Genomic DNA, 40,426 nt, shown 5'->3' with positions numbered 1-40,426 from the left:
GGAGATGACGTTTTTTCGACAGGGGCGCGCTTTTTTATCCGGCTCGCGATTTCTGCGGGTTTTTCGCCGTTTGGACGCCTCGGCGCAGCGCCCGTATCACCCTCGCAACGCTCTCGCCCGCAAACAGCCGCAATTCTTTCTCACAGCGGCAGGGTCTGCGTGCTGGCCCCTGTCGGGATCGACCCCGAGATTGATTCCAGTGCGTGACGAGGGCATGCTCTTCTCTATATAGGGTCCATGCTCATTCACGGCATCGAACCCGGCGCCCGTCGGGCGCTTCAATGGATTCGCCAGACGCCCGATGAACGCCCCTCCGGATCTGAGAGCGCCGCATGAGCCGCTGACGCCGGAAGCGGCGGCGCTGCTCGTGGATCTCGGGATCGAGCCGCCGATCACACCGGCCGGCTCCGCGCCAGCCGGCATGGATCGCCGCGGTGTCTCGCTGCGTTGGCTTGCCGCCTGCCTATTGGTCGGCTCCTGCGGAGCAGCATTGCTCGGCGGCGCCATTCTCGTCGCGGTGCGCGGCGACACCAGTTTCGCCGAGCGCCCCGAACCGATCACTCTGCGTCAGACCACCTCGGTCGGCGGTGGCGCTCGCAAGGGCGACAAGCTCGTCGCCGAGCAGCCGATCGCCTCCGCACGGCACACGCTGCGTGCACCGATGTCCCAGCGTATCGGCGACCGTGAAGTCATCCGGGTCCGCCCGTTCGTCAGGCTCTCGACCAACCTGTCGCTGACCAGCGGCGTCTACGCCACCAACATCCCGCCTTTCAATCCGCTGCGGCTCTTCGCCGAGGGAGCCCCCGGCAGCGAACGCTATGCCGAGCCGGTCACCGAGATGCCGGATGCGGACGTCTCGATCACCAAGCGCGATCTCGCCGATCTGCCGGTCACGCCGGGCAAGGCCAACCTGACCGATGCCGATGTGATCAATCAGATGGAAGAGGAGCGCGCCAATCTCGCCGCGGCCGACCGGCGGGCCGCCCTGCCGATCCCGCCGCAGCTGATGCTGAGCCGTACCCTTGCTCAAGGCAGCCAGGTTCCAGGTGCCGGCAACCTGCTCTCCTATGCGCCCGCGACCGACACTTCGTTCTCAGGCATCGAGGTCCGCGTCGTCCCGGAGAACGTCACGAACGCGCCGAAGACCCCGATCGCCGCTTCGCGCGAGCCGCTGGTCGAGGAGAAGCTGCTGATCACCCGCCGTGGCGAGAACTTCGAGACAGTCGTGCGCAATGCCGGCGCCAACCGCGACCAGATCGTCTCGATGATGAAAGCGTTCGATGGGCGGGTGAAGGTCGCTGCCCTGCCGGAGGGCCAGGTCGTGCAGGCGCTATTTGCGCCCGGCTCGCGCCCGGGCGAGCCGCGCCAGATCGTCCGCCTCGCCTTGCTTGAGAACGGGCGCCCCTCGGCAGTGATCGCGGTCAACGACAAGGGCCTCTTCGTCCCCGTGGCCTTGCCGAGGACCGAGACGATCGGCCCGCAGCCGAAGTCGCAGGCCAATTCGGAGGAAGACGAAGAGGATGAAGACGAAGGCGGCGGCACGGGCGCTCGCCTCTATGAGAGCCTCTATGAGACCGGACTGCGCCATGACCTGCCGCGTCCGCTGATCGACGAGCTCGTGCGCATCTTCTCCTACGACCTCGATTTCCAGCAGCGCGTGCGCGGTGGCGACAATCTCGAGGTCATCTTCACCGACGAGGACGAGGGCGAGCGCGCCGAGATCCTCTCAGCCACGCTCACCATCGGCGGCGAGACCAGGCAGGTCTTCCGCTATCAGGCGCCCGAGGACGGGCTGATCGACTATTTCGACCCTGAAGGCCGGTCGCTGAAGAAGTTCCTGCTGCGCAAGCCAATCACGGACGCCGAAATGCGCTCAGGCTTCGGCATGCGCTATCACCCGATCATGCGCTATTCGAAGATGCACACCGGCGTCGACTGGGCCAACAAGATCGGCACGCCGATCCTCGCCGCCGGCAATGGCACCGTCATCAAGGCGGAATGGGATTCCGGCTATGGCCGCCGCATCGAGATCCAGCACGCAAACGGCTACGTCACGGCCTATTCACACCAATCGGCTTTCGCCAAGGGCATCGCGCCCGGCGTCAAGGTCCGCCAGGGCCAGGTCATCGGCTTCCTCGGTAATACCGGCCTCTCGACCGGCCCGCATCTGCACTACGAGGTCATGGTCAACGGCAATTTCGTCAACCCGATGAAGATCAAGGTGCCGCGCGGCCGCGAGCTCGACGGCAAGGCGCTCGTCGAATTCAAGCGCCAGCGCGACGAGGTCCAGGGCCTGATCGAAAGGGCCGGAGGCCAAACCGCGCAATTGCGCTGACATTCCACCCCCGTTACAGGCCAGATGCTCTCCTCGCTGCTCATCGTTCTGCCCGTCTTCGGCCTGATCGCGATCGGCTATGCTGCGCGCTGGGTGAAGCTGCTGCGCGAAACCACCGGCGAGGGTCTCTCCGACTTCGTCTTCGTCCTCGCCGTCCCCTGCCTGCTGTTCAAGACGTTGGCGACAGCCACGATCCCGCCGGACCAGCCCTGGGGCTACTGGGTCTCCTATTTCACCGGCCTCGCGATCGTCTGGGTCATCGCTCAGCTCGTGGCGCGACAGCTGTTCGCCCGCAAAGGCCCCGAACTCGTCGTCTCGGGCTTTGCCGCGGCGCAGTCGAACACCGTCTTTGTCGGCGTGCCGATGATCCTGAAGGCCTATGGCGAAGCCGGCGCGGTCCCGCTCGGCCTGTTGCTCGCAGTGCATCTGCCGGTGACGATGACGGCTGCGACCCTCCTCGCTGAAGGCCGGGGCACGTCGCCGCTCCTGTTGCTCAAACGGCTGTTCACCCACCCGATCGTCGTCGGCATCCTGCTTGGCAGCGCAGCGCGCCCGTTCGTCGCCCTGATTCCAACGCCACTCTGGTCGATCGTCGACCTGATCGCGGGCGCAGCCGTTCCCTGCGCGCTGATCAGCCTCGGCATTGCGCTGAGGCGCTACGGCCTCGCCTCCGGCATCGGCCTGCCGGCGGTACTGAGCTTCCTCAAGCTCGTGCTGCACCCGCTGATCGTCTTCCTGCTCGCGACGAAGGTCTTCGCCATGCCCCCGGCCTGGGCGGGCGTCGCCGTGCTCTTCGCCGCCTGCCCTTGCGGGATCAACGCCTATCTCTTCGCCGAGCGCTACAAGCAGGGCGTCGCCGACGCGTCCAGCGCAATCGCGCTCTCGACCGCGCTCTCGCTCTTCACCACGATCGGCTGGCTGACCTTTCTGGGCGTCGGCTGAGCGAACTGGCCCTCGCCCGGTCGGCAACGATTCACGTGAAACCGAGCTGCCTTCGAATCGCCTCCGGCGTCATCCCCTGCGCCCGCAGATCGGCGAGGCTTTGCGACAACCTGCTCTTTGCAAGCTTCTGACCGCCCTCATCCAGCAGGAGCGCGTGGAAATGATAGCGCGGCGTCGCCAAGCCGAGCAGGCGCTGCAGCAAGACATGGATATCTGTCGCAGCTTCGAGGTCCTCACCTCGGACGACATGGCTGACGCTTTGCAGCGCGTCGTCGGTGACCACCGAGAGGTGATAGCTCGTCGGCACATCCTTGCGCGCCAGCACGACATCGCCCCAGCGCGCCGGATCGACCGCGACCTCGCGCTCCTCTCCATTGTCGTCGAAGAGGCGGTAGGTGAGTGCTTCGCCCGCCGTTCGCGCCAGGGCCAGGTCCATGGCGAGCCGCAGCACATGTGGTTCGCCGGCCTCAACGCGCCGCTGCGCTTCCGCATCGCTCAGGAGGCGGCACATCCCCGGATAGAGCGGCGCACCGTCGGGGTCGCGCGGCCAGGGCGTTCCGGCCTCGGCCTCGCGCCGCTTGACCGCGTCCTTCACCTCCTGGCGCGAGCAGAAGCACGGATAGACCAGTCCCATCGCATCGAGCCGATCCAGCGCCCGGCGGTAATCATCGAAATGCTCGGATTGCCGCCGCACCTCGGGCAAGAACGATACTCCGAGCCAGGCGAGGTCGTCATGGATGCCCTGCTCGAATTCAGGCCGGCAGCGGGCGCGGTCGATATCCTCGATCCTAAGCAGGAGCTCGCCACCAAAGCGCGCCGCCAGCCGCTCATTGGCCAGGGCCGAATAGGCATGGCCGAGGTGCAGCCGCCCGTTCGGGCTCGGCGCAAACCGGAAGACAGGGGAAGACGATGCCATCTCCTCCTGTCTATGGTTCGCCGCGAGCCTCGCCAAGTCCGGCCTCCTGACACAAGCCGGAACCGAGATCGGCGATAGAGCAATTCCAGCAAAAGTGCGTAGCGGTTTTGCGTCCGGAATTGCGTGAAACAAGGAGATAGAGCCTTGGAGGCGAACTTCCGTTCGCCGGAAATGCTCTAGACCGGACCAGCATGACGACAATCTCCAGCACAGCCGATCTCGAAGAGGGCATGGCGGTCCTCGTCGCTCTCGACCCCATCTGGGAACAGATCATCGCCCGCACCGGAATCCCGCCTTTGCGCCGCCGCGAGAGCGGTTTCTTGAGCCTCGCCTCGATCATCGTTTCGCAGCAGCTCTCGGTGGCGAGCGCGCGCGCCGTCTGGACCCGGGTCGAAAGCGTGCTCAGCCCCTTGACGCCGGAACGCGTCCTCGCTGCCAGTGATGAGGAGATGCGGCTTTCGGGCCTGTCTCGGCCGAAGCAGAAGACGCTGCGCGCTGTCGCCGCAGCGATCGCGGAGAGCCGGCTTGATCTCGCCGGCCTCGAGGCGGCGACACCAGAATTCGTCCACGAACACATGACCGCGGTCTCGGGAATTGGCCCATGGACCGCGGATGTCTATCTGCTGTTCTGCCTCGGCCATCGCGACGGCTTCGCCGCCGGCGACCTCGCGGTCCAGGAGGCGGCGAAGGTCGCCTTCAATCTGCCGACGCGGCCAAAACCTGCCGAGCTGGCCGAACTGGCGGAGGCATGGCGCCCGTGGCGCGGCGTCGCCGCGCGCCTGCTCTGGGCCTATTATGCCGCGCTGAAATCGCGCGAAGGCATCAACGCGTAGAGCAAAGCCCCTGGAATCAGCCCTTGATCACCTTGAGCGCCGCCTGGCTCGCCGCACGCAGCAGGCCGGTATCGCTCATCACGGTGACCAGCCGTGCGCCCAGTGCAACGCCTTCCTTGGCTCGCTCAGCCGTCGCGGCGTAGAAGGCGACCGGCTTTTTCACCGCATTCGCCCGCGCCACGATATGGCGCAGCGCGTCGTCGACCTCCTTGGCCGAGGCGTTGATGGAGGCGCCGCCCGACAGCGCGATCGAGAGATCGGACGGGCCGACGAAGAGCGCATCGATCCCGTCGATGGCGAGGATGTCATCGACGATCGCCATCGCCTCGCGGGTCTCGATCATCGCGAAGGTCAGCGAGAAGTCGTTGGCCTGCGTGAGATAGCTGTTCTGATCGAGGCCGGAAGCGCCGAGGCCGCCATAGCTGCCCCAGCTGCGCTCGCCGAGCGGCGGGTACTTGGCATAGGCCGCAAGGCGGCGCGCATCCTCGATCGTGTTGATCATCGGCGCGATCACGCCGGAGGCGCCGGAATCGAACAGCTTCGAGACGTTCTGGAACTCGCCGACCGGAATGCGCGCGATCGCCGGCTTGCCGGCAGCGTTGATCAGCGGGATCGCCCGGATGACCTCCGCCAGCGTGATCGGGCCATGCTGCATGTCGAGCGTGACCGCATCGAAGCCTTCCTGCGCCAGGATCGCGGCGATGCTCGGATCGGGCAGCCCGCACCAGGCGGAAAGCAGCGTCTCGCCCTTGGCGAGGCGATCAGCGAGCGAGGACAGCACGGTCGGCTTGGCGGCGGTCATGAGCGCATTCATCCGGTTGCCCGCTCTTCACCACTGGCGGGTCCACCGACCCTGAACCGAACCGGCGGTGAAAGGCAAACGCTGCGGCATGCGCCATGCTCAAGGGCGCAATGCGATGAAGGCCGCCTTGCGCCCGAGCGTTCCTCAGCGGCCGGACTGGATCTCGTCAGCGGCCTTGATCAGCAATTCAGTCATGGTCCGACGGATCTCGTCGTCGGCGACCGTGACGCTGCCTGCGGCGAAATCGGCCTTGACCTTGCGCAGCACGTCGTCGTCGCCGGCCTCCTCGAAATCGGCGAGCACGACCGACTTGGCATAGGCATCGGCATCGGCGCCGCTTTTGCCGAGCTTCTCCGCGGCCCACAGGCCGAGCAGCTTGTTGCGCCGGGCCGTCGCCTTGAAGCGCAGCTCCTCGTCATGCGCGAACTTGTTCTCGTAGGCGTCCTTGCGCTGGTCGAAGGTGGTCATCTGGTTCTTATCCTCTTCGGAGCGGCAATCTTGCTGCGGCGCGATATCAGCCTCGCCATATAGCAACGTGATGGCGGTGCGGGCTAGAGCCGGATCCGATCAGATTGAACCAATCTGATCGGCGAATCCGCCTCTCACTTTGAGTTCAGAGACCGTTTTTCCGATCAGCTTGCGGTGCAAGCTGATCCAACGCGGTCGAAACGGGCGCCGCGACCTCGCCTCCGGCGCTTTGTTGCGTTTGCAGCATGAAAGGCCCATATAGCGCGAGTGTGGCCAGTTCTTAGGAGCAAGGCCCGCATGAACCAGCCGGACCGGCGCGCCAGGATCGAACTCGACAGAGCAACGAGATTGCGCGAGAGCGTGCTGAAAAGGGCCATGATCCCGCCGCGGGCAACCGCGACCAGAGAGAGGCCGACCCTTTGGATTTCCTCAAGCCACGGTATATCCCGATGAACCGCCGCCGTCGCATCTACGAAGGCAAGGCGAAGGTCCTCTATGAGGGACCGGAGCCCGGAACGCTGATCCAGCATTTCAAGGACGACGCGACCGCCTTCAATGCCAAGAAGCATGAAGTGATCGACGGCAAGGGCGTTCTGACCAACCGCATCTCCGAGCACATCTTCAGCAACCTGAACGATATCGGCGTGCCCACGCATTTCATCCGCCGGCTCAACATGCGCGAGCAGCTGATTCGCGAGGTCGAGATCATTCCGCTCGAGGTCGTGGTCCGCAATGTCGCGGCCGGCTCGCTTTCGACCAAGCTCGGCATCGAGGAAGGCACGCAGCTGCCGCGCTCGATCATCGAATTCTACTACAAGAACGATGCGCTGGGCGACCCGATGGTCTCTGAAGAGCACATCACCGCCTTCGGCTGGGCGACGCCGCAGGAGATCGACGACATCATGGCGCTCGCCATCCGTGTCAACGACTTCCTCTCCGGTCTCTTCCTCGGTGCCGGCATCCGTCTCGTCGACTTCAAGATTGAGTGCGGCCGGCTCTGGGAAGGCGAGATGATGCGTATTGTCGTCGCCGATGAGATCAGCCCCGATTGCTGCCGGCTCTGGGACATCCGGTCGAAGGACAAGATGGACAAGGATCGTTTCCGCCGCGACCTGGGCGGGCTGATCGAGGCCTATACCGAGGTGGCGCGCCGCCTCGGCATCCTCGGCGAAAACGAAAAGCCGGGCCCGGCAGGCCCCCGGCTGGTGCAATAATTGCCGCGCCTGGTGCAGTGACCGCCGCGGCTACCGAGACTCTGATTGTCGGACGGGGGCGCTTGCGCTCCCGTTTGCGTTTCGGCGCGCTCGCGCTGGGAGTTCTGCTGATCGCCGGTTGCGCCGACCATTTCGGCCCCGGCCTGGTCCAGCTCGCCGCCGGCCGCGGTTGGGAGCCGTTGCCGATCCAGAACTGGGTGGTGAACGACGGCATCAATCCGAAGGCGATAGTTTTTTGCACGCCGCAGGACTGCCAGCGTCCAGGCGTCGCCGCGCTGCTGAGCTTCGAAGGCCGCGAAGCCGCTGACATGGCAAAGACGCTCGCCCTCAATCCGGCCCGGTTGGCACGCGAATTCTCGAAGCGCCCGAAGGCAAAGCAGGCCGACAAGCCGGCGAGCACGACCACCGTCTCCCGCTTCAAGCAGGAGGGCACCGATGGCATCCTCGTCGAGATCCGCGCCAAGGAAGGCGGCCGCCTGGCCTCGACCGCGATCCTCTACGCCCGCAAGGACAATACGCTCGCCATGGCGATCGCTGTGACGGATGACTCGCAAGCCGCCCAGGATTTCGCCCGCGCCACCTGGGCGAGCCGCTGATTCGGACATAGCCGTCAGCCTCGAGCCAATCGATCGAAGCAGGAGAACCCGATGGCAGATGCGCCACCTCTCGATCCGGAACTGGTCAAAGATTTCGTCCGCAGCGCGCACGGCAAGCTCGACAGGGTCGAGGCGCTCATCGCCGACCATCCGACTCTCGTGAATGCGGCCTGGGATTGGGGCGGCGGCGACTGGGAGTCCGGGCTCGGCGCGGCCGCCCATACCGGGCGCCGGGATATCGCCGATTTCCTTCTCGCGCGGGGCGCGCGAATGGACATCTTCGCTGCGGCGATGCTCGGGCATCTCGATCTGGTCCGCACCTATCTCTCTGCGGTGCCGACCGCTGTGCACGCAGGCGGTCCCCACGGCATTCCGCTCATCACGCACGCGAAGATGGGAGGCGCCCCGGCAGCTCCCGTCCTCGACTACCTGCAAGAGCTGCTTATCAGCTCTGCCGCCGCCGGCTCGGCGAAGAATGGTTGAGCCGGCATCGATTCACCGCTAAGGCACCCGAATAATCCCGCCTGGAGATCACGATGAAAGCCCGCGTCACCGTCACCCTCAAGACCGGCGTGCTCGACCCGCAGGGCAAGGCGATCGAGGGTGCGCTGAAATCGCTCGGCATCGACGGTGTCGGCTCGGTGCGCCAGGGCAAGGTCTTCGACATCGAGCTCGACGGCGCCAACAAGGCCGTCGCCGAGGCCGCCCTCAAGGCCGCCTGCGAGAAACTGCTCGCCAACACTGTGATCGAGAATTATCGCGTCGAGCTGGTCGGCTGACCGTCTGCCTTAGCGAGAAACCACCGACCATGATCAAGATCGGCCTTGCCGCCCTGCTCGCGCTCACCCTGGGTGCCTGCCAGACGACTGCCACCAAGCCGAAACGCTTGGCTGAAGGGGAGTTTGAGACCCCGATCAGAGCTGGCGAGACTCGGCTGCGCCTCCAGAATTTCGATCGCGAGAAGTGGCAGAGCCGCGGCATCGACACGCTGAGCGCGGCACGCACCGCCTTCGTCTGCCGGCCACTGGCATGTCCCGCTCCTTCGGTCGTGATCTACGCGCGTCTCAACAGCCCGACCCGCAAGCCCGATCCGCAGGCGCTGCTCAATCTGGCGCAGGGTGTAGCCGACAAGGCGGCACAAGAGGGCGCAACCATCACGGCTGCGCCGCGGACCGGAACGACCAAGGGCTTCCCCTCCTTCAGCTTCGCTTACACAAAGCAGCGCGACGGCAAGACGGAATTCGGCCGGGCGACCTCGGTTTTCGCCGGCTCGCTCGCATTCAACATCCTGTCGATCTCGCAGAACGAGGCGGCCACCGGCCGCCATCTCGACGAGTTCCTCAGAGCGGTCGAGATCGTCGATGGCGGTCCGCGCCGTACCGCCAGCCGTTGATAGGAAAGGGGCATCCCATGCGCGCCGCCGTCATTACCTTCCCCGGCTCGAACCGCGATGGCGACGTCGCCAAGGCGCTGCGCCAGGCCGGCGCGACCGTCGACCACGTCTGGCATAGCGATTACGAGCTGCCGGCTGGGACCGATCTCGTCGTCCTGCCGGGCGGCTTCTCCTATGGCGACTACCTGCGCTGCGGCGCCATCGCCGGCCGCGCCCACATCATGGACGCGACACGGGCGCATGCGGCGCGCGGCGGCCTCGTACTCGGCATCTGCAACGGCTTCCAGATCGCCTGCGAGGCCGGTTTGCTGCCAGGTGTGCTCGCCCGCAACGCCGATCTGAAATTCGTCTGCAAGCGCCAGCACCTCAAGGTCGAGCGCAACGACACCGCCTTCACCTCGGCCTATGCCAAGGGGCAGGTGATCGATGTCTGCATCGCCCATGGCGAGGGCAACTATATCTGCGATCCCGAAACGCTCGCCCGGCTCGAAGGTGAGGGACTGGTCGCGTTTCGTTACTGCGACGCAGACGGCAAGGTGACGGCTGAGGCCAATCCGAACGGCTCGCTGGGCGGCATCGCTGGCATCTACTCAGCCAGCCGCAACGTGCTTGGCCTGATGCCGCATCCGGAAAACCTGATCGACGGCCTCGTCGGCGGCACCGACGGGCGCGGCATGTTCGAAAGTCTGGTCGGCGGGAAAAAGGCCGCGTGAGCGAGGCGCCCCCGCTCGTCGAGGGCCGCCAGCCACTCGTCCCGGACTGGAGTCTCGTGCTGCCGTTTCCGATGGCCCGCCGCGTCGAGGATGGCTCGCTGGTCTTCTGGCATAGCCCGCGTGGTCTGACCTTCTGGCTCAACGCTTACGATGGCGGCGATCCGGATGATGCACTTGCCGAATGGCGGGAAATCCACGCCTCTGCCGCTTTCGATCTGATCGAGGAGCGCGAGACCGACTTCATCCGTTTCGCTTACCGCCTCAATGAAGCGGCGGAAGACGAACGCCAGCCCGCCTTCTACGGCTTTGCCTGCGCCCGTGACGGCGGGCAGATCCACATCGCCGGCTATTTCGATGAGCCGAGTCTGCTCGATGCCGTGCTCGCGACCTGGCGCAGCCTGCGCTTCGGCCCGCCGCTGCAGTAGAGCATTTTCAAGCGAAGTGGACGCCAGTTCGCATGAAGAAAATGCGATAAAACAAAGAACCAGAGCGTTTCCGCAATTTGGGAAACGCTCTGGACGGGTTCAGCTACCCTTCTGCGCCCGCGCCAGCAATCGCGACGCCGCCGTGCCGTCGAGCGGGCCGACATGCTTCTCCAGGATGCGCCCGTCCGGCCCGATCAGGAAGGTCTCCGGCACGCCGTAGACGCCCCATTCGATCGCGGCCCGGCCGTTGCGATCGACCCCGACCGCCGAATAGGGATTGCCGAGCGCGCCGAGGAAGCGGCGGGCATTCTCGGCCTCGTCCTTGTAGTTGAAGCCGACCAGCGCAACCTTGCCCTGCTTCACCGCAGCTGAATCTGCCATGGCGACGAGGAAGGGATGCTCGACCCGGCAGGGCGCGCACCAGCTCGCGAAGACATTGACGATCGTCGCCTTGCCCTTGGCGAGGCCTGCCATGTCGAAGGTCGGCACGGGTTGGCCGTCGCGCTGCAGCCCTTCGAGCGGAGGCAATGTGATCGCCGGCGCCGGCTTACCGATCAGGGCCGAGGGTACCTTGCTGGCGTCGCCGGAGAACAACCCCTTGGCAAACACTGCGGCCAACGCCGCGAAAATCAGCAGCGGTATCGCATAGAGCCAGGGCGAGCGCCGCGGGGGTGAGGTTGCAGCCTCGCTCATGACGTGCTGCCGCCGCGGCGACCGGCACCGCGCTCTTCGAGCGCTGCCAAGGCCCGCCTCTGCGCGCGCCGGTCGAGCAGGATGGCTGCCGCGAGGCCGGAAAGAATCACCGCTGCCGCCAGATAGGCGGCAAGGATGAAGCCCGTATGGGGTCCGAGTGCGTCCATCATTGCGCTGCCTGCAAGGACAGCCGGTCGAGCCGCTCGGCCTCGAAGATCGTCAGCGTGCGAACCCGCCGGCGCAGGATTTCGGCCTGCATCGCAGCGAAATGAAGCGCTAGCGCCAGCAGTGTGAAGCCGAGCGCGGTGATCAGCAGCGGCCAGAGCATCGAGGCGTGGATGGTCGAGCCACCGAGCCGGAGCACCGAGGCCGGCTGGTGCAAGGTGCTCCACCAATCGACCGAGAACTTGATGATCGGGATGTTGACGCAGCCGACCAACGTCAGGATCGCGACGGCACGGCCGGCGCGTGACGGCTCGTCGATAGCGCGGCGCAGCGCGATGACGCCGAGATAGAGCAGGAACAGCACCAGCATCGAGGTCAGGCGCGCATCCCAGACCCAGTAGGTGCCCCACATCGGCTTGCCCCAGAACGAGCCGGTCAGCAGGCAGATCAGCGCGAAGCAGGCACCGATCGGCGCGGCGGCCTGCTGGGCGACATCGGCCAGCGGATGGCGCCAGACTAGGACGCCCAGCGCCGAGAGCGCCATCATCGAATAGAACATCAGCGCCAGCCAGGCGGCCGGCACATGGATGTACATGATCTTGATCGTCTCGCCCTGCTGGTAATCGGCCGGCGCGACGAACCAGACGAGATAGAAGCCGGTGGCGAGCAGAATCGCTGCCGCGCCCGCAAACCAGGGCAGCAGCGCGCTAGACAGGCGCATGAAGCGCGCCGGATTGGCCAGTTCGGTAAGGCTCGCCATGGAGGTGGTGGCCGGTTCTGCTCTTAATTTCGACGAGAGAGCATGTAGCAATCGCCGGCCCGGCTCACAATCGACCTCGAAGCCCTGCGACGATGCGGCCCGGACGGCGCTAATCCTTTTCGGGCGCGCCTGCCGCTCCATGTCCGTCCTTGTCGAGAACGCTGAAGCTGCCTGAACGGGCGCCGTCGACAGCGACGTTGAAACCCTCGGCACTCAGACCGCGCCTGAGCAGTTCACGCACGGCCGCAGCGCGGCTCGGCATGCGCTTGTCGAAGCGCCAATCCTCGACGGCGCGAAGCTCCTCCGCGCTCAGCATGATCTGCAGACGTTCGCCGCGTTCCAGGTCCGACATGGCGCGCCCCCATCGCGCTGAGAATGAGTAAGTGACTATATGAGCACAAACTGCTCATTCGCAAGTGGCAGCGATGCCGGCGGCACCTTAGCGTCATGCGATTCAGGCGTCTACGCTGCAACTTACTAACTAATTGAAATTACTCATTTTTTGATTTGCCTCTCCCGCGAACTGGGTCTAACACTCGCTGCAGGAGGGATTGCCATGTTCATCACGCTATCCGATCCCATGCGACGCGATATCGAAACGACTCTGCGCTCGAAGGTCGGTGAATCGCGTGTCGTCAATGTCTTCGGCGTGGCCGAAGAGGTCCAGCTCCGCTTCATCGACGACAATGTCGCGCTCGAGGATATCGCTGCCATCGTCGCCCATCTCGCATCCAAATCCGGCTGCGCGCTGGAACTCGACAGCCGCGAGCTATCCTAGATCTGAATCGTCAGTCGGGCTGGCGTAGCGCGGTCGCCGCCGCGACACAGCCTACAGCCGCTGCCATAAGCGACAATGCGGCGAGGATGAGCAGCGGGCTCTGCAGTGACATCGGCCCGCTTGCTGCGCCTGAGGCCGAGACGCCGAAGATCAGCACCGGCACGGTGAGTGGCGCGACCAGGATCGGCAGGATCAATCCACCACGACGCAGGCTCGCGGTCAGCGCAGCCGCTGCCGCGCCAATGAAGCTCAACGCTGGCGTGCCGAGCGCCAGGCTCGCCGCCAGCGGCAGCACACCCTCTGCCGGCAGGGCGACGAGCAGCCCGAAGAGGGGCGCGGCCAGGGTCAGCGGCAGGCCGGTCGTCAGCCAGTGCGCCAGCGCCTTGGCGAACACGGCGAGCTCCAGCGGCAGCGGCCCGCCCCGGATCAAGTCGAGCGAGCCGTCTTCCTCGTCCGCCTGGAACAGCCGGTCGAGTCCGATCAGCGTCGCCAACAGCGCCCCGAGCCAGAGGATCGCCGGGCCGATCCGCGACAACAGGTTGAGATCGGGCCCGAGCGCAAACGGGATCAGGATGACGACGGTAAGGAAGAAGGTAAGCGCGAGCTCACTGCCGCCGCCGGCCCGCACCGCCAGCGCGAGGTCGCGCTTCAGGATGGCGAGGAAGGCGCGGCTCACGGCCCGATCCTGAGTTCGCGCGCGCCATCGAGGCCGAGCGGTCCGTGGGTTGCAGCAAGAATTGCTCCTCCCGCTGCCAGATGCACCTCCATCAACCCGGACAGCATCGCCTGCGAGCCGGTGTCGAGCGCGGCAAAAGGCTCGTCGAGCAGCCATATCGGCCGCGACGCCACCAGGAGCCGCGCCAGCGCCACACGCCGGCGCTGGCCGGCGGAGAGATAGCCGACCGGCAGGGCCCCGACATGCGGCAGCCCAACTGTGGCGAGCGCCTCGGTTGGGTTCAGACCCGGCGTGCCGAGCAGGTCCTGCGCGAAACGCAGATTCTCGGTCGCCGTCAGCGCAACCTTGAGCCCGTCGCGATGGCCGACCAGATGGGCCACTTCCGCCAGCGGCATGTCGTCAAGGCCATCGAGCCTGATAGCCCCGCCCTCGGGTCGCAAACGCCCGCACAGCATCGCGATCAGGCTCGACTTGCCGGCGCCATTGCGGCCGGTCAGCGCGATCGCCTCGCCACTCGCCAGGCGAAAGCCTACGCCCTCGAAGATCGCGCGGCCGCCACGGCGGCAAACGAGCCCCTCGGCCGTCAAGGCGAATGTCTGGTATCGGATTTGCGTCACGGCGAACCTGTCATCCCGGAGGTCATTACCGTCTCGCCCAACGCATATCGAGCCTGTAGCGGCCTTCTTGGAATTGATCTATAGAACCCGTGGCTACGCCGCACGCCGATCCGGCGCGGGGCTCGGGCACTCCCGGGGCGGCGAGCGCGTCATGCGCAATAGGCCTTCGACCGGATTCATCCGCAAGGACGGTCCGGCTCGCGACCGCAACCCCTTGATCAGGATAGCCCGCATGGCTTCGCTCGACTCTTTCAAATGCCGCCAGACGCTGACAGTCGGCGACAAGACCTATGAATATTACTCGCTGCCGCTCGCTGAGCGGAACGGCCTGACCGGCATCTCGAAGCTGCCTTTCTCGATGAAGGTGCTGCTCGAGAACCTGCTTCGCTTTGAGGATGGCCGCTCGGTCTACAAGGCCGACATCGAAGGCTTCGTCGCCTGGCTGACCGACAAGGGCACCGCCGGCAAGGAGATCGGCTTCCGCCCCGCGCGCGTGCTGATGCAGGATTTCACCGGTGTCCCGGCCGTCGTCGATCTCGCCGCGATGCGTGACGGCGTCGTCGCGCTCGGCGGCGACCCCGCCAAGATCAACCCGCTCGTCCCGGTCGACCTCGTCATCGACCATTCCGTCATCGTCGACGAATTCGGGACGCCCAAGGCGCTCTCGCAGAATGTCGAGCTCGAATATGAGCGCAATGGCGAGCGCTACCGCTTCCTGAAATGGGGCCAGGGCGCCTTCGACAATTTCCGCGTCGTTCCGCCCGGCACCGGCATCTGCCACCAGGTCAACCTCGAATACCTCGCCCAGACCGTCTGGACCCGTAAGGAGACCATCGACGGCGTCGAGGTCGAGGTCGCCTATCCCGACACCGTCGTCGGCACCGATTCGCATACCACCATGGTCAATGGCCTCGCAGTCCTCGGCTGGGGCGTCGGCGGCATCGAGGCCGAGGCTGCCATGCTCGGCCAGCCGCAGTCGATGCTGCTGCCCGAGGTGATCGGCTTCAAGCTGACCGGCTCGCTGAAGGAAGGCATCACCGCCACCGACCTCGTGCTGACCGTCACCCAGATGCTGCGCAAGAAGGGCGTCGTCGGCAAGTTCGTCGAGTTCTTCGGCCCCGGCCTCTACAACCTGACGCTCGCCGACCGCGCCACCATCGCCAATATGGGCCCGGAATACGGCGCGACCTGCGGCTTCTTCCCGGTCGATGGCGAGACGCTGGACTATCTCACCACGACGGGCCGCTCGCCCGAGCGCATCGCGCTGGTCGAGGCCTATTCGAAGGCTCAAGGATTGTTCGCCACGGTCGAGATGGCCGATCCGGTCTTCACCGACACGCTCGAACTCGACCTTTCGACCGTGCAGCCCTCGATGGCCGGTCCGAAGCGCCCCGAAGGCCGCGTCGATCTCGGGGCCGTCGCCAAGGGCTTCGCCGCGGCGATGGAGACCGACTACAAGAAGGCGGCCGAGATCTCGCGCCGCGTGCCCGTCGAGGGCCAGTCCTTCGATCTCGGCCATGGCGACGTCGTCATCGCCGCCATCACCTCCTGCACCAACACCTCCAATCCCTCGGTGCTGATGGCGGCGGGCCTGCTCGCCCGCAACGCGGTCGCCAAGGGCCTCAAGGTCAAGCCCTGGGTCAAGACCTCGCTGGCCCCCGGCTCGCAGGTCGTCGCCGAATATCTGGCGAAAGCCGGCCTGCAGGCCGATCTCGACACGCTCGGCTTCAACCTGGTCGGCTTCGGCTGCACCACCTGCATCGGCAATTCCGGCCCGCTGCCGGCACCGATCTCGAAGGCGATCAACGAGCAGGGCCTGATCGCCGGCGCCGTCATCTCCGGCAACCGCAATTTCGAGGGCCGCGTCTCCCCTGACGTGCAGGCGAACTATCTGGCATCGCCGCCGCTCGTCGTCGCCTACGCGCTGGCCGGTTCGGTTCAGATGGACCTGACGAGCGAGCCGCTCGGCACCGGTTCGGACGGCAAGCCGGTCTACCTCAAGGACATCTGGCCCTCCAACAAGGAGATCCAGAGCTTCATCCAGCAGAACGTCACCCGCGCCATCTTCGAGGCGAAATACGCCGACGTCTTCAAGGGCGACGAGCACTGGCAGGCGGTCAAGACCCCGTCGAGCCAGACCTATGCCTGGGAGGACGCCTCGACCTATGTGCAGAACCCGCCCTATTTCCAGGGCATCAGCAAGACCCCGTCACCGGTCACCGATATCGTCGGCGCCCGCGTGCTCGGCCTGTTCGGCGACAAGATCACCACCGACCACATCTCGCCAGCCGGATCGATCAAGGCGGCTTCGCCTGCCGGCCATTACCTGAGCGAGCATGGCGTCGCGGTTGCCGACTTCAACCAGTACGGCACGCGCCGCGGCAATCATGAGGTGATGATGCGCGGCACTTTCGCCAATATCCGCATCCGCAACCACATGATGGGGCCGAACGGGCGCGAGGGCGGCTACACCATCCACTATCCCAGCAAGGAAGAGCTGCCGATCTACGATGCGGCAATGCGCTACCAGGCCGAGAAAGTGCCGCTGGTGGTCTTCGCCGGCGTCGAATACGGCAACGGTTCCTCGCGCGATTGGGCGGCCAAGGGCACCAACCTGCTCGGCGTCAAGGCCGTGATCGCCCAGAGCTTCGAGCGCATCCACCGTTCGAACCTGGTCGGCATGGGCGTGGTGCCCTTCACCCTGCAGGAAGGCACCAGCTGGGCCTCGCTCGACCTCAAGGGCGACGAGAGCGTGACGATCAAGGGTCTCGCCACCGTCAAGCCGCGCCAGACGCTCGAAGCCGAGATCACCTATGCCGACGGCACGGTGAAGAAGGTGCCGATCCTCTGCCGTATCGATACGCTGGACGAGCTCGACTACTTCAAGAACGCCGGCATCTTGCACTACGTGCTGCGCGGCATCGCTGCGTAAAGGCTCGACGCCGATACTATCGGGACGCCCGGCCGCAAGCCGGGCGTCTGTCTTTGGTCCCGACGGTTGTCCAATCTTGCACGCAGGTGTAAGGGGGCGGTCACAGCCATCCTCGGCGGGGGCGTGGGGCAGGCGCGGGGCGAACGCGCCCGGACGCCATCCGCCATCATCATCCACGACGGAGCACCTGCATGTCCGCCACGTTCGAGACGGTCGCCGGCATCATTTCGGAGACTTGCGACATTCCTCGCGAGAAGATCACGCCCCAAAGCCACGCGATCGAAGATCTCGGCATCGACTCCCTCGCCTTCCTCGACATCGCCTTCGCGATCGACAAGGCCTTCGGCATCAAGCTGCCGCTGGAGCAGTGGACCCAAGAGGTCAACGAGGGCAAGGCGCCGGCCGAGCAGTATTTCGTGCTCGAGAACCTGTGCAAGCGCATCGACGACCTCGTCGCCGCCAAGGCCGCCTGAACAAGCTCCGGCCCGCAAGGGCCGCCGCTGGACGTTGAAGCGCCGCAGGCGGGGCAAGGCCCCGATTGCGGCGAGACGGGTTGGAGCCGCATGCGCCTTGAATATTTCGAGATGATCGACCAGGTCGAGAGCTTCGATCGGGCGAGCAAGCGGATCCTCACCCGCTCGACCGTGCCGGCCGAGAGCCCGGTCTTCGAAGGCCACTTCCCCGGCCATCCACTCGTTCCCGGCGTGCTGCTCACCGAAACCATGGCCCAGGCCTCCGGCTATCTGCTGCTCGGGCTGAACCGCCTGACGCAGATGCCGTTCCTGATGATGGTCGACAAGGCACGCTTCCGCACCTTCGTCGAGCCCAACGCGGTGCTCGACGTCAGCGCCGAGCTCGTCCATGAGGGCTCCGGTTACGCTGCGACAAAGGCAAAGATTGCGATCGCCGGCAAGCCGATCTGCGATGCCGAGCTGCGCTTCCGCCTGATGCCGTTCCCCGCCGATATGCACGTCCTGATGCAGGCCCGGCTCAAAGCCATCGGCCTCTCCCCGGAGGCAGCCTGACATGGTCCGCGACGTCGTCATCACCGGCATCGGCCTCGCCTCCAGTCTTGGCGAGGGTGTCGAGGCCCATGCGCTGGCGCTTGCGACCAACGCAGCGCCGACCGTCGATATCAAGAGCTTCGCGCCCTACCCGCTGCACCCGCTGAAACCGCTCGAGCTCGACCGGCAGATCCCGAAAAAGTCGGACCAGCGCCAGATGGAGCCCTGGCAGCGCCTCGGCGTCTATTCCGCTGGTCTCGCGCTCGATGACGCTGGCCTCAAGGACGACGCCGAGGCCAAGAGCGAGCTTCAGGTCATCGTCGCCGCCGGCGGGGGCGAACGCGACCACGCTGTCGACGCCGCCGTGCTGGCTGGCCTGCGCAATGCGAACCAGCCGGGCGCTTTCCTCAACGAACGGCTGATGAGCGATCTCAGGCCGACGCTGTTTTTGGCCCAGCTGTCCAACCTGCTCGCCGGCAATATCGGGATCGTCCACGGCATCACCGGCGCCTCGCGCACGCTGATGGGCGAGGAGCAGGCCGGCGTCGACGCCATCCGCACCGCCCAGGCCCGCATCGCGGCCGGCCAGGCCGATCTCATCCTCGTCGGCGGCGCCTACAATGCCGAGCGCCGCGACATGCTGCTGCTCTTCGAGCTCGGCGGCTTCCTGCGCGCCGCGGACTTCGCGCCCGTTTTCGGGCGAACCGATGTGCCCGGCATGATCACCGGCAGCGCTGGCGCCTTCCTCGTGCTCGAATCGGCTGAGCGCGCCGCGGCGCGTGGCGCCAGGGTCCATGCCCGGCTGAGCCATGCCAGCGCTCATCGCAGCCGTCGCCAGCCCGGCTCGGTCGCCAAGGCGCTCGATGAGTTGCTCGCCGGCTTCGGCCCGGTCGCGCCCGACGCGCTCGCGATCTCGGCCGCGACCGGCTGCGCCGGCATCACCGACGAAGAGGCAGCCGCGATCGCCAAGGCTGTCCCCCAGGCGCGCCGTGTCGCCGCCGGCGATCTCGTCGGCCATTCCATCGAAGCCGCTTTCCCGCTTTCGGTCGCGCTCGCTGCAGCTGCGCTTTCGACCGGCGCGGCAAAAGAGGCGATCGTCACCGGCGCGGCGCACTGGCGTGGCGAAGGCGCCGCCCGGTTGGTCAAGGCTTAAGGAGAGGCGTCATGGGTGCAAACCATCGCGATAGCCAGGGCCGACCGATCGTTGCCGTCACCGGCCTCGGTATCGTCACCTCGCTCGGGCAGGGCAAAGACGCCAACTGGGAAGCGCTGACCGCCGGGCGTTCCGGCATTCACCGCATCGAGCGCTTCCCGACAGAGGGCCTGCGCACCACCATCGCCGCGACGGTCGACTTCCTGTTCGACGGGTCGTTCGCAGCGCCTGAACTCTCCGAGAAACTCGCCACGCTCGCCGCAGACGAAGCCGTCGCGCAGAGCGGCCTCGGCGAGTCCGGTGATTTTCCCGGCGAACTCTTCATGGCGGTGCCGCCGGTCGAGATGGAATGGCCCCAGAAGCAGGAACTGGCGCAGGCCATCGAGGGCGAAACCGACTACGACGCGCTGCTGCGCGTCGCCGCCGGCCACAAGCACCAGGCGATGCACGAGCTCTTCCTGTTCGGTGGTGTCGCCGAGCACATTGCCGAGAAATTCGGCACCAAGGGCTCGCCGATCTCGCTTTCGACCGCCTGCTCGTCGGGCGCGACTGCGATCCAGATGGGCGTCGAGGCGATCAGAAGAGGCGAGACTGAAGCTGCGCTCTGCATCGGCACCGACGGCTCGGTCCATGCCGAGGCGCTGATCCGCTTCTCGCTGCTATCCGCCCTTTCGACCCAGAACGACCCGCCGGAAGCCTCCGCCAAACCGTTCTCGAAGAACCGCGACGGCTTCGTCATGGGCGAGGGTGCCGGCGCGCTGGTGCTGGAAGACTACGACCACGCGCTGGCACGCGGCGCGACCATTCTCGGTATCGTCGCCGGCTGCGGCGAGCGTGGCGACGGCTTCCACCGCACCCGATCGAGCCCGGACGGCAAGCCGGCGATCCTCGCCATGCAGGACGCTCTGGCCGATGCCGGCCTGACCCCGGATGACGTCGACTACATCAACGCGCACGGCACCTCGACGCCGGAGAACGACAAGATGGAGGCGATGAGCTGCTCCGCAGTCTTCGGCGAGCGCATGGCCAAGCTCCCGATCTCGTCGAACAAGTCGATGCTCGGCCATACGTTGACCGCCGCCGGCGCGGTCGAGGCGGTGATCTCGCTCATGACGATCGCCAATGGCCGCATCCCGCCGACGATCAACTACAGCCAGCCCGACCCGGCGATCGCGATCGATGTCGTCCCAAACCAGGCCCGTGACGCCAAGGTGCGCACCGTGCTGTCGAACTCCTTCGGCTTCGGCGGCCAGAACACCTGTCTCGTGCTGACGGCCGGGCCGAAAGCAGCATGAGCCGGGTTCTCGTCACCGGCGGGGCCAAGGGCGTCGGCGCCGCGATCGTGCGCGCTCTGGCCGCATCCGGCCATGATATCGACTTCACCTATCGCTCCTCGGGCGAGCAGGCGCAGGCGCTCGCCGCCGAGATCGCGGCGACCGAGCCCGGTCGCTCCATCCGTGCCCTTTCGCTCGACCTTTCCGACAAAGCGGCGCTCGACGCCTTCTGCGAGCAATGCGAGGGCGAAGCCTATTTCGGCTTCGTCCACAATGCCGGCCAACCCTACGACTCGCTGGCGGCCATGCTGGTGCAGGACAAGGCCGAGGCGGCGATGCAGGTCAATTTCTGGGCCTTCACCCGCCTCGCCAAGAGCCTGATGCGCGGCATGATCCGCGCCAAGGCCGGCCGTATCGTCGCGATCGGCTCGGTCGCGGCGCTACGGGGCAACCCCGGCAACGCCGCCTATGCCGCCTCCAAGGGCGCGCTGATCTCTTATGCCAAGACGCTCGCGGTCGAGACCGGCAAGCGCGGCGTCACCGTCAACGTGATCGCGCCGGGCTTCGTCGACACCGACATGATGGCGCCCTACGCCGCCTATCGCGACAAGATGGAAAGCCAGATCCCGGCCGGCCGCTTCGCCAAGCCGGAGGAGGTCGCCGGCCTCGCGGCCTTCCTGATGAGCCCTCCGGCCGCCTACATCACCGGCACAGTCCTGCCGATCGATGGCGGCCTGACCGCGCAGATGGGCGTGCACCGCTAGGCCCGTTCCTCCGCTTCACGTGAAACATCGACAGATTTGGCCTTTGCCGGTACTGCCGAGGCCAGTTCTGAAAGGCTCGAACATCCGATGCTCTCGCTCCAGCTTCATGGCGACCGCGATCTCCGCCTCGAACAGATCGAGCCGCCGCCACCACCAGCGGCCGGTGAGGTCCAGATCCGCGTGCGCGCCGTCGGCCTGAATTATCTCGATCTCTGGGGCTTCCGCGGCATGGCCTTCGCCAAGCGCAAGATGCCGCAGGCCGCCGGCGTCGAGGCGGCGGGCGAGATCGTCGCGGTCGGCGAGGGTGTCTCGCGCTTCCGCGAGGGCGACACGGTGACCATGTACGGCGCCGAGACCTGCGGCCAGTGCAAGGCCTGCCGCGAAGGCCGGGACAATCTCTGCGAGAACGTCGCCGGCATCATGGGCTTCCACATCGACGGCTTCGCCCGCGAGCTGATCAACCGGCCCGAGCGCCTGGTGATCAAGGCGCCGAAGGGCGTCTCCTTCGAAGAGGCTGCCTGCGCCCCGATCGGCTTCGGCACGGTCCAGCACATGCTGTTCGACAACGCCAAGCTCGAACCCGGCGAATCGATCCTGGTCCATGCCGGCGGCTCCGGTATCGGCACGGCCGCGATCAAGATGGCCAAGGCGATCGGCTGCACCGTCTACACAACGGTCGGTGATGACGAGAAGGGCGCGAAGGCCAAGAAGCTCGGCGCCGATTTCGTCGTCAACTACAAGACCGAGCGGTTCGAGGGCGAGGTTCGGCGCCTGACCAAGCGCAAGGGCGTCGACGTCGTCTTCGAACATGTCGGCGCCGACACCTGGAACGGCTCGCTGCTCTGCCTGAAGCGCGGCGGCCGCCTCGTCACCTGCGGCGCCACCTCCGGCCCCTCGGCGACGATCAACCTGATGCAGCTCTTCCAGCAGCAATACCGGATCACCGGCTCCTTCGGCTGCCGGATGGAGAACATCGCCCAGTCGCTGGAAAAGATGGCCGCCGGCATGAAGCCGGTGATCGATGCGGTCTTCCCGCTCGCCGAATTCGAGCAGGGTCTCGCGCGGATCGAGGGCCGCAAGGTCTTCGGCAAGGTCATCGTCACGCTCTGAGCCAGCTTCGATAAGCCGGCGCGACTTGACGCGCCGGCCACAATCCCGCAAGTCGCGCCGCAATGGCGAGGTCCGGTCCGGACGTTGCGCCGGCGGACCGGGCTGGGATTTTGAGGCAGCTGAAGCAATTCGCGACGCGCATCGGCGCTGCGCTGATGATCGGGCTCATCCGCGCGGTCTTCGCCTTCCTGCGCGCGCTCGGGCCGGAGCGGGCCTCCGATCTGGGCGGCTGGCTCCTGCGCAGCGTCAGCCCGCTGATCCCGGTCAACCGGGTCGCCTATGCCAATATCCGCGCCGCCTTCCCCGGCATCGATGACGCTGAGGTCAAACGCCTCGCCCGCGGCGCCTGGGAGAATCTCGGCCGCACCGTCGCCGAATACGCCCATCTCAAGACGCTGTTCGACTACGACTATCACAACCCCGATCCGAACGGCCGGATCGAGGTCGTCGGCATCGAGCACTTCATCGCGCTCAAGGATGACGACAAGCCGGGCCTGATCTTCTCGACCCATCTCGGCAACTGGGAATTGCCCGCGATCTGCGCCGCCACCTACGACCTCGACACCACCGCTGTTTTCCGTGCTCCCAACGATCCGGCGATCGCCGCCGTCGTCCACGAGATTCGCTCCGGCGCCATGGGCGGGCTTGCCGCCGCCAAGCAGGGCGCCGCCTTCGCCATGCAGGGCGTGCTCGAGAATGGCGGCCATCTCGGCATGCTGATCGACCAGCATTTCACCCGCGGCGTGGTCGTGCCGTTCCTGGGACGCCCGGCGCTGACCAACCCGATCCTCGGCAAGTTCGCCCGCCGCTTCGAATGCCCGGTGCACGGTGTGCGCGTCATCCGCCTGCCGAACCGGCGCTTCCGCATCGAACTGACCCCGCCGCTCGACCTGCCGCGCGACGCCAATGGCGAGATCGACGTCACCGGGGCCATGGCGATGATGACCGCGGTGGTCGAGGGCTGGGTCCGCGAGCATCCCGAGCAATGGCTCTGGATGCACCGGCGCTGGCGTCCGAACCTGATTAGCGCCGAGGCGCTGGCACGTTTTCGCGAGCAGGCGCCGCCGAAGCCTGTTTTCAAGGCAACGTGATTTCCAATTGAGTGGAGAGTAGCGCTTTTGGTAACCGCCTGCTTTTATACAGGCGTCGAGTTCGAATTGATGGTCCACCACATCAGCAAGATCGCTGCTGCCACATTCCTCCTGCTCGCAGGATTGCCGGCGCATGCCCAGCAGCCTGCGGCCCGGCCGAAGGCGGTGGTCGAGCTCTTCACCAGCCAGGGCTGCTCGTCCTGCCCGGCCGCGGACGCGCTCTTCGTCGAGCTGGCCAAGGATCCGCGCCTGATCACCCTCACCTTGCCGGTGACCTATTGGGACTATCTCGGCTGGAAGGACACGCTCGGCCAGGAGGTCTTCGGCAAGCGCCAGAAGCTCTATGCCAAGGCGCGCGGCGACGGCCAAATCTACACGCCGCAGGCCGTGGTCAACGGCGCCGCCCACATCGTCGGCTCCGACAAAGGCGGAATCGACAAGCTCGTCCAGGAGCAGGGCAAGGACAGCTTCCCAGTTAAGGTCGATCTCGTCGAGGCGGATGGTGCGCTGCGCGTCGCCTTGGGCGCAGCGCCCTATCCGAGTGAGAAGCCGGCCGTGGTCTGGCTCCTGCAGGTCAGCCGCACCGCGAGCGTGCCGATCGAGCGCGGCGAAAACAGCGGCAAGACCGTGACCTATGCCAATGTCGTGCGCGGCATCAGCCGCATCGGCGAATGGAATGGCGCAGCTGCGACGCTCAGCGTGCCGCTGGAGACCGTCCGCTCCGCGAAGTCCGACAGCTACGTCGTGCTGGTCCAGGGCGACCTCTACGCCCGCCAGAGCGCGATTATGGGCGCCGCGCGCGGTCCGGCGAAGTAGGCCACTAGAGCATTTTCAAGCGAAGTGGGTACCGGTTCGCGTGAAGAAAATGCGAGAAAATATAAAACTACAGCAACACCACCTTGTTCGGCAGTTCGTCGACATCGTCGGCTGCTGGCGGGGCATGGGCGGCGAGCACGGCGCCGACATCGCGTACAGCGGCAATCAACCCCTCGCGCAGGGCGTCCTGCGCCGCCGCCGCGAGCAGCGGTTCGACGATCTTCTGCCAGGCCTCGCCGTCGACCTTGGCCGAGATGCCGGCATCGGCGACGACCTCGGCATAGCGCTCCTGCACGGCGATGTAGAGCAGCACGCCGGTGCGACCGCGCGTCAGCGTCAGCCCACGCGCGGTGAACTCGCGCAGCGCCGTCTCATGCGCCTGCCGCCGCTTGACGAAGCCGGGCACGAAACGCCCGCCGCGCCCGTACCAGAGCAGGGTCGCGAGCAGCAGCGCCGCCGCGATCAGCTGGGTGAGAAAAATGCTCGCCGCACTCAACGTCGTGAGCAGCAGGAACGGCCAGGGCACGAACAGCGAGAGCGCCAGCGCCAGCACGAGCGGCACTGCGACATAGCTGCCGGCCGCCCGGTCGACGACGACGACGATCTCGCCGGAGGTCTGGCGCTCGGCCTCGCGCACCGCCTCGGCGATGGCGTCACGATCGTCGGAATTCAGCATCTCACCAATCCCCCGAAGCACCGCCGCCACCGGACGAGCCGCCGCCACCCGAGAACCCGCCCGAGCTCGAACCCGAGCCCCAGCCGCCGGAGGAGGAGCCGCCGCCCCAGCCCGAGCCACCGGACGGCGGCAGGACGATCCAGCGCCCATCCCGCGTCCGGTGCTGACGCGCACCGGCCGAGAAACCTCCGAGCTCCCGCATGAAGCTCACGATCAGGATGAACACCATGATCATGACGAAAATCACCGCGGCCGTTTCGACCCAGGACGATTCGTCGCTGCGGATCTGCGCGCGGCGCTGCCATTCCTCGGCGTCGCCGGTCAGGATCGACAGGATCGCGTCGACGCCGCCCTCGATGCCTCCCGCGAAATCACCGTTCTTGAATTTGGGCGCGACCGCCGTGGTGATGATCACCTTGGAGAGCGCGTCTGTCAGCGCGCCCTCGAGCCCATAGCCGACCTCGATGCGCACCTTGCGCTCGTTCGGCGCGACCAGCAGCAGCAGGCCGTTGTTCTTCGCCTTGTCACCGAGCTTCCAGGCCCGGAACAGGCCGTTGGCGAAGTCCTCGATCGGATAGCCCTGCAAGGACGGCAGCGTTGCGACCACGACCTGGTCGCTGGTCTTGTCCTCATGCGCCTTCAGCTTCTGCTCGATGCGGGCGAGGGCCTCGGCGTTGAGCAGATTCGAATTGTCGACGATGCGGCCGGTGAGGGCGGGATAGTTCGGCTCGGCTGCGGCGGCGAGGAACGGGAAGAGGAGGAAGAAGAGCAGCGAAAGCCACGCCGAAACGATCGGGCGAGCGCGCCTCTTCCCTTCTCCCGAATGGGAGAAGGTGGCGCGGAGCGCCGGATGAGGGCCTGCGCTATCCGCAGAAGGCACAACCACGCCGCTGCTCCTTATCCGGAAAGGGCAGTCCCTCACCCCTGCCCCTCTCCCATATGGGAGAGGGGTTCCCCGCGCCTGATCACGACCGATAGAGCTCACGGAACGCTGGCAGTCAGAACTTCACCGCAGGCGGCCGCTCCGCCCCGGCCGTCGCCGAGAAGCTTTCCATCGGCTTGGCGCCCCAGAACAGCTTCGCCCAGATCACGCCCGGGAAGGTCCGGATCTCCGTGTTGAAGGCCTGCACCGTCTGGATGTAGTCGCGCCTTGCCACCGCGACGCGATTCTCGGTGCCTTCGAGCTGCGACTGCAGGGCCAGGAAGTTCTGGTTCGACTTGAGCTCCGGATAGCGCTCCACCGTCACCAACAGCCGCCCGAGCGCGCCGCTGAGCTGATTCTGCGCGTCCTGGTATTCCTTGAACTTGGCGGGATCGGTGATGGTCGAGGCGTCGACCTTGACCTGCGTCGCCTTGGCGCGCGCCTCGATCACCTGGGTCAAGACCTCGCGCTCCTGCTGGGCATAGCCCTTCACGGTCTCGACCAGGTTGGGGATCAGGTCGGCGCGGCGCTGATACTGGTTCTGTACCTCGCCCCAGGCCGCCTTGGCCTTCTCCTCCAGCGTCGGCACGTTGTTGTAACCGCAGCCCGCCAATGCGAGGCCGAACAGCCCGACCAGCAGCATGACGAGGGGCCGGCGAAACACCGGAGACTGCGAGAGCACCATGACGAACCCCTTCGGCTAGGCAGGACAAATCAGGGTTCGACCATAGCCGCGCCACAAGACAGATCAAACCCGCGACCGCGGCATGGCGCGAAGGCGCGAAGGCGCGCTAATCTCAGGCTCAGCAGAGGCGAGGAGTGATCCTATGCACCGCAGCCAGTCTTCATTCGGTATCCGCTCCATCACCGCCTTCGGTCTTTGGCTCGCCGCCGGTGCGGCAGTCCACGCCCAGACCGTGGCCCCCGCCCCGGAAGCCGCCACCGGCCGGACCGCCAAGACGCTGGGATCGGCGCAGCGCTATATGGCCGCCGCTGCAAATCCGCTCGCCGCTGCAGCCGGCCGCGACATCCTGCGCGCCGGCGGCAGCGCGACCGACGCCGCGATCGCGATCCAGCTCGTGCTCAATCTGGTCGAGCCGCAGAGTTCGGGCATCGGCGGCGGCGCCTTCTTCGTCTACTGGGACGAGGCAGGCCGGAAGCTGACGACGCTCGACGGGCGCGAGACTGCGCCAATGGCCGCAAAACCCGAGCGCTTCCTCGGCGCCGACGGCAAGCCGATGAAGTTCGTTGACGCCGTGGTCGGCGGTCGCTCGGTCGGCGTACCCGGCACGGTCAGGCTGCTTGAAGCGGCGCACCAGCGTTGGGGTAAGCTGCCCTGGGCTGAGGTCTTCGCCCCGGCGATCAAACTGGCGGATGAGGGCTTCGCGATTTCGCCCCGTCTGGGCGGCCTCCTCGCGCTGGAAAAGAACTTCGGCAAGGACGCTCAGGCGGCCGCCTATTTCTACGAGGCCGACGGCAAGCCCAAGCCGGTCGGCACGATCCTGAAGAACCCGGCTTTCGCCGCCACCTTGCGCGCCATCGCCGGCCGCGGCGCCGATGCCTTCTATGAGGGTGCGATCGCGCAGGACATCGTCGCGACGGTGACCGGCCACAAGGACAACCCCGGCGACATCACGCTAGCCGATCTCGCCGCCTACAAGGTCGAGGAACGCGCGCCGCTCTGTGGCCGCTATCGCGCCTATACGCTCTGCGGCATGGGCCCGCCGAGCTCGGGCGCCATCGCCGTGCAGCAGATCCTCGGTATCCTCGCGACCAAGGACATGGCCCGCATCGGCGCTGGGGTCGAGGCGGCGCATTGGTTCGCCGAAGCCGCCAAGCTCGCCTTCGCCGACCGGGCGCTCTATCTCGGCGACCCCGCCTTCGTCAGCGTCCCGGCTGCCGGCCTGGTCGATGAAGACTATATCCGCGACCGGGCAAAGCTGGTCAGCCCGGACAAGGCGATGGGCAAGGCCGTAGCCGGCAATCCGCCGAACAAGCGCGCCCTGCTGCTCGCGCCCTCCGACGGCGTCGAGAACGGCACCAGCCACATCTCGGTGATCGACGGCGAGGGCAATGCTGTCTCGATGACGACCACGATCGAGGATGGCTTCGGCTCGCGGCTGATGACCAAGGGCGGCTTCCTCCTCAACAACGAGTTGACCGATTTCTCCTTCACGCCCTCCGAGGACGGCAAGCCGGTCGCCAACCGGGTCGAGCCCGGCAAGCGGCCGCGCTCCTCGATGGCGCCGACCATCGTCTTCGACGCCTTCGGCCGGCTTTATGCCGTCACCGGCTCGCCCGGCGGCAGCCAGATCATCGGCTATGTCGCCAAGACGCTCGTCGCCCTGCTCGACTGGAAGATGGACCCGCAACGGGCGGTCGACCTCGCCAATTTCGGCAACCGCAACGGCCCGACCGAACTTGAGAAGAGCAGCGAGGCCGAGGCCTGGAAGACGGCGCTGGAGGCCAAGGGCCACGATATCAGGCTGATCGAGATGACCTCGGGCATCCAGGCCATCGTCAAGACGCCGGAAGGCTATCTCGGCGGCGCCGACGGACGGCGCGAGGGCGTCGCGATCGGGGACTGACGGTCGTCATTCTCGGGCGAAGCGAAGCGCAGACCCGAGAATCTCATGACCAGAAGGCGATGACCGGAGCCTCATCCGGCCTGAGATGCTCGGGCCAAGCCCGAGCAGGACGTGCGAGATCAGGCCTGCTGCGGCGGCGTCCGCGGCTCCCCGCCTGCCCGACGACCCGCAATCACCCAGTAGACGAAGCCGGTTGCGGCCCCGACCAGGAAGAGCGCCGCCACGACCTGCAGCTCGCGCGCGCTCGGCGCCCTCGCCATGCCGAGCATGGCGAGCGGCAGCAAAGCCGCCAGCAGGCCGGTGAGCCCGCTCTGGATCAACCCGCTGCGCAGGCGGAACAGTTCGGAGCCAACAGCGACCAGCACCACCGGCAAGACCAGGATGGCGAAGCCGAGCCGGCCGAGCAGCGAAAAGGCCGCCTGCGCCGTCGGGCCTGGATCGAAGCCACGCTCGGCCTGGTCGAACAGCGCCGCGAGCAGGCGCTCGAAGCCGCCGCCGATCAGCAGGCCGAGATCGGGCGAGGCGACGCCAGCGATCATCAGCGCAACCAACCCGGTGCCGATGGCGAACAGCAGCGCAAAGGGAATCAGCAGCAGCCAGCGCAGCATGTCAGTGCGCGACCGTCGCGGTTTCAGCCTCGTCCTGCTCCAACATCAGCCGGGCGCGGGCCGAAAGCTTCTCGGTCTCGCTCTTGAGCTGGCCGCAGGCAGCGAGAATGTCGCGGCCGCGCGGCGTGCGCACCGGCGAGGCGTAGCCGGCCTTGAACACGATCTCGGAGAAGCGCTCGATCCGCTCCCAATCCGAGCATTCATAGCGCGTGCCGGGCCAGGGATTGAACGGGATCAGGTTGATCTTAGCCGGAATGCCCTTGAGCAAGCGGACCAGCTCGCGCGCCTCGGCATCGCTATCGTTGACGCCCTTCAGCATCACGTATTCGAAAGTGATCCGCTTGGCGTTCGACAGCCCCGGATAATTCCGGCATGCCTCGAGCAGGTCCTTGATCGGGTACTTCTTGTTGAGCGGTACCAGTTCGTTGCGCAAATCGTCGCGCACCGCATGCAGCGAGATCGCCAGCATCGTGCCCATCTGCGCGCCCAGCGCCTCGATCTGCGGCACCACGCCCGAGGTCGAGACAGTGATGCGCCGGCGGCCGAGCGAGAGCCCTTCATTGTCGGAGATCACGCCGATCGCATCGCGCACCCCGTCGAAATTATAGAGCGGCTCGCCCATGCCCATGAAGACGATGTTCGAGACGAAGCGCCCGCCATCATTGGGCACAAAGGCGCCATCGGGCGCGGCGCGATTCGGAAAATCGCCGAGCCGCTCGCGCGCCACCATCAACTGCGTGACAATCTCCTCGGTGGTCAGGTTGCGCACCAGCCGCTGCGTGCCGGTATGGCAGAAGGTGCAGGTCAGCGTGCAGCCGACCTGGCTGGAGACGCAGAGCGTGCCGCGATCGACCTCGGGGATGTAGACGCATTCGATCTCGGCGCCGCGATCGCGCGGGCCGGTCGGCGCCATCCGCAGCAGCCATTTGCGCGTGCCATCGGTCGAGACCTGCTCGGCGGTGACCTCGGGCAGGTCGAGCGTGAAACGCTCGGCGAGCTGCGCGCGCAGGCCCTTGCCGATCGTCGTCATCTCCTGGAAGTCGCGGACACCGTAATGGTAGATCCAGTTCCAGAGCTGGCCGACGCGCATGCGCCGCTCCTTCTCGGGAACACCGATCTCGGCCAGGGCCTCGTCGAGACCGGCGCGCGTGCGCCCAGCCAACGAAGGCCGCCGCATAACAGGTTCGGCCGCCGGAGAGGCGGCTTCAGCAACAGAGAGATTCATCGGAACTCGGCTCGCAACAGGCGATATCGCCCGGAATTGGCCGCCTCATAGCACGAGAGCGGCCCATTGCGAAATCGCCTTACTTGCAGGCGTCCTCGGCCCGCTTGACGATCTGCGAGATGCCGGCGAGCGAATACTTGTCGCTGGTCGGGTTGCCGCGCTTCGAGGTGCCCTTGATCTCGAGGCCAGCGCCCTTGCGCAGCGCATCGAGCATGCGGCCTTCCTCGGCCGGGTTCTTCAGCCAGACATTCTGGCCTTTGGCGACCAGCGCGAAACGGTCGCTGCCGATGATCGCCTGATGCTCGACATCTTCCTTGAGGTCGAAATTCATCACCAGGCTGATTTCGTTGCGCACGCCCTCGCCCGGACGGCTGGAGATGAACAGCAGGCCCTCGACATCCTTGAGATTGGCCGGAATGCGGGTTTCGGCCTTGGACAGGGCGTAGCAGATCTTCGAGCGGCCCTGCTGCGAGGAGAAGGCCTGCCACTTGCCGGCGGTTTCAAGCAGAAGCGCCTGCCCCTGCCCGCCAGCCGCGGCGGTCTTCGCCGGCTGCGGCTTGCTGGCGGGAGCGCGCTGCGCTTGTGCCTGCGCCGGAGCGCCCGCAAAGGTCAGGGCCGCCAGGCCGAGTAGGGCAGCGGCCTGGAACGAAAGGCGGGCGGAGGAGAGAGCCGAAATGCGAATCATGGATCGCTACTAACCAACAAAAATCTTAACGCCGAATGGAGAATGCGCGGGATCGGCGATCCGGATTGACGCAGTGCGCCGGATAGGATGTCACGATCCTGGCGAAAATGCGAACGCTCGCGGTTGGTTCGCCGATCGAGCGACGCCTTCTCCTTCAATAGTTTAGGACCGCCCCGCGCTCTGTTCCGTTCGGCTTGCGCCTGTGCCAGCCTTGGGCAGACGCGAAGGGAGCGGACGCTCGGGATGGACAATCGATGAAGGCGCTGCTGTGCGAGGCCCTCGGGCCGGCCGAGAATCTGGTGATCCGCGATCTACCCGAACCGGAGCCCGGACCCGGCGAGATCGCGATTCGCGTCAGGGCCGCGGCGCTCAACTTCTTCGATACGCTGGTTATCCAGGGCCGCTACCAGGTGAAGCCGCCGCTGCCCTTCTCGCCTTCGGCTGAATGCGCCGGCCTGGTCAGCGCCGTCGGCGACGGCGTCACCGAATGGCGTGTCGGCGAACGCGTCGCCGCCTGGCTCGGCCATGGCGCGGCCCGCGAGACGGTGGTGGTCCCCGCCGATGCGGCCATCCGTATCCCCGACAGCCTCGACGACCATCAGGCCGCCGGTCTCTTCGTCACCTATGGCACGGCGATGCACGGACTGATCCAGCGCGGCGAGGTCAGGCCGGGCGAAACGCTCGCCATCCTCGGCGCGGCAGGCGGGGCGGGCCTCGCCGCGGTCGAGATCGGCGCCCTGCTCGGCGCGCGGGTGGTCGCCTGCGCCTCCTCGCCGGAAAAGCTCGCGCTCGCCCGCGAGCATGGCGCGCAGGAGGCGATTGACTACGCCGCCGACGATCTCCGGGCGGAGCTGCGGCGCCTCGCTCCCGCCGGTCTCGACGCGCTCTACGACACGGTCGGCGGCGCACTCGCCGAGCCGGCGCTGCGCTCGATGGGCTGGGGCGGGCGCTATCTCGTCGTCGGCTTCGCCGGCGGCGAGATCCCGAAGATCCCGCTCAACCTGCTGCTGCTGAAGGGCTGCGACCTGCGCGGCGTGTTCTGGGGCGATTTCGTCCGGCGCGATCCGGCCAGACATCGCGCCAATATGGAGCGACTGCTCGCCTGGGCCGCAGCCGGGCAAATCCGCGCCCATGTCCATGGCGCTTATCCCCTGGAGCAGGCGGCGGAAGCGCTCGCGCTGATCGCCGGCCGCAAGGTCCAGGGCAAGGTCGTGCTGGTTCCCTGACCGATCAGAGATCGGTCAGCATCTCCTTGGCCCTCTCGCGGTGCTGCGGCGTGATCGAGCCGGCGACGGCGGCGAGCGCCGCTGCGATCACCGCGGCATCGTCGGTGAAGCCGAGCAACGGCATTACGTCCGGAAGCGCGTCGAGCGGCAGCACAAAGTAGCCGAGCGCCGCCAGCAGCGTCAGCTTGACGCGCCGCGGCGTCGCCGGGTCGCGCGCGCAGACGAAGGCGGCCAGCAGGTCTTCGGCGAAGGGAATGCGCTTCGCCACCCGCTTCAGCCGGCCGATGAACTCGGAACCGAAACGCGCCTCGTCACGCAGGCTCTTGCGGATCGCCGCCATCTCCTCGCGAGTGAAACTCTGTCCGAAACCGAAGCTGTCGCTCATCCGTCCTCTCCCTTGGCAGGCCAGTTCTAGCCCGCCGTCGACACAAAAATGTGGCCCCGCATGGAAGGCTGCACAAGGGATCGACTCAGAATCGCACGCGCAATCCCCTTGGAGGCTGAGCATCGGGCCTCTAAAGCCCATTCAGCAATGTCAAAAGCTTGGGGAACGCCATGAAGCTCGACTCCTCCCTCGCCGCCATCGTCACCGGCGGCGCCTCTGGCCTCGGCGAAGGCACCGCCCGCATGCTCGCCAGCCATGGCGTCAAGGTCGCCCTGTTCGACCTCAACGCCGAGCGCGGCGAAGTGATCGCAAAGGAGATCGGCGGGCTGTTCTGCCCCTGCGACGTCACCAGCGAGCAATCGGTCGACACGGCCCTCGAGAAGGCACGCGCCGTCCATGGCGTCGCCCGGATCGTCGTCAACTGCGCCGGCATTGCGCCGGGCCGCCGCGTCGTCTCGAAAAAGCGCGACACCGGCGAGCTCGTCGCCCATGACCTCGCCACCTTCGAGAAGGCGGTCGCGATCAACCTGACCGGCACCTTCCGCGTCATCGCCAAATCGGCGGTCGCGCTCGCCGCGCTCGATCCGGTCACCGAGGATGGCGGCCGCGGCGTCTTCGTCTGCACGGCCTCGGTCGCCGCCGAGGACGGCCAGATCGGCCAGGCCGCCTATGCCGCCTCCAAGGCCGGCGTCGTCGGCCTGACGCTGCCGGTCGCGCGCGATCTCGCCGGGGTCGGCATTCGCGTCGTCACGATCATGCCGGGCCTGTTCGAGACACCGATGTTCGCCGGCCTGCCGGACGAGGCCCGCGCCTCGCTCGCCATCTCGGTGCCGCATCCCTCGCGCCTCGGCCGAGCGTCGGAATATGCCGCGCTGGTCAGGAGCATCGTCGAGAATGACATGTTGAACGGCACCGCGATCCGCCTCGACGGCGCCATCCGGCTCGCGCCGAAGTAGCGCTCAGTCGAACTTCACCAGGTTCAGCACCGGCAGCGGCCCGCCCGGGAACTGGGCGAGGCGCGCGCCGATCGCGAGCGGCCCGAGATCGATGCCGAAGAAGCCGAGCCGGTCGATCAGGCCGGCGACTTCGGCCTTCGCCGCCGCGTCGTCGCCGGACAGGAACAGCACGCGCGAGCCGCCTTCGGCACGCGGATCGCTTTCGAGCAGCTTCGCCAGCAGGTGGTTGAAAGCCTTGACCAGGCGCGCGCCCGGCACCAGCCCGGCGACGATCTCGCTCGAGCTGCGGCCATTGAGCTCGGCCGGCTTGAACAGCGGCGCCTCGATCGGATTGTTGGCGTCGATCACGATCCGGCCGCTCCAATCCGGGAGCCCGGACAGCGCCGCCGGCAGCTTCGACCAGTTCACGGCCACGAGCACGATGTCGGCAGCGGCTGCCTGTTCGCGCGTTCCGGCCGTGATCACCGGGCCGAGCTCGCGCACCAGGCCAACGAGCGAGTCCGGCCCGCGGCTGTTGGCGATGGTTGCCGGAATGCCCGCTTTGGCGAGCGTCCGGGCGAAAGCGGTGCCGATCTGGCCGGCGCCGATGATGCCGATGCTGGACATGGTGTGGTTCCTTTCAGTCTGAGGTTCTGAGGTCGAAGAGGCTCAATTGCCGGCGCCGAGCTGGCGCAGCAGGCCGGCAGCATCGCCGACACCCCAATGGTCGGTGATCTGCCCGTCGCGAACGCGCATGATGTCGATAACCTCGAAGCGGGTTTCGCGGCCGGTCGGCGCGATGCCGAGGAACTCGCCGCGATGCGTGCCGAGATAGGTCTTGTGGGTGGTGACCAGGTCGCCTTCGGCGATCTGGGCGTGGATCACCGCGCGCCAGTCGGGAAAGGCGCTGCGGAAGCCCTGGTAGATGGCGCGGGTGCCGTCGCGGTTCGGCGGGACGTCGCCGAACGGCGTGCGGTCGACGTAATCCGGCGCGAAGAGCTGCTCGAACAGGGTGAAATCGCCATCGCGCTGCACGCTCTCGATCAGCCGGCGCACCACCGCCTTGTTGGCTTCGCGACGATCCGCTTCGGGACTCTGGCCGATGGCCGGGCTGAGGCCCGACACGGCAACCATTGCCGAGGTCGCGGCGCCGAGCAGGATGCTGCGGCGGGTCGGGGTGAGCGATGCGAAGTCCATGGCCCTCTCCTTGAGGAGTTTCAGCTCCGAAGTGGTGCTGACGGGAATGGATATCGCCTATTCACCTCGTCTGGTTTAGCCCGTAATGACTGAAATCATTTTCAAGCATTGATTGAAGATTGGCCATGGAATCGCTCGCCAACCTCGAGGCCTTCGCCCGCAGCGCCGATACCGGCAGCTTTTCGGAGGCCGCGCGCCGGCTCGGGCTGACGCCGGCGGCCGTCAGCCGCAACGTCGCCATGCTGGAGCGCAATCTCGGCGTCAGGCTATTCCAGCGCTCGACGCGCAAGCTGACGCTGACCGAGGCGGGCGAGGGCTTCCGGCACGCGATTGTGGGCAGTCTGACGGAGCTGCAGGCGGCAATCGCCGGGATTTCGTCGGCGGGCGGCGAGCCGGCTGGCCTGCTCAAGATCTCGCTCAGTCCAACGTTCGGGACAGGGTATATCCTGCCGCTGTTGCCGTCTTTCCTCGCGCGCTATCCCCGTGTCAGGCCCGAATGGCATTTCGAGAACCGGCCGGTCGATCTCGTCGCCGAAGGTTATGACGCCGCGATCGGTGCCGGCTTCGAACTCGCACCTGGTCTCGTCGCCCGCGCATTGGCGCCGGCCCATATCATCGCAGTCGCAGCGCCCGCCTATCTCTCTGGACGGACATTGCCAGTCGATCCCGCCGGGCTCTCGGCCTTCGACGGCATCGTCATGCGCGCGAGCCGCACGGGCCGCGTCCGCCATTGGACCATGCGTGACGCGACCGGAACGGAGATGTCCGCGATGCTACCCGAAACGATCGTGCTCAATGACCCGGCCGCGATGCGCCAGGCGGCACTGCTCGGGCTCGGCGTCGCGCAACTCACCGTGCCGGACGTGCTGTCGCATCTGGAAAGCGGCGCACTGATCCGGCTCGTGCCGCGCTGGTATGCCGATGCTGGCGCGATCTCGCTCTATTACGCCAGCCGCGAGCTATTGCCGGCCAAGACCCGCGCCTTTGTCGACCACGTCACCGAAGCATTCCGCCGCGAGCGGCTGGCACAGCGCCTCGCCGGCAGCCTCGGCTAGCGCAACCTCGTCCGGGCGAAATCGATGAAAGCTCGCAGCTTCGGCAGGACCTGGTGGCGCGAGGGGAAATACAGAAAGAAGCCCGGTGTCTGCGGGCAGAACGGCTCGAGCACGCGCTCTAGCAACCCGCGCTGGCAGAGCGGCTCGGCCACGGGGTCAAGCATATAGGCAAGGCCCAGCCCCATCACCGCGGCCGAAATCATCACATTGGCCTCGTTGGCGATGATCGGCCCGTCGACGGCGAGCGCGAATTCGCGCCCGCCCTCCTCGAACTCCCAGTGGTAGAGACTGCGGTCGCTCTGGCGGAAATTGATGCAGGCGTGCCGCTTCAGCTCCTCCGGGCGCTGCGGCCGGCCATGCCGGGCGAAATAATCGGGTGAGCCGACCACGGCCAATTGGAACGGCGCGCTCAACGGCACCGCCACCATGTCGGCCTCGACCAGTTCGCCGATGCGGATGCCGGCGTCGAAACCCTCCGTGACAATATTGGCGAAACGGTCGTCGACATGGATCTCGACCTGGACCTCCGGATAGCTTGCGCAGAACTCGGCGAGGATCGGCTCGATCAGGCTCGGTAGCGCCACGCGCGGCACATTCAGCCGCAGCAGGCCGCTCGGTTTGTTTCCAAGGCTCGACGCCTCCCGGAATGCCGAAAGGATGTCGTCGACCGCAGGGCGCGCCCGCTCCAAGAAGCGTCGCCCCGCCTCGGTCGGCGCGACATCGCGGGTCGTGCGCGCCAAGAGCGCGACACCGGCCCGCCGCTCCAGCGCCCGTACGCTCTGGCTTATGGCCGAGGGCGTGACCCCGAGCACCGCTGCCGCTGCGGTGAAGGAGCGCTTCTCCGCCACGGTCAGGAGGGCCACGAGCCCGTCGAGATCGCCACGCTGCATTATGTAGAAGTACTGAAAGATACATTCAGAATACAGCGGATTATCGCAGATATTACCGAGAACTAGGTTCCCTGCATCGAGCAACCGCAGGAGACCATCATGACCAACGGGGCCAACGATCGCCGCGCCTTCATCCGCACCGCCATGGCCGCCGGCCTCGGTGTCGGCCTGATCGCCACCGCCCGCGCCCAGCCGGCTCCTTCCGGCGCCTTTGCCGGCAAGGTCGTGCTGATCACCGGCGCCACCTCCGGCATCGGTCGCGTCACCGCCGAGCTCTTCGCAGCGCATGGCGCCAGGGTCGCCTTTTGCGGCCGGCGCGAGGCGCTCGGCCGCGAGGTCGAGACCGCGATCCGCGCCAAGGGCGGCGATGCCTTCTATGTCCGGGCCGACGTCCGGAACGAAGGAGAGGTCAAAGCCTTTGTCGATGCAGTCATCGCCCGCTATGGCCGGCTCGACATTGCCTTCAACAATGCCGGCGCCGACAAGCCGCCCGCTCCGATCGCGGATACAGCCACTGAGGGCTTCGACGATCTGATCGCGACCAATCTGCGCGGCGTCTTCCTCGCCATGAAGCACGAATTGCCGCATCTGGTCCGGACCAAGGGCGCGATCGTCAACATGGCCTCGATCGGCGGCCGCCACGCCTTCCCGAACATCGTCGGCTACGGCGCCTCGAAGGCGGCGGTGATCCATATGACCAAAGCGGCCGCGCAGGAATACGGGCTCGACGTCCGCGTCAACGCGATCGCGCCCGGCCCGATCGAAACCGCTATGCTGGAGCGCGTACGCCGCGACTGGAAGGTGACGAGCGAGCAGCTCGCCTCGGCTTATCCGGCCAAGCGCATCGGCCGGCCGGAGGAAGTCGCCGAACTCGTGCTCTGGCTGGCGAGCCCCGCCGCGTCCTACGTCAACGGCCAGACCATAGGCGTCGACGGCGGCGGTTTGGCTTGAGGAAACCTACTCGGCCGCTTCGGGCCGCTTGATCTCGTGCTTGAGGATAAGCGGCGTCTGGGCGAGCGCGAAGATCATGGTCAGCGGCATCACACCCCAGACCTTGAACGCGACCCAGAAATCCTGGGTCTGCGTGCGCCAGACCACCTCGTTCAGCGCCGCGAGCACGAAGAAGAACAAGCCCCAGCGCAGGGTCAGCTTGCGCCAGCCCTCCGCGTCGAGCTGCAGCACGCTGTCGAGAACCAGTGCCAGCAGCGAGCGGCCGAAATAGAGCCCGCCGAGCAGGATGCAGCCGAACAGCGTGTTCACGATTGTCGGCTTGACCTTGATGAAGAAGGCGTCGTCGAGCGCGAGCGTCAGCCCACCGAAGACGGTGACCACGACGGCGTTGACGATCGCCATGCGCGGCAGGTGGTTCATCACGATCTTCGACAGCAGCAGCGAAAGCAGCGAGGCCGCGATGAAGATGCCGGTGGCGACGAAGATGCGCCGGTCCTCGGCTACGCCGAACCAGCGATCGCCATAGGAATTGACGAAGAAGAAGATCGCCAGCGGCCCGAATTCGAGCGCCAGCTTGAGCAGCGGATTGATCGGCTTTGCCGTCTCCGTCGTGCTCGCCGCCGTTTCGCTCATGCCGCTTCTCCCAATCCTGCCACCGCACGGGCGAAATCGCGCGCCGAGAACGGTTCGAGGTCGTCGACGCTCTCGCCGACGCCGATGAAATGCACGGGCAGGCCAAACTGCGCCGCCAATGCAACGAGGATGCCGCCGCGCGCCGTGCCGTCGAGCTTGGTCATCACTAGGCCGGTGACACCGGCGGTCTCGCGAAAGGCCTCGACCTGGCTGACCGCGTTCTGGCCGACGGTGGCGTCGAGCACGAGCAGCGCCGTATGCGGCGCTTCTGCATCGAGCTTGCGGATCACCCGCACCACCTTGGCCAGTTCGTCCATCAATCCCGTCTTGTTCTGCAGCCGTCCGGCCGTGTCGATCAGCAGCACGTCGGTGCCGCTGGCCTTGGCCTTCTGCAAGGCCTCGAAAGCGAGCCCGGCCGCATCGGCGCCCTGCTGGCCGGCGATGACGTCGGCCCCGGCGCGCTCGCCCCAGACCTTGAGCTGCTCGATCGCGGCGGCGCGGAATGTATCGCCCGCCGCCAGCATCACCGATTTGCCCTCGGCCCGGAACTTGGCCGCGAGCTTGCCGATCGTCGTCGTCTTGCCCGAGCCATTGACCCCCACCATCAGGATCACGAACGGCTTTTTGGTGGCGTCGATCGCAAGCGGCATCGCAACGGGCGTCAGGATCGCCTCGACCTCGCGCGCCAGGATCGCCTTCACCTCCTCGGGCTCGATCTGCTTGTCATAGCGACCTTCGCCCACCGCTTTGGCGATCCGGGCCGAGGTCGCGAGGCCGAGATCGGCCTGGATCAGGATGTCCTCGAGATCCTCCAGCGTCGCCGCATCGAGCTTGCGCTTGGTGAAGAGGTCGCTGATGCCGGTGGTCAGCGCCGACGAGGTCCGCGACAGCCCGTCCCGCAGCCGGCGCCACCAGCTGCGTTTGGGCTGTACCGGCTCCGGCTCGGACGCCACGATCGGCAGAGGCGCGTCTTCGCCGAGCAGGATCTCGGGCGCGAGCGCCGCGGGCTCGGCTTCGGGCACAATATCCGCTGCAGGCTCGGCCGGCAGCTCGAGCAGAGGGGCCGGCGCCGGTTCCGGCAGCAGCGTCTCCGCCGGCTGATCCAGTCCGAACAGCTTCGAGAAGAAGCCGCGTTTCTTCGGTTCGGTCTCGCTCATCACCCGTCCTGCTACCGCGAATTCCGGCGCGGCTGGTTGCGCTGCACGGCGGCCTTGGTTAGCGCAATGCCATGACCACGCCCGAGCGACCAGCCCTTTCGCAGGACGATCCGCCCTTCGCGCTGCTGCATCGCGACGCGATGATGCTCGTCATCGACAAGCCGGCGGGGCTTCCGGTGCATCGCGGCCCGGCGGCGAAAGGCCGCATCATCCCGGTGCTGACCGATTATCTCGACGCCCTGCGCTTCGGTCTGCCGCGACGCCCGGAGGCCGCGCACCGGCTCGACAAGGACACGTCGGGCTGCCTCGTGCTCGGCCGTCACCCCCGCGCCATGGCGCAGCTCAACCAACTCTTCCGCGACGGGCGCATCGAAAAGACCTATTGGGCGGTGGTCGAAGGCGATCCCGCCGAGGACCAGGGCCTGATCGACCTGCCCTTGGCCAGGCGCTCGCCCGAGCGCGGCTGGTGGATGAAGCCGGATCCGGCGGGCCTGCCCTCGCAGACACGCTACCGCGTGCTCGGCCGCGGTCGCTTCGATGGCTCGGCTGTCACCTGGCTGGCGCTCGAGCCGTTGACCGGCCGCACCCACCAATTGCGCGTGCATTGTGCCGCCAGCTTCGGGCCGATTCACGGTGACGAAATCTACGGAACAGCGCCGCGCGACACCGGACCGGGCTTGCACCTGCATGCGCAAAGCATCTCGATCCCGCTCAACCCGAAGCGCGAGCCGGTGAAGGTTACGGCTCCACCGCCACCGCATATGCACGCAGCGCTCGCGGCCTGCGGCTGGCCTGGTGGCGATAAGCTTTCCTAAACCCTAAC

General features: G+C 66.6%; 48 protein-coding genes. 27 read left to right on the top strand and 21 right to left on the bottom strand.

Going from position 1 to position 40,426, the window contains the following annotated elements; translation table 11 throughout:
• The 3 genes from ACSQ3M_RS27910 to ACSQ3M_RS27900 form a co-directional block, all read left to right on the top strand.
• Positions 1 to 207, top strand: a 207-nt coding sequence (locus tag ACSQ3M_RS27910) for a hypothetical protein (RefSeq protein WP_436153339.1), incomplete at its 5' end; no start/stop codon positions are given.
• Between the two features lie 94 nt (positions 208 to 301).
• On the top strand, positions 302 to 2,335 hold the full coding sequence (locus ACSQ3M_RS27905; protein ID WP_436153338.1) for a M23 family metallopeptidase: 2,034 nt from the start codon (positions 302 to 304) through the stop codon (positions 2,333 to 2,335).
• A 24-nt stretch (positions 2,336 to 2,359) separates the two neighbouring features.
• On the top strand, positions 2,360 to 3,277 hold the full coding sequence (locus tag ACSQ3M_RS27900) for an AEC family transporter (RefSeq protein WP_436153337.1): 918 nt from the start codon (positions 2,360 to 2,362) through the stop codon (positions 3,275 to 3,277).
• Positions 3,278 to 3,308: 31 nt separating this feature from the next.
• Here ACSQ3M_RS27900 and gluQRS read toward each other — a convergent pair whose 3' ends face one another.
• Positions 3,309 to 4,193, bottom strand: coding sequence for a tRNA glutamyl-Q(34) synthetase GluQRS (gene gluQRS, locus ACSQ3M_RS27895; RefSeq protein WP_436153336.1), 885 nt, complete (start codon positions 4,191 to 4,193; stop codon positions 3,309 to 3,311).
• A gap of 191 nt (positions 4,194 to 4,384) precedes the next feature.
• Between gluQRS and ACSQ3M_RS27890 the strand changes: the two genes are divergently transcribed.
• The gene (locus ACSQ3M_RS27890; protein ID WP_436153335.1) at positions 4,385 to 5,026 is read left to right on the top strand and encodes a DNA-3-methyladenine glycosylase family protein; all 642 of its coding nucleotides are present in this window, start codon (positions 4,385 to 4,387) and stop codon (positions 5,024 to 5,026) included.
• Between the two features lie 16 nt (positions 5,027 to 5,042).
• Here the strand turns inward: ACSQ3M_RS27890 and ACSQ3M_RS27885 are convergent, their stop codons facing one another.
• Together ACSQ3M_RS27885 and ACSQ3M_RS27880 are read right to left on the bottom strand one after the other, a co-directional pair.
• Positions 5,043 to 5,828 (bottom strand): HpcH/HpaI aldolase family protein, encoded by a 786-nt coding sequence (locus ACSQ3M_RS27885; RefSeq protein WP_436153334.1) that lies wholly within the window; start codon positions 5,826 to 5,828, stop codon positions 5,043 to 5,045.
• 144 nt (positions 5,829 to 5,972) lie between these two features.
• The gene (locus tag ACSQ3M_RS27880; RefSeq protein ID WP_436153333.1) at positions 5,973 to 6,296 is read right to left on the bottom strand and encodes a DUF1476 domain-containing protein; all 324 of its coding nucleotides are present in this window, start codon (positions 6,294 to 6,296) and stop codon (positions 5,973 to 5,975) included.
• A gap of 419 nt (positions 6,297 to 6,715) precedes the next feature.
• Here ACSQ3M_RS27880 and purC point away from each other — a divergent pair, with 419 nt between their 5' ends.
• From purC to ACSQ3M_RS27845, 7 genes are all read left to right on the top strand, one after another.
• Positions 6,716 to 7,510, top strand: coding sequence for a phosphoribosylaminoimidazolesuccinocarboxamide synthase (gene purC / locus ACSQ3M_RS27875; RefSeq protein WP_436153332.1), 795 nt, complete (start codon positions 6,716 to 6,718; stop codon positions 7,508 to 7,510).
• 62 nt (positions 7,511 to 7,572) lie between these two features.
• Complete coding sequence (locus ACSQ3M_RS27870; RefSeq protein WP_436153331.1) at positions 7,573 to 8,106, top strand: hypothetical protein; 534 nt, start codon at positions 7,573 to 7,575, stop codon at positions 8,104 to 8,106.
• A gap of 51 nt (positions 8,107 to 8,157) precedes the next feature.
• Positions 8,158 to 8,589: an ankyrin repeat domain-containing protein gene (locus ACSQ3M_RS27865; protein WP_436153330.1), complete on the top strand. Its 432-nt coding sequence runs from the start codon at positions 8,158 to 8,160 to the stop codon at positions 8,587 to 8,589.
• A 53-nt stretch (positions 8,590 to 8,642) separates the two neighbouring features.
• Positions 8,643 to 8,885: a phosphoribosylformylglycinamidine synthase subunit PurS gene (purS, locus tag ACSQ3M_RS27860; protein ID WP_436153329.1), complete on the top strand. Its 243-nt coding sequence runs from the start codon at positions 8,643 to 8,645 to the stop codon at positions 8,883 to 8,885.
• A 29-nt stretch (positions 8,886 to 8,914) separates the two neighbouring features.
• On the top strand, positions 8,915 to 9,499 hold the full coding sequence (locus ACSQ3M_RS27855; RefSeq protein WP_436153328.1) for a hypothetical protein: 585 nt from the start codon (positions 8,915 to 8,917) through the stop codon (positions 9,497 to 9,499).
• A 17-nt stretch (positions 9,500 to 9,516) separates the two neighbouring features.
• Positions 9,517 to 10,212, top strand: a complete 696-nt coding sequence (gene purQ / locus ACSQ3M_RS27850) for a phosphoribosylformylglycinamidine synthase subunit PurQ (protein ID WP_436153327.1) — start codon at positions 9,517 to 9,519, stop codon at positions 10,210 to 10,212.
• A complete protein-coding gene (locus ACSQ3M_RS27845; RefSeq protein WP_436153326.1) occupies positions 10,209 to 10,637 on the top strand; it encodes a hypothetical protein in 429 nt (142 codons plus the stop codon). The genes purQ and ACSQ3M_RS27845 overlap by 4 nt, the downstream gene beginning before the upstream one ends.
• 99 nt (positions 10,638 to 10,736) lie before the next feature.
• Here the strand turns inward: ACSQ3M_RS27845 and ACSQ3M_RS27840 are convergent, their stop codons facing one another.
• From ACSQ3M_RS27840 to ACSQ3M_RS27825, 4 genes are all read right to left on the bottom strand, one after another.
• On the bottom strand, positions 10,737 to 11,330 hold the full coding sequence (locus ACSQ3M_RS27840; protein WP_436153325.1) for a DsbE family thiol:disulfide interchange protein: 594 nt from the start codon (positions 11,328 to 11,330) through the stop codon (positions 10,737 to 10,739).
• Positions 11,327 to 11,500, bottom strand: coding sequence for a heme exporter protein CcmD (gene ccmD, locus ACSQ3M_RS27835; RefSeq protein WP_436153324.1), 174 nt, complete (start codon positions 11,498 to 11,500; stop codon positions 11,327 to 11,329). The genes ACSQ3M_RS27840 and ccmD overlap by 4 nt, the downstream gene beginning before the upstream one ends.
• The gene (locus ACSQ3M_RS27830) at positions 11,497 to 12,255 is read right to left on the bottom strand and encodes a heme ABC transporter permease (protein ID WP_436153323.1); all 759 of its coding nucleotides are present in this window, start codon (positions 12,253 to 12,255) and stop codon (positions 11,497 to 11,499) included. Before ACSQ3M_RS27830 ends, ccmD begins: the two co-directional genes overlap by 4 nt.
• Positions 12,256 to 12,364: 109 nt before the next feature.
• On the bottom strand, positions 12,365 to 12,607 hold the full coding sequence (locus tag ACSQ3M_RS27825; RefSeq protein ID WP_436153322.1) for a hypothetical protein: 243 nt from the start codon (positions 12,605 to 12,607) through the stop codon (positions 12,365 to 12,367).
• Between the two features lie 204 nt (positions 12,608 to 12,811).
• Between ACSQ3M_RS27825 and ACSQ3M_RS27820 the strand changes: the two genes are divergently transcribed.
• Positions 12,812 to 13,033, top strand: a complete 222-nt coding sequence (locus tag ACSQ3M_RS27820) for a hypothetical protein (RefSeq protein ID WP_436153321.1) — start codon at positions 12,812 to 12,814, stop codon at positions 13,031 to 13,033.
• A gap of 10 nt (positions 13,034 to 13,043) precedes the next feature.
• On the opposite strand, the gene ccmB is transcribed toward ACSQ3M_RS27820, so the two are convergent.
• Positions 13,044 to 13,709, bottom strand: a complete 666-nt coding sequence (ccmB, locus tag ACSQ3M_RS27815; RefSeq protein WP_436153320.1) for a heme exporter protein CcmB — start codon at positions 13,707 to 13,709, stop codon at positions 13,044 to 13,046.
• Entirely contained in the window at positions 13,706 to 14,326 is a 621-nt protein-coding gene (gene ccmA, locus ACSQ3M_RS27810; RefSeq protein ID WP_436153319.1) for a heme ABC exporter ATP-binding protein CcmA, read from the bottom strand. Before ccmA ends, ccmB begins: the two co-directional genes overlap by 4 nt.
• Positions 14,327 to 14,558: 232 nt before the next feature.
• On the opposite strand from ccmA, the gene acnA reads away from it, so the two are divergent.
• The 9 genes from acnA to ACSQ3M_RS27765 all read left to right on the top strand — a co-directional run bounded on the left by acnA (position 14,559) and on the right by ACSQ3M_RS27765 (position 24,470).
• Positions 14,559 to 17,258 carry an aconitate hydratase AcnA gene (gene acnA / locus ACSQ3M_RS27805; RefSeq protein ID WP_436153318.1) on the top strand — a complete coding sequence of 900 codons (2,700 nt, stop codon included), beginning with the start codon at positions 14,559 to 14,561 and terminating at the stop codon, positions 17,256 to 17,258.
• 191 nt (positions 17,259 to 17,449) lie between these two features.
• Positions 17,450 to 17,731, top strand: a complete 282-nt coding sequence (locus ACSQ3M_RS27800) for an acyl carrier protein (RefSeq protein ID WP_057191987.1) — start codon at positions 17,450 to 17,452, stop codon at positions 17,729 to 17,731.
• A 90-nt stretch (positions 17,732 to 17,821) separates the two neighbouring features.
• Positions 17,822 to 18,283, top strand: coding sequence for a 3-hydroxyacyl-ACP dehydratase FabZ family protein (locus ACSQ3M_RS27795; RefSeq protein WP_436153317.1), 462 nt, complete (start codon positions 17,822 to 17,824; stop codon positions 18,281 to 18,283).
• A gap of 1 nt (position 18,284) precedes the next feature.
• The gene (locus tag ACSQ3M_RS27790; RefSeq protein ID WP_436153316.1) at positions 18,285 to 19,415 is read left to right on the top strand and encodes a beta-ketoacyl-ACP synthase; all 1,131 of its coding nucleotides are present in this window, start codon (positions 18,285 to 18,287) and stop codon (positions 19,413 to 19,415) included.
• Positions 19,416 to 19,426: 11 nt separating this feature from the next.
• Entirely contained in the window at positions 19,427 to 20,710 is a 1,284-nt protein-coding gene (locus ACSQ3M_RS27785; protein WP_436153315.1) for a beta-ketoacyl-ACP synthase, read from the top strand.
• Positions 20,707 to 21,453, top strand: a complete 747-nt coding sequence (locus tag ACSQ3M_RS27780; RefSeq protein ID WP_436153314.1) for an SDR family oxidoreductase — start codon at positions 20,707 to 20,709, stop codon at positions 21,451 to 21,453. Before ACSQ3M_RS27785 ends, ACSQ3M_RS27780 begins: the two co-directional genes overlap by 4 nt.
• Positions 21,454 to 21,540: 87 nt before the next feature.
• Positions 21,541 to 22,563, top strand: coding sequence for a zinc-binding dehydrogenase (locus tag ACSQ3M_RS27775; protein ID WP_436153313.1), 1,023 nt, complete (start codon positions 21,541 to 21,543; stop codon positions 22,561 to 22,563).
• Positions 22,564 to 22,625: 62 nt separating this feature from the next.
• Positions 22,626 to 23,654 (top strand): lipid A biosynthesis lauroyl acyltransferase, encoded by a 1,029-nt coding sequence (locus ACSQ3M_RS27770; protein ID WP_436153312.1) that lies wholly within the window; start codon positions 22,626 to 22,628, stop codon positions 23,652 to 23,654.
• A 69-nt stretch (positions 23,655 to 23,723) separates the two neighbouring features.
• Positions 23,724 to 24,470 carry a DUF1223 domain-containing protein gene (locus ACSQ3M_RS27765; protein WP_436153311.1) on the top strand — a complete coding sequence of 249 codons (747 nt, stop codon included), beginning with the start codon at positions 23,724 to 23,726 and terminating at the stop codon, positions 24,468 to 24,470.
• 67 nt (positions 24,471 to 24,537) lie between these two features.
• On the opposite strand, the gene ACSQ3M_RS27760 is transcribed toward ACSQ3M_RS27765, so the two are convergent.
• The 3 genes from ACSQ3M_RS27760 to ACSQ3M_RS27750 form a co-directional block, all read right to left on the bottom strand.
• Entirely contained in the window at positions 24,538 to 25,146 is a 609-nt protein-coding gene (locus ACSQ3M_RS27760) for a TPM domain-containing protein (RefSeq protein ID WP_436153310.1), read from the bottom strand.
• Between the two features lies 1 nt (position 25,147).
• Positions 25,148 to 25,939 carry a TPM domain-containing protein gene (locus ACSQ3M_RS27755; RefSeq protein ID WP_436153343.1) on the bottom strand — a complete coding sequence of 264 codons (792 nt, stop codon included), beginning with the start codon at positions 25,937 to 25,939 and terminating at the stop codon, positions 25,148 to 25,150.
• Between the two features lie 205 nt (positions 25,940 to 26,144).
• The gene (locus ACSQ3M_RS27750) at positions 26,145 to 26,711 is read right to left on the bottom strand and encodes a LemA family protein (protein WP_436153342.1); all 567 of its coding nucleotides are present in this window, start codon (positions 26,709 to 26,711) and stop codon (positions 26,145 to 26,147) included.
• Between the two features lie 184 nt (positions 26,712 to 26,895).
• Between ACSQ3M_RS27750 and ggt the strand changes: the two genes are divergently transcribed.
• Positions 26,896 to 28,656 (top strand): gamma-glutamyltransferase, encoded by a 1,761-nt coding sequence (ggt, locus tag ACSQ3M_RS27745; RefSeq protein ID WP_436153309.1) that lies wholly within the window; start codon positions 26,896 to 26,898, stop codon positions 28,654 to 28,656.
• A gap of 119 nt (positions 28,657 to 28,775) precedes the next feature.
• Here ggt and ACSQ3M_RS27740 read toward each other — a convergent pair whose 3' ends face one another.
• From ACSQ3M_RS27740 to ACSQ3M_RS27730, 3 genes are all read right to left on the bottom strand, one after another.
• The gene (locus ACSQ3M_RS27740) at positions 28,776 to 29,264 is read right to left on the bottom strand and encodes a hypothetical protein (protein ID WP_436153308.1); all 489 of its coding nucleotides are present in this window, start codon (positions 29,262 to 29,264) and stop codon (positions 28,776 to 28,778) included.
• Between the two features lies 1 nt (position 29,265).
• A complete protein-coding gene (gene rlmN / locus ACSQ3M_RS27735) occupies positions 29,266 to 30,489 on the bottom strand; it encodes a 23S rRNA (adenine(2503)-C(2))-methyltransferase RlmN (protein WP_436153307.1) in 1,224 nt (407 codons plus the stop codon).
• A 79-nt stretch (positions 30,490 to 30,568) separates the two neighbouring features.
• The gene (locus ACSQ3M_RS27730) at positions 30,569 to 31,174 is read right to left on the bottom strand and encodes an invasion associated locus B family protein (RefSeq protein WP_436153306.1); all 606 of its coding nucleotides are present in this window, start codon (positions 31,172 to 31,174) and stop codon (positions 30,569 to 30,571) included.
• A 254-nt stretch (positions 31,175 to 31,428) separates the two neighbouring features.
• Between ACSQ3M_RS27730 and ACSQ3M_RS27725 the strand changes: the two genes are divergently transcribed.
• Positions 31,429 to 32,400, top strand: a complete 972-nt coding sequence (locus ACSQ3M_RS27725; RefSeq protein WP_436153305.1) for an NADPH:quinone oxidoreductase family protein — start codon at positions 31,429 to 31,431, stop codon at positions 32,398 to 32,400.
• Positions 32,401 to 32,404: 4 nt separating this feature from the next.
• Here ACSQ3M_RS27725 and ACSQ3M_RS27720 read toward each other — a convergent pair whose 3' ends face one another.
• Positions 32,405 to 32,785 (bottom strand): YkvA family protein, encoded by a 381-nt coding sequence (locus ACSQ3M_RS27720; protein ID WP_436153304.1) that lies wholly within the window; start codon positions 32,783 to 32,785, stop codon positions 32,405 to 32,407.
• A gap of 170 nt (positions 32,786 to 32,955) precedes the next feature.
• On the opposite strand from ACSQ3M_RS27720, the gene ACSQ3M_RS27715 reads away from it, so the two are divergent.
• Entirely contained in the window at positions 32,956 to 33,741 is a 786-nt protein-coding gene (locus ACSQ3M_RS27715; RefSeq protein WP_436153303.1) for an SDR family NAD(P)-dependent oxidoreductase, read from the top strand.
• 3 nt (positions 33,742 to 33,744) lie between these two features.
• Here ACSQ3M_RS27715 and ACSQ3M_RS27710 read toward each other — a convergent pair whose 3' ends face one another.
• Together ACSQ3M_RS27710 and ACSQ3M_RS27705 are read right to left on the bottom strand one after the other, a co-directional pair.
• Positions 33,745 to 34,347 carry an NADPH-dependent F420 reductase gene (locus ACSQ3M_RS27710; protein ID WP_436153302.1) on the bottom strand — a complete coding sequence of 201 codons (603 nt, stop codon included), beginning with the start codon at positions 34,345 to 34,347 and terminating at the stop codon, positions 33,745 to 33,747.
• A 42-nt stretch (positions 34,348 to 34,389) separates the two neighbouring features.
• Positions 34,390 to 34,917, bottom strand: a complete 528-nt coding sequence (locus ACSQ3M_RS27705) for an ester cyclase (protein ID WP_436153301.1) — start codon at positions 34,915 to 34,917, stop codon at positions 34,390 to 34,392.
• Positions 34,918 to 35,042: 125 nt separating this feature from the next.
• Here ACSQ3M_RS27705 and ACSQ3M_RS27700 point away from each other — a divergent pair, with 125 nt between their 5' ends.
• The gene (locus ACSQ3M_RS27700; RefSeq protein ID WP_436153300.1) at positions 35,043 to 35,972 is read left to right on the top strand and encodes a LysR substrate-binding domain-containing protein; all 930 of its coding nucleotides are present in this window, start codon (positions 35,043 to 35,045) and stop codon (positions 35,970 to 35,972) included.
• On the opposite strand, the gene ACSQ3M_RS27695 is transcribed toward ACSQ3M_RS27700, so the two are convergent.
• Positions 35,969 to 36,862, bottom strand: coding sequence for a LysR family transcriptional regulator (locus ACSQ3M_RS27695; RefSeq protein ID WP_436153299.1), 894 nt, complete (start codon positions 36,860 to 36,862; stop codon positions 35,969 to 35,971). The genes ACSQ3M_RS27700 and ACSQ3M_RS27695 overlap by 4 nt on opposite strands.
• 99 nt (positions 36,863 to 36,961) lie before the next feature.
• On the opposite strand from ACSQ3M_RS27695, the gene ACSQ3M_RS27690 reads away from it, so the two are divergent.
• Positions 36,962 to 37,813, top strand: a complete 852-nt coding sequence (locus ACSQ3M_RS27690) for an SDR family NAD(P)-dependent oxidoreductase (protein WP_436153298.1) — start codon at positions 36,962 to 36,964, stop codon at positions 37,811 to 37,813.
• Positions 37,814 to 37,819: 6 nt separating this feature from the next.
• On the opposite strand, the gene ACSQ3M_RS27685 is transcribed toward ACSQ3M_RS27690, so the two are convergent.
• Together ACSQ3M_RS27685 and ftsY are read right to left on the bottom strand one after the other, a co-directional pair.
• On the bottom strand, positions 37,820 to 38,446 hold the full coding sequence (locus tag ACSQ3M_RS27685) for a septation protein A (RefSeq protein ID WP_436153297.1): 627 nt from the start codon (positions 38,444 to 38,446) through the stop codon (positions 37,820 to 37,822).
• Positions 38,443 to 39,603, bottom strand: coding sequence for a signal recognition particle-docking protein FtsY (gene ftsY, locus ACSQ3M_RS27680; RefSeq protein WP_436153296.1), 1,161 nt, complete (start codon positions 39,601 to 39,603; stop codon positions 38,443 to 38,445). The genes ACSQ3M_RS27685 and ftsY overlap by 4 nt, the downstream gene beginning before the upstream one ends.
• Before the next feature lie 71 nt (positions 39,604 to 39,674).
• On the opposite strand from ftsY, the gene ACSQ3M_RS27675 reads away from it, so the two are divergent.
• Positions 39,675 to 40,418, top strand: a complete 744-nt coding sequence (locus ACSQ3M_RS27675; RefSeq protein ID WP_436153295.1) for an RluA family pseudouridine synthase — start codon at positions 39,675 to 39,677, stop codon at positions 40,416 to 40,418.
• Positions 40,419 to 40,426: the final 8 nt, after the last annotated feature.

Origin of the sequence: Allobosea sp. LjRoot90 (assembly GCF_964254315.1) — a bacterium.
In the GTDB taxonomy this organism is placed as follows: Bacteria; Pseudomonadota; Alphaproteobacteria; order Rhizobiales; family Beijerinckiaceae; genus Allobosea.
Note: the sequence above shows the minus strand (reverse complement) of the source record. Positions and strands in the feature narration are given on the sequence as shown.

Coding starts and splice junctions, on each gene's coding strand:
- ACSQ3M_RS27880 (WP_436153333.1), bottom strand. CDS start 6,296: ATGACCACCTTCGACCAGCGCAAGGACGCCTACGAGAACAAGTTCGCG.
- purS (WP_436153329.1), top strand. CDS start 8,643: ATGAAAGCCCGCGTCACCGTCACCCTCAAGACCGGCGTGCTCGACCCG.
- ACSQ3M_RS27690 (WP_436153298.1), top strand. CDS start 36,962: ATGACCAACGGGGCCAACGATCGCCGCGCCTTCATCCGCACCGCCATG.
- ftsY (WP_436153296.1), bottom strand. CDS start 39,603: ATGAGCGAGACCGAACCGAAGAAACGCGGCTTCTTCTCGAAGCTGTTC.
- ACSQ3M_RS27830 (WP_436153323.1), bottom strand. CDS start 12,255: ATGGCGAGCCTTACCGAACTGGCCAATCCGGCGCGCTTCATGCGCCTG.
- ACSQ3M_RS27885 (WP_436153334.1), bottom strand. CDS start 5,828: ATGACCGCCGCCAAGCCGACCGTGCTGTCCTCGCTCGCTGATCGCCTC.
- ggt (WP_436153309.1), top strand. CDS start 26,896: ATGCACCGCAGCCAGTCTTCATTCGGTATCCGCTCCATCACCGCCTTC.
- ACSQ3M_RS27840 (WP_436153325.1), bottom strand. CDS start 11,330: ATGAGCGAGGCTGCAACCTCACCCCCGCGGCGCTCGCCCTGGCTCTAT.
- ACSQ3M_RS27700 (WP_436153300.1), top strand. CDS start 35,043: ATGGAATCGCTCGCCAACCTCGAGGCCTTCGCCCGCAGCGCCGATACC.
- ACSQ3M_RS27685 (WP_436153297.1), bottom strand. CDS start 38,446: ATGAGCGAAACGGCGGCGAGCACGACGGAGACGGCAAAGCCGATCAAT.
- ACSQ3M_RS27800 (WP_057191987.1), top strand. CDS start 17,450: ATGTCCGCCACGTTCGAGACGGTCGCCGGCATCATTTCGGAGACTTGC.
- ACSQ3M_RS27675 (WP_436153295.1), top strand. CDS start 39,675: ATGACCACGCCCGAGCGACCAGCCCTTTCGCAGGACGATCCGCCCTTC.
- ACSQ3M_RS27795 (WP_436153317.1), top strand. CDS start 17,822: ATGCGCCTTGAATATTTCGAGATGATCGACCAGGTCGAGAGCTTCGAT.
- ACSQ3M_RS27730 (WP_436153306.1), bottom strand. CDS start 31,174: ATGATTCGCATTTCGGCTCTCTCCTCCGCCCGCCTTTCGTTCCAGGCC.
- ACSQ3M_RS27720 (WP_436153304.1), bottom strand. CDS start 32,785: ATGAGCGACAGCTTCGGTTTCGGACAGAGTTTCACTCGCGAGGAGATG.
- ACSQ3M_RS27780 (WP_436153314.1), top strand. CDS start 20,707: ATGAGCCGGGTTCTCGTCACCGGCGGGGCCAAGGGCGTCGGCGCCGCG.
- ACSQ3M_RS27750 (WP_436153342.1), bottom strand. CDS start 26,711: ATGCTGCTGGTCGGGCTGTTCGGCCTCGCATTGGCGGGCTGCGGTTAC.
- purQ (WP_436153327.1), top strand. CDS start 9,517: ATGCGCGCCGCCGTCATTACCTTCCCCGGCTCGAACCGCGATGGCGAC.
- gluQRS (WP_436153336.1), bottom strand. CDS start 4,193: ATGGCATCGTCTTCCCCTGTCTTCCGGTTTGCGCCGAGCCCGAACGGG.
- ACSQ3M_RS27710 (WP_436153302.1), bottom strand. CDS start 34,347: ATGTCCAGCATCGGCATCATCGGCGCCGGCCAGATCGGCACCGCTTTC.
- ACSQ3M_RS27775 (WP_436153313.1), top strand. CDS start 21,541: ATGCTCTCGCTCCAGCTTCATGGCGACCGCGATCTCCGCCTCGAACAG.
- ACSQ3M_RS27705 (WP_436153301.1), bottom strand. CDS start 34,917: ATGGACTTCGCATCGCTCACCCCGACCCGCCGCAGCATCCTGCTCGGC.
- ACSQ3M_RS27695 (WP_436153299.1), bottom strand. CDS start 36,862: ATGCAGCGTGGCGATCTCGACGGGCTCGTGGCCCTCCTGACCGTGGCG.
- ACSQ3M_RS27900 (WP_436153337.1), top strand. CDS start 2,360: ATGCTCTCCTCGCTGCTCATCGTTCTGCCCGTCTTCGGCCTGATCGCG.
- ACSQ3M_RS27740 (WP_436153308.1), bottom strand. CDS start 29,264: ATGCTGCGCTGGCTGCTGCTGATTCCCTTTGCGCTGCTGTTCGCCATC.
- ACSQ3M_RS27855 (WP_436153328.1), top strand. CDS start 8,915: ATGATCAAGATCGGCCTTGCCGCCCTGCTCGCGCTCACCCTGGGTGCC.
- ACSQ3M_RS27825 (WP_436153322.1), bottom strand. CDS start 12,607: ATGTCGGACCTGGAACGCGGCGAACGTCTGCAGATCATGCTGAGCGCG.
- ACSQ3M_RS27905 (WP_436153338.1), top strand. CDS start 302: ATGAACGCCCCTCCGGATCTGAGAGCGCCGCATGAGCCGCTGACGCCG.
- ACSQ3M_RS27785 (WP_436153315.1), top strand. CDS start 19,427: ATGGGTGCAAACCATCGCGATAGCCAGGGCCGACCGATCGTTGCCGTC.
- rlmN (WP_436153307.1), bottom strand. CDS start 30,489: ATGAATCTCTCTGTTGCTGAAGCCGCCTCTCCGGCGGCCGAACCTGTT.
- ACSQ3M_RS27725 (WP_436153305.1), top strand. CDS start 31,429: ATGAAGGCGCTGCTGTGCGAGGCCCTCGGGCCGGCCGAGAATCTGGTG.
- ccmD (WP_436153324.1), bottom strand. CDS start 11,500: ATGATGGACGCACTCGGACCCCATACGGGCTTCATCCTTGCCGCCTAT.
- acnA (WP_436153318.1), top strand. CDS start 14,559: ATGGCTTCGCTCGACTCTTTCAAATGCCGCCAGACGCTGACAGTCGGC.
- ACSQ3M_RS27770 (WP_436153312.1), top strand. CDS start 22,626: ATGGCGAGGTCCGGTCCGGACGTTGCGCCGGCGGACCGGGCTGGGATT.
- ACSQ3M_RS27715 (WP_436153303.1), top strand. CDS start 32,956: ATGAAGCTCGACTCCTCCCTCGCCGCCATCGTCACCGGCGGCGCCTCT.
- ACSQ3M_RS27890 (WP_436153335.1), top strand. CDS start 4,385: ATGACGACAATCTCCAGCACAGCCGATCTCGAAGAGGGCATGGCGGTC.
- ACSQ3M_RS27790 (WP_436153316.1), top strand. CDS start 18,285: ATGGTCCGCGACGTCGTCATCACCGGCATCGGCCTCGCCTCCAGTCTT.
- ACSQ3M_RS27865 (WP_436153330.1), top strand. CDS start 8,158: ATGGCAGATGCGCCACCTCTCGATCCGGAACTGGTCAAAGATTTCGTC.
- ACSQ3M_RS27760 (WP_436153310.1), bottom strand. CDS start 25,146: ATGCTGAATTCCGACGATCGTGACGCCATCGCCGAGGCGGTGCGCGAG.
- ACSQ3M_RS27765 (WP_436153311.1), top strand. CDS start 23,724: ATGGTCCACCACATCAGCAAGATCGCTGCTGCCACATTCCTCCTGCTC.
- ACSQ3M_RS27820 (WP_436153321.1), top strand. CDS start 12,812: ATGTTCATCACGCTATCCGATCCCATGCGACGCGATATCGAAACGACT.